This is a genomic window from Streptosporangium sp. NPDC020145, assembly GCF_040631275.1.
Lineage (GTDB): Bacteria > Actinomycetota > Actinomycetes > Streptosporangiales > Streptosporangiaceae > Streptosporangium.
In genome coordinates, this window is the sequence record NZ_JBEXZT010000015.1 from 113,182 (window position 1) to 168,164 (window position 54,983).

Here is a 54,983-nt window from a genome sequence, read left to right on the forward strand (position 1 = left end):
CGAACGCTTCCAGTCCATGCCCACCGCCCGCTCGGCCGTCCTGTGGGCGCACGTGCTGACCTCCCTGGCCGCCAACATCATCTCCCTGGCCATCGTCATACTCGTCGCCCTGGCCATGGGGTTCCGCTCCAGCGCACCCGTGACGGCCTGGCTCGCCGTCGCCGGGATCCTCATCCTGTTCACCCTGGCCCTGACCTGGATCGCCGTCATCCCCGGACTGTCCGCGAAGACCGTGGAGGGCGCCAGCGCCTTCTCCTACCCGCTGATCTTCCTGCCCTTCCTCAGCTCGGCCTTCGTCCCCACCGCCACCATGCCCGGCCCGCTGCGCTTCTTCGCCGAGCACCAGCCGGTGACCTCCATCGTCAACGCCATCCGCGCCCTGTTCACCGAGCAGCCGGTCGGCACGGACATCTGGACCGCCCTGGGCTGGTGCGTCGGCATCCTCGCCGTGGCCTACCTCTTCGCGATGAACACCTACCGCCGCAAGATCGCCTAGGCCGTGTCAACGACAGGAAGGAGGGTCGCGACGCGGTTCCCCTGAGCGGGAAACAGCACCTCCCCGGCGCGTCTCGCGTCGCCGGCCGGAGAACTTCAGAAGATTCACGCGAGACGAACACCAGGCTGTGAACAGGTCCCCCGGAGCAGGATCCCTGCCCGTGTGAGTGACGAACGGCCTCCCCGCAGAAGGCGTCGATGACTCCGCCGGATGCCGATGTCTCCCTCGATGTTGTTCGCGCACCAGGCCGCCACCGGCCGGGCAGAGCACGCCCTTTCCCGCACCGCACCCCTGGAACCGCACCGCACCGCACCCCTGGAACCGCACGCCACCCCTGAGCAGCACCGGACCCTGGAAGGAAAGACCATGTCCGAGTCCCCCCACACCGCCATGACGATGCCGACCGCGCGTCAGTCCGGCTGTCCCTTCGACCCGCCCAAGGAGCTGACCGAGGCCCGCGAGCAGAGCCCCATCAGCCGTCTGACCTTCGCCGACGGGCACCAGGGCTGGCTGGTCACCGGCTACGACCTGACCCGTTCCATCCTGGCCGACCCGCGCTTCAGCTCCCGCAAGGAGCTCATGGTCCACCACCCGATGATCGACTACGGCGACGTCGAGGTTCCCCCGGCGCCTCCCGGCGAGTTCCTCCTCATGGACGAACCGCGGCACGGCCGCTACCGCAAGCCGCTGGTGGGCAAGTTCACCGTACGGCGGATGCGCCAGCTCACCGAGCGCGTCGAGCAGATCACCGCCGACCACCTGGACGCCATGGAACGGGCCGGGACGACGGCCGACCTGGTGACCGCGTTCGCCAAGCCCGTCCCCGCCATGGTGATCTGCGAACTCCTCGGCGTGCCGTACGAGGACCGGGACTTCTTCCAGGAGCACATCGACAACTTCCTCGGCGGAGAGGTCAGTGACGAGGTACTGATCGCCTCCTACCTCGCGGTCCAGCGGTACCTCGCGGAGCTGGTGGCCGCCAAGCGCGCCAACCCCACCGACGACGTGCTCAGCGACCTCCTCGACGGCGACCTGACCGACGAGGAGCTGAAGGGGATGGCCCTGATCCTGCTGTCGGCAGGCTTCGACACCACCGCGAACATGCTGGCGCTCGGCACCTTCGCGCTGCTGCAGAATCCGGAGCAGCTGGCCGCGCTGCGCGCCGACCCCACGCTCGTCGACCAGGCCGTCGAGGAGCTGCTGCGCTACCTCAGCGTCGTCAAGCAGTTCTACCGGGTCGCCCTTGAGGACGTCGAGGTGGGCGGCCGCATCATCACGGCGGGCACCATGGTCATCCTGGGCCTCAACACCGCCAACCGCGACCCCGAGCGTTTCCCCGACCCCCACAGGCTGGACCTCCGGCGACAGGACGGCGGGCACCTGGCCTTCAGCCACGGCATCCACCAGTGCCTGGGACAGCAGCTCGCCCGCGTCGAGATGCGTGTCGCCTTCCCCGCCCTGCTCAACCGCTTCCCCACACTGCGCCTGGCCGTACCGGCCGAGGAGGTCGCCCTGCGCCCGGAGATCGCGGACGTCTACGGGGTGAAGAGCCTCCCGGTCACCTGGTCGTGAAACCGCCGTCTCACGTTCGGGGCGTCCCGTACGTCTGCAGGGTGAGAGCGAAAGGAGCCGGTATGAACACGCGACACACCGTGGTGGACACCACCCTGGGACCGGTCACGATCGTCGCCGAGGGTGACGCGGTCACCGGCCTGTACTTCCAGCACCACACCCGCCGTCCGGCGCAGGAGACGTTCGGCGCAGTGGCCGTCGGCGACGCCCTGCTCACCGAGGCCGCCACGCAGGTGAGGGACTACCTCGCCGGCCGCAGGCAGGCGTTCGCCCTGCCGCTGCGGGCGGCCGGGGACGCCTTCCAGCAGGCGGTGTGGAGCATCCTGAACGAGATCCCGTACGGCGAGACGACGACCTACGGCCGTGTCGCGGAGCGACTCGGCGACCGTGGCCTGGCGTACCGCGTCGGCCAGGCGGTCGGCGCGAACCCGCTGTGCGTTCTCGTGCCCTGCCACCGCGTGCTCGGCGCGAACGGGAACCTCACCGGGTACGCCGGGGGACTGGGACGCAAGCGGGCCCTGCTGGAACTGGAGGAGCCCGCCCAGGTCACAGCGGGACGCCTGTTCTGATGGGATCGAGATGAAGCAGCCGTTCGAGAAGGTGGTCGCGCGGCACGGGGTGACCGTGCTGCGCGTCTGCCGCGCCCTCCTGGGCGTGCACGACGCCGACGACGCGTGGTCGGAGACGTTCCTGTCGGCCCTGCGCGCCTATCCCGACCTGCCGGAGACGGCGAACGTGGAGGCCTGGCTCGTCACCATCGCGCGCCGCAAGGCGATCGACGTCCACCGGGCCACGAGGCGGAACGCGGTCGCCGTCGAAGACCTTCCCGAGACGCCGAGCGGTCTCGGTGTCCCCGGCGGTGACGACATGGACCTGTGGGACGCGGTGGTGAAGCTGCCGGACAAGCAGCGTCAGGCCATCACCTACCGGTACCTCGCCGGGATGTCGCACGCGGAGATCGCGGCGATCCTCGGCGGCACCGCCGAGGCGGCGCGCAGAGCCGCGGCCGACGGGCTGAACACCCTCAGGAAGAGCTACCCGGGCGCTCACGCGAAAGGAGCATCCTCATGAACGACATCCTCGGCGTGCTGTCGGCGCCCGTCGACCCCGAGACGATGGCACGGCTGCACGCCCGGCTCGCGCGTGAGGCGGAGGCCGAAGGACTCGTGGACGTCGCCTACACCGTCGTCGACTCCCCGGTCGGGAGGCTGCTGCTCGCGGCGACCCCGAAGGGTCTCGTCCGGGTGGCCTACCAGAACGAGGACCACGACCGGGTGCTGGAGACGCTGGCGAGCAGGCTCAGCCCCCGCGTCCTGCACGCCCCCCGGCGGCTTGAGGCCGCCGCGCGGGAGATCGAGGAGTACTTCGGCCGCCGCAGGAGGACGTTCGACCTGCCCCTGGACCTGTCGTTGTCACGGGGGTTCCGGCAGCTCGTGCAGGAACACCTGCCGGAGATCGGCTACGGGCGGACCCTCAGCTACCGGCAGGTCGCCGAACTCGTCGGCAGTCCCAAGGCCGTCCGCGCCGTCGGCACCGCCTGCGCGACCAACCCCCTCCCCGTCGTCGTTCCCTGCCACCGGGTGCTCCGCGCCGACGGCTCCCTCGGCGGCTACATCGGCGGTCTCGACGCCAAGACCACCCTGCTGAACCTGGAGGCCGCGGCATGACGACGAGGGTCGATCCGTGGCGCGAGCGCGTCGACGCCGCCGACTGGGCCGCCGTCACGGCCGAGATCGACGAGTACGGCGGAGCCCTGCTCCCGCGACTTCTCACCTCGGAGGAGACCGCCGGGTTCTGCGAGATGTTCGACCGGGACGAACTGTTCCGCAGCACGATCGACATGGGCCGGTACCGCTTCGGCGAGGGGCGGTACCGGTACTTCGCGGCGCCGTACCCGGAACCGATCGAGCGGTTGAAGCAGGCGCTCTACCCGCGGCTGCTGCCCATCGCGCGTGACTGGTGGGCCAAACTCGGCCGCCCCGCGCCGTGGCCCGACACGCTCGACGAATGGCTCGCGATGTGTCACGAGGCCGGGCAGACCAAGTCGACGGCGATCCTGCTGCGATACCAGGAGAAGGACTGGAACGCCCTGCACCACGACCTCTACGGCGACCTCGTCTTCCCCCTCCAGGTCGTGATCAACCTCAACCGGCCCGGCGTGGACCACACGGGAGGCGAGTTCCTGCTGATGGAACAGCGTCCCCGCGCGCAGTCACGGGGGACGGCGGCACTCCTGCCGCACGGACACGGCTACCTCTTCACCACCCGGGACCGTCCCGTCCGGTCGAGCCGGGGATGGTCGGCGGCGCCGGTCCGTCACGGTGTGTCCGCCATCCGCTCCGGCCTGCGCCACACCCTGGCCCTCGTCTTCCACGACGCCGCGTGAGCGCCGTGAGCCCGCGCCCGGACCTCCACGGGGCGAAGAGCCTCCCGGCCACCGGGGACGCGACGCCGATGTACGGCGCGCCCGACGAAATTCCCGAAGGCGTTTTTCAGGGAACCGTCCCGGTGGACGCCCCTACGGTCTTATTCGGGGTGACCATCGGGAGAACACGGCCTGAACGCGTGTCGAATCGCCGGCCTACCCTTGGATTCGTGTCCGGATCATTGGGTCTGACACCCACTGACATTAAGGGCACTCGATTTGACTGATTGCTGAAAACCGCTTCTGACCGGTGGGAAAAACACGGTCAATTGAAGGTCCCGACGGCCGGGATTCTGGTTATTCCTCGCGGGTCCGGCATGGCGTTGGCCCGTGAACGGGGAGACCGGCCGGTGGGCTCCGGGGCTCGGCGGGTCGCCGGGCCCCGGACCTCGACCCCGAGGCGTTACAGGGCCAAAACTCCACAGAGGGTGCGGGCAACGGGATCAGAACCAGTTCGAAGCCGCCGTCACCTGCTACGGCCGAGGTTCACAGGACCCGTCGCGGTCCTGGACGTCTGGCTTCGTCGCCGCACTCCTCGCTGCACGTCCGGACGGATTTGTCAGGCGAACCTGACCTGGATCGGGTCGAACGCCCCCCCGGAGAATCCTGACAGCGTCGACCAGGCGCCACCGCTCACCCAGACGCCGTTGTGCCACGAGCATGAGCCGGGGCGGCAGTACTGGGCCTCGACCCGATAGGACAGGCTCGTCCCGGTGCACGACACCTGGGCGTACGTGCTCACGTCGGTTTGCCGGGTGCACTCGGCGTTGAGCGGGGCGTTCACCATTTTGATGGCGGTTGTGTGAACGGGGGACGCGGAGGCGGGGGTGGCCAGCGACGAGGCGGCGATGAACGCGGCGATCCCCAGACCGATGAGGCGACTTGACATGATTCTTCTCCATTCGTAAAAGACTCTGTCAAACCCTGGGATCATAACCATGTAAAAGATGAGATGTACACTCTCGTCGACCTTTCGGGCTTGGGGATGCGGCCGTTTATGTCCCACTCCAGGACTTCGGATACGGCTTGAGCCGCAGGCCTCAGGGCATTTCGACGGCGGCCCGGCCTACCGGCCGTCGTCGACGTGGGACGCGTCCTCGCGAGTGCCGGGCCCCGCGGCCGGGGTTCTCCAGGACGTGCGGAGGCGGTGCCGAACGGACCGGGCCCGGCGCGCGCAAGGGCTCCGCCCGTGACGGCCCCCGCGACCGGATCGCCACGAGTGGGTACGGGTAGCCTCCCGGGAGCCGGGAGCCGGGAGCCGGGAGCCGGGAGCCGGGAGCCGGGAGCCGGGAGCCGGGAGCCGGGAGCCGGGAGGGGTCGTGTCCGAAAACAAATAAACTCCCCTGTCCTTTTTGAATTCCGGCGACGGACACGCGGCGAGCATTTTCTTGTTTCCAAGTAGGGATTTATCCGGCCGTTGATCGGGGAGGACGTTCGCGCGTGCGGCCCCCATATGGAATGTGTGAACTTCACTCATTGGGTGTGAAAACTTCACGAGCGAGATAGGGGAACTTCGCCGAATGCCTGGTCGTGCCGGGGAACCCCACCCGGCGGTGCGTGACCTGCGCCGATACGGAGTTATGCGGAACCTGAAAGAGGGGCCTTGACTCCCCCTTCTTGCTCGATTAGTAATAGTTACGGTCAAGTTACGCGAGCCGCCAAATAGTCACGGCCGGGTCGCGCCGCCCCCGCTGCGGGCGGAAAGCAACGGCACTCCCCTTCGTCATCCCGGTATCCGTGTTCTAAGAGGGAGAATTCTCATGCGTGACCGCCTGACCTCCGTCGTCTCCGAATTCGGCACACCGTGCTATGTGTACGACGAGAACCTGATCGACAGGAACGTCAGCCGATTCACCGGCCTGGCATACCCGGAGAAGGCGGTTCACTTCGCCTCCATGGCCAACAACAACCCCCGCCTCCTCGAACTGGTCAGGCAGCGGGGCCTGGGCATCTTCGTCAACTCCCTGAAGCACATGAAGCTGGCTCTGAACTGCGGATTCAGCCCCAGCGAGATCATCTACACCTCGACGGGGGTGCGGCGCGAGGACCTGGCGTTCATCGTCGAGCACGGGGTGGCCGTCAACCTGGACTCGATCGGCCAGCTGCGGCTTTTCGGCGAGGTGAACCCGGGCGGACGCTGCGGTATCCGGCTGAACATCGACGAGAACTCCCTCGACAACGTCTTTATCGGCGCCGAGAGCCGTATCGGCGTCCTCGAAAGTGAATTCGAGAAGGTCATGGCCACGGCCAAGGAGTACGACATCACCATTGTCGGAACGCACGTCTACCTTGGTACGAACATTGTCTCCCTGGCGACCATGATGCAGGGGGTCAAACGCACCCTCGAACTCTCGAACCACTTCGCCGACCTCGAATACGTGGACCTGGGCGGCGGCTTCCCGGTCAGGGGCGACGACGCCATCGGTTTCGACTACGCCGAGTACGACAAGAGCATCAGCGAGGTTTTCAACGCCTACTCGAAGGAGCGCGGCCGTCCGATAAAGCTCATTCTTGAGCCCGGACGCTCCCTCTTCGGGGACACCGCTGTTTTCTGCACCTCCGTGCTCGACGTGAAGGAAAGGCCGGACCGCTTCCTGGTCTGCTGCGACGCCAGCGCGACCCTGCTTCCGCGGTCGATGTTCTACAACGAGTTCCACAACGTGGACGTCCTGGGCAAGAGCGGAGCCGTGCTTGAGAAGCCGGTCGACGTCGTGGGATCGACGACGTACTCCCGCGACTTCCTGGCCAAGGGCATCCACCTGCCCGCGCTGGAGCCCGGGGACGTCCTGGTCTTCGACCAGGCGGGAAGCTACTGCTACTCGATGATCACGCAGTTCCTCGGCCAGACCGAGCCGTGTGAGGTGCTGCTCGACAAGAGCGGCGAGCCCACGCTCATCCGGTCCCGTGAGCAACTGACCGGGAGCGACCGTTGACCGACGGACGCTGGTCGTTCGAGGAGATCGCCCCGGGCGAGGCTCACCGCCACCGGATCGTCGCGGAGGTCTGCTCCACCAGGAGCGCCTTCCAGCACATCCAGGTGCTTGAGACCGAGAGCTACGGCCGGGGCCTCTTCCTCGACGGACGGATCCAGCACGTCGCCGCGGACGAGTACATCTACAGCGAGAGCATGGTCCACCCGGCCATGTTCCTGCTGGGGGGTTCCTGCGAGCGGGCACTGTGCATCGGGGCGGGGCCCGGCGGTGTCGTGCGCGAGCTGTTGAGATACCCCGGGGTCGGCGAGGTGGTCCAGGTGGAGATCGACACCTCGGTCATCGACGTGGCCCGCGACCACCTGCCCCACGTCGGCACCGAGCACTGGTCCGACCCCCGGGTCCGGCTCCAGATCGCGGACGTGCTGGAGTACCTCGACGACGAGCCCGGCCGGTTCGACCTCATCGTCAACGACCTGAGCGAACCGCTGCCCGGCAGCCCCGCCTCCGAGGTGTTCTCGGCGCGGAGCGTCGGCCTGATGCGGTCCAGACTCAGCGAACGCGGCCTCTACGTCTCGTGGTGCGGCTCGGTCGGCCCCCGCTCGTCGGAGATGGCCGCACGGATCGGCGCCGTGGTCGAGCGGGTCTTCCCGCACGCCTACCGCTACGTCACACACCCGCAGTCGTACGGAACGGTCTGGATGACGGTCATCGGCTCCAACCTGCCGCTCGACCCGCTGGGCACCGGAGCCGCCGAGATCGACCGCCACCTCGCGGAGCGGATGACCGGCACCCTCCGCCTCTACGACGGGATCACCCACCACCACATGTTCCACGTGCCGAAGGACGTGCGCGAGGCCGTGGCCGGCGTCGACCTCGAACAGCCGATCCAGCTTCTCGTCGACGGGAGTGCCCGGACATGAAGACCGAGAACGAGAACTTCACCGCCGTCGCCCGGCTCTACGACGAGGAGATGCCGGGCAACAACCTCGTCCACGACCTCATCTACCCCGAGGTCTACGGACAGGGCGAGTACATCGGTCAGTTCAGCGACAACAGCGCCTCCGAACTCCGGCTGATGGGCTCGGCCATGAAGCTCCCGCCGGGCGCGGCGGTGCTCGACATCGGCTGCGGCACCGCCGCCGTCGCGAGCTTCCTCGCGGGGGAGTTCCGCTGGAGGATCACCGGCATCGACGTGGCGGGAAGCCCGCTGGAGAAGGCGAGAGACCGGATCACCGCGACGGGTCAGCGGGAGGAGATCCGGCTCGTGCACGGAAACGTCTACGAGCAGGAGTTCGACGGACCCTTCGACGGAGCCTACGGAACCGGCGCGTTCTGCCACTTCGACGCCGCCAGGCTCTTCGCCCGCTGCCGTGAGCTCCTGCGGCCCGGCGGCTCGCTCGCCTTCCTCGAACGGGTCCGCACGGGGGAGCTGGACGAACGGGAGTGGCACTCGCTGACCACGGAGTGGGCCTGCCCGAGCGTCTACTCGACCGGCGAGTACGCCGACCTCCTCACCGACGCGGGCTTCGCGGTGACGGAGTGCCTCGACCTGACCGAGACCTTCCGCGACTGGCAGGACAGGTCGGTCACCGTACGGCACCGCCTCCGCGACCGGATCGTCGCCCTGACCTCGCAGGAGTACTTCGAGACGAGCACCCGGCTGGCCGACTACGAGAACGCCGTCACCAAGGCGGGAAAGCTCGGCTACGCCCTCGTCGTCGCCACCGCCCGCTGACCGTCCACACCTTCGCGAACACCACAGGGGAATCCCATGCCGGCCGGACAGGTTGTCGAACCCATCACCGCCTACGAGCGGCACGTCCACGACGTCGTGACCGTGCACCGCGCCGGCCGTACCCCGGTCCAGGAGTTCGCGATCGTCGAGCTCGGCACGTACGGCCCCGCCCTCCTGCTCGACGGGCGGGTCCAGTCGACCGCGGGGGACGAGGCCCACTACCACGAGGCGCTGCTGTACCCCGCCTACGCGATGAGTGACCGGGTCGAGCGCGTGCTGGTCCTCGGCGGAGCGAACGGCGGTGTCCTGCACCGGCTGTGCGCCCTGCCCGGCCTCCGGCGGGTGGTCCAGCTCGACGTCGACGGCGAGCTGTACGAGATCACCAGGTCGATGCTTCCCCACATGCACCGGGGGGCCGACCGCGACCCCCGGTGCCGCGTCGTGTTCGGGGACCCCCGGGCTCTCGTCCGCGAGGTCCGTGAGGCAGGTGACGACTTCGACCTGGTGGTCGCCGACCTTCCCGACGCCACGGAGGGGTCGGCGACCGAACGGCTCTTCACGGCGGAGTTCTACGCCGAGGTCAGAGGTGTCCTGCGGCCCGGAGGGCTCTTCGCGACGCAGGCGGGACCCGCGCACTTCCTCGCCGCGGACTTCTTCGCCGGCACCCTGCGGACCCTGGGATCGGTCTTCCGGTACGCGACGCCGTACGCCATCTCGGTGCCCTCCTACGGAGTGCCGTGGGGGTTCGTCGTCGCCGGGGACACCGTCGATCCCACGGGTGTGACGGAGGAGCGGGTGGCGGCGGCCATGGCGAAGGTGGACCCGAAGGCGTCCACCGTCTACGACGCCGTCACCCACCGCCACATGTTCGCGCTGGAGCGGCGGCTGCGCGAGGCGCTGGCCGACTCCGGAACAGTGGCCACGGACCGGAAGCCGATCAATGTAGTTTCGTGATCACTTCCGGCTTTCCGCACAGACGACGCGATGGAGAGATGAGACCCGATGGTAGTTCCCGGTAGGTCCTCGCTCGCCGGCACCACGGCCGCTGTCGCGACGGGGATCACCGCCAACCTCATCTGGGGCCTCGCGTTCCTGGTCCCCGTCCTGCTCAGCGCCTTCGACCCGGTGGTCATCACGCTCGGCAGGTACGTCAGCTACGGCATCCTGTCGCTGCTGATCCTCGCGGTCACCAGGACCCGGCTCCGTGGCCTCGGAAGAGACGTCTGGCTCATGGCCGTCCTGTTCGCCTTCACCGGCAACGTCGGCTACTACTTCTTCGTCGTCCAGGGCGTCGCCCTGGTCGGAGCCCCCGTCGTCACTGTGATCATCGGTACCCTCCCGGTCACCGTCGCCCTCTACGGCAACTGGCGGCACAAGGAGTTCCCCTTCGGCCGCCTCGCCCTGCCCATCGCCCTCATCGCCGCCGGGCTCGTCCTCGTCAACCTCACCGAGGCCGGTTGGTCGGGCACCGGAGACCGGCCGCTCGCCGCCCAGCTCGCCGGCGCGGGCTGCGCCCTCCTCGCCCTGCTGATGTGGACCTGGTACGGCGTCGCCAACGCGGCCTTCCTCAAGACCCACCCGGAGATGTCCTCGGGGCGGTGGTCGACCCTCATAGGCGTGGTGACCCTCGTCATGGCACTGCTGGCCAGCCCACTGCTGCTGCTCGGCGCCTCCGCCTCCCCCGCCCCCGGCACCGGTGGGGCGAGGGACTCGGTGGCCTGGCTGATAGCGGGCAGCCTCATCCTGGGCGTCATGGTCTCCTGGGTCGGCACCCTGCTGTGGAACAGGGCCTCCCACCAGCTCCCGGTCTCGGTCTCCGGACAGCTCATCGTCTTCGAGACGATCTCCGGGCTCGCCTACGTCTTCCTCGCCGAACGTCGTCTGCCGCCGCCCGTCGAGATCGTGGGCATCGCCGTCGTCATCATCGGTGTCCTGATCGGCATCCGGCGGTCGATGCGTCAGGCCGTCCGCGAGCCCGTCGGCCACCTCAACGATGGGAAGGACCGATGAACTCCGAAGAACTGCTCGTCAGGCTGACCGCGATCCGGGACAGGGTGACCGTCGCGGCCGAGAAGTCCGGCCGGAACGGCGAGGAGGTGACCGTCATCGCGGTCACCAAGACCCATCCGGCCACGACCGTCGCCCACCTGTACGGCACCGGCGTGACCGATCTCGGGGAGAACCGGATCCAGGAGGCCTCCACCAAGATCGACGAACTGGGCCACGACCCCTGGCGCTGGCACCTCATCGGGTCCCTGCAGTCCAACAAGGCGGCCCAGGCGGTGCGGATGTTCGACGTCGTCCACTCCGTCGACACCCTGAAGCTCGCCCGGCGTCTCGACCGGGTCCTCGCCGACGATCCCGAGCGGGGCCCGATGCGGATCCTGCTCCAGGTCAACGTCGCCGACGAGGCGAGCAAGTCCGGTTTCGACCTCCGCGGCCCCGGTGACGGGGAGAGATGGGAACGGTTCCTCGGCGTCGTCCGTGAGATCGCGGCGCTGCCCAACCTGGTGCCGTGCGGCCTCATGACGGTCGCCCCCCTGGTGGACGACCCGGAACAGGTCCGTCCCTGCTTCCGGGCTCTCGCCCGCATCAGGGACGCGCTGCGCGAGCACGTGCCGGACCGCGACTGGCGTGAGCTGTCGATGGGCATGTCCAACGACTTCGAGATCGCCGTCGAGGAGGGTGCCACCCTGGTGCGGATCGGCAGGGCCATCCTGGGGGCCCGGAGCTGACGGGGGCACACCCGTGCGGCGGAATCGCTTCCCGTTGGCGTGAAAAAGCAGATGAACATTCCTATCCTATCGGACTTACCGTCAAATAACGCAGGGTATAGCGAAATTAACGCTTTGCATGTGATCCATGGTGGTTTGGTGTTAAATTCAGCCATGGCGAGGTGGTGACTCGCTCTCAGTGATTTCGTTACGCCTGAAGGGCTGAAACGATCATGAGTGATAATTCGGCTGATTTTTCGAGACAGGTTCCGACGGCGATCGGGAGTGAAGAGAAGGGCTTCGGCGTCACGGCGGGGCGGGGGGCGCGCTGCCGCGGTGTGTCTCCGGAACGGCTCTGATCAGGCGCAATACATCTGAGGTGCCGTGATTGCGGTCGTCGGCCAGAACGGCACCGGTTCTCAGGCGGTGTTACGGGAGCGGACAGGCGAACTTCCGGGATCGATGCGGATCCGGCTGTACGGGGCGGCGCCCTGTCGGGGCAGGCGGGCACCATTGGCAGGCGGACACCGAACGCCGGAGCCGTCACGCCTTTCCCCTGATATTTCGGGATGCGCCATGAATGTTCCTCACGATCCATCCGATATTCCGGTTTTCCCTGGCGCCGGGTATCTCCTGCGGTTGATCGCCAGGCTCGCTCGCCGACCGAGACGTGGTGAATGTCCGGTGCCCGACAGCCACAGAGGGGTGAGGCAGGGCAGAGAAGGACTTCCGATCGTCTACGTCGTCGGTGCCGAGAAGCACACGAAACTCTCCCACGGTCTCGCCCACTTCCTGCGTGAGGCCGATCCACGCCGGGTGCCGTACGGCCTGTGCGTCTTCTCCGACCGGGCGTTGGGCTCGGAACGTGAGTCCGTCGAGGTCACGCGCGCCGCGTTGGCGGAACTGGCGCAGGCGTTCGGCCGCGATGTCAACGGCCGTGACGGCAAGGTGCGGTTCCGCAGGTTCGGCCTGGTCAACTGGCTCCTGCAACAGAGCGACGCGGACGCCGTGGACGGCCACACACCGACGCTCCTGCGCAGGCTTCGGGAACGTGAGATCCGCCGCAGGGGGGTGTTCGGGTTCCTGCGCTCACCCCAGGCGGAATTCGCCGTGGGCGAGGTGCCCTGGTGGTTACGGCTGCTCTGCCTGTACGTCTTCCCCCTCGCCTGGTTCAGGATACGTCTCGGGCTCGGCGGAGAGTATCGATGGCTGCTTCGCCAGCCGTACCTCTCACCGGCCGATCCGGGCACGTTCATCGGTTTCGCGGAGAAGCTGACGGGCCCGAACAAGGACGTCGAGAACATCGAGCAGCTCCGCAAACTCATGGCGAACGCGTTCATGGAGGACCTGCGTGTCGCCTACCGCCGTCGGTTCTGGCGTCCCAGAGCCGCGCGGCGCATGGCGTACTGCGTGGCGATATTCGACGGGACGACTTCTGAGAACGGGGGCGACACGCTCCTGGAGACCATCATCGACGTCCGCATCGACACAGGGGCCTTCGACCCCCTCCTCGTCATAGCGTGCGACACGGCGGTGCCGGAACCGGGGTCGCGCCTTTACGGCTACTGGGGCGACAACCGGCTCTGGACCCTCGACGACCGGCGTTATGACGGCTGGCGTGACGGCTTCCTGCGCCACGCCCGCGCCAGGACACACGATTCCTGGTACCTCCCGCTGCTCGTTCCCGACCCGATGTCGCCGACCGAAACGGGATACGACTTCATCCGCCAGAAAGAGGTCGCACAGGACGCGCGGCTACGTGTTCCGGCGCCGCCTCTGTGGGCGCGCCGTTCGACCGGCAGGATGCTCGCCGCCGCCGTGGCCCTGGTGCTGGCCGGTGCCGGTGTCAGACAGTGGTACGCCATCCAGGACTACCAGAGCGCCCACTGCGGGCTGGACGTGTTCGCCGCCGACTCCGGCACGGTCCAGACCATGTCCACAGGTGAGTGCGTCGGCGTCTCGCGGTACGGATTCTCCTTCCAGACCTCGGACGGAAAGCTGAAGGCGACCCTCCAGACCGTCAACGAGCTGAACCGCAAGGCCGACGAGCTGCACAAGCAGGACCCGAAACGCCCCCTGATCACGCTCGTTCACCTGTCGGCGTTGTTCAGCACCACCGACAGATCCCCACGGGCACGGGCCTACGTGCGCGAGGCCCTGCAGGGGGCGGCCAGCGCGCAGTCACGTCAACTCCGCAGGTCCGGTCCCGTAGAGCCCATAGTCCGCATCTATCCGGCGAACGCGGGGTCGGGAATGAGGTACGGCCCCCAGGTCGCCGAGATCCTGGCGCGCCTCAAGGAGAAGGACCCCACGATTCTCGGCGTGACCGGCCTCGACCAGAGCAGGGACGCCACCAGCCGGACGATCCGCGCCCTGACCAAGGTCGGGCTCCCCGCGGTGGGCACGATCCTCTCCGCGGACACCCTCATCCGCCAGTCGCCCATGTACTTCCAGATCTCGCCGCAGAACAGGCGTGAGGCCGAGGTCGCCGCGGCGTACGCGGGCCGCCTTCGCTACAGAACAGGGGAGAAAATAGACCGCAAGGTTCGCATACTTTATTCCGACGATCCGATGGACATCTACAGCGACAATCTGAAGGACGACGTCGAGAAGAGCTTCAAGGAGATCGGTTTCGCCACCGAGGTCATTCCGTACTCCACTCCGAGCGTGGACTCCAGCAGGATCTCCGCCGGGCTGATCGACCTGGGAAGACAGGCGTGTCACTACTCAGGGCTGATCTTCTTCGCCGGACGCGCGGAGGACTTCGAGTCGATGCTGGGCGGCGTCAACGAGGCCTGCAACTCAGAACCGCCCACCATTCTCGGTGGCGACGACGTGGCTCGCCTGGCCGCCGACGCCGAACGCCGGAAGAACTTTCCCGGAATCTCCTACGACTTTCTCGACTTCGCGCTCGACGCCGCACGCTGCGACAGCACCAGCGAGCTCTACGCCGAGCTGGCGGAGCTGTTCCCCGACGAGTGCAGTCAGCTGGAGAGCTCCTCGCTGGACGGGCACGCCGCGATCGCTTTCGACGCCGTCAGGCTCTACGTCAACGCCGTCAGGCAGCTGAAGGAGGAGTTCCTGGACATGCCGCTGACGTCGGCGACGATCTGGCACGCCATCAGCGGCGTCTACGGAGACAAGGCGCTCGACGGGGAAAGCGGCATGATCGACTTCGGCGGTGACGTCGACCGTCAGGTCCCGCTGGACAAGCTCATCTCCGTTCAGCGCGTCGACGGCTTCGGCCGACCGGCGCAGGTGGGGTTCTGCGGCCGGGTCGGCGGCCTGAAACAGGCGTCGTGGTGCCCCGCCCTGGAGGTCGGCCCCGTCCGGTGACCCAACGTCAGGCGGCGGGCCGGCTCAGGTTCGCCCGGCGACTCCACCGGCGACGCGGTGCCGTACGGCCCGCCGGTCCGCACAGGGTGCGGACCCGGGCGCGACCGCCTCCGCGCCACCGAACGGTTCCAGGGCGGAGAGTGTCTTTTCACATACACAAAGTGATGTATGTGGGCAAGTTTTCGATAGATCGAAGCCCTGTCACCAGCTGACGGGCAGGGCGGTCAGGCTGCCGGTCACCACGTTCGCGTCGAAGGTCAGCTCCTCCGGCGCGCAGCCGAGCCTCATGGCGGGAAAGCGACCGGTCAACCGGGAGAAGACCGCCTGGAGTTCGATGCGGGCCAGCGGCGCGCCGATGCAGTAGCGGGCGCCGTGGCCGAAGGTCAGGTGCGGTACGGCCGCGCGACCGATGTCGAAGCGGTCGGGGTCGTCGAACACGGCGGCGTCGTAGTTGGCCGCGCCGGTGTCCAGCAGCACCAGGTCACCGGCGCGTATCCGCACGCCGGCGATCTCCAGGTCGGTGCGGGCGTAGCGCGCGATGCCGTCCCCGCCAAGGCTGAGCGCGCGCAGGATCTCCTCGACCGCCGTGCCGATCCGGGACGGGTCGGCCACCAGCGCCTGCCACTGGCCCGCCGTGGCCAGCAGCCACAGCACCCCCGCGTCGATCGCCGTGACCGTGGTCTCGTGCCCGGCGAACAGCAGGATCATGCTCATCGTGGCGGCCTCCTCGTCACTGACCCCGTCGGTGGCGGCCAGCCGGGAGATCACATCGGCGTCGGTGTCGCCCTCGGCCCGTTTACGGGCCACCAGGCGCCGGCCGTAACCGAACAGTTCCTCAAGGCCCTGCTCGGAACGGGCCCGGTCGGTGACGTCGCTCGCGGCCCGGCTCCAGGCGCCGAACTGCTCGCGGTCCTCGTAGGGCACGCCGAGCAGTTCGCAGATGACCGCGATGGGCAGCGGCAGCGCCAGCGCGGAGTGCAGGTCGGCGGGTGGCCCGGCGGCGGCCAGCTCATCCAGCAGGGTGGCGGTGAGCGTCTCGACACGGGCGCGCAGGACGCGCATCCGTTTGGGCGAGAAGTGCGGCTGCAACAGCGAGCGCATCCGCCGGTGGTCGGCCTGCTCGGTCTCGAAGTCGCCCATCGGCCCGCCGAACATCACCGACTCCCCGGTGCGGGAGGCGTGTTCGGGATCGTGGTGGGACCGGCCGAGCCGGTCGTCGTTCAGCAACCGGCGCACCTCCGCGTATCCGGTGACCTGCCATCCGGGGGTGCCGAGGGCGGTGCGGACGGCATGGATGGGGCCACGGGCCTGCAGTTCGCGCAGCAGCGGCGCGGGCAGCATCGGGCCGGGCCGCTCGAACGGCAGCTGAACACGAGTGGTCACGATTCCTCCAGAAGGCAGACGCGGGTGTGGACACACGGAGGGGACGGACCTGGACGCGGCCATCCGCGCCTTCGCCCGCGCCGGATACGCCGCCGGCGTCATTCCGGCGGGCGGCGCAGGGGGGAACGCGGCACCGACGTGGACCTGGTGCCGCACGAGCCGGGCGGGTGTTTTGGCCCCTTAAGTCCTATACCCACTTCCCGTACGGCACCGTCGGGGCGTTCGCACGGTCCGTGGACGATCGGGGCGTCGGGTCGCCGCCGCAGGTCAGATGAGGCCCTGTCCGGCCCCTGACGTCGCGGGCCAGGGATCTGGCACCGCCACAACCCGCATGCTATAGGTAGTCAAACGACTACCAAGAGTGATCGACGTAGGAGAAGCATGCGCCCACCTTCCATCGCCCTGAGCGTCGCCCTCGCCGGTGGCATCGTCGCGAACCTGCTGAGCGGTTCCGTCGCCCACGCCGCCCCGGTCACGACCCCGAACACGACGGCTCAGCAGCCGCTGAAGTGGACCGCGCTCGGCGACTCCTACAGCGCAAACGCCCTCGTGCCCCGCTGGGACCCCAGCGACGGCTGCGCCCGGTCCAGTCACAACTGGGAACAGCAGCTGGCCCAGCGGCTGAACGCCGAGACTCCCGGCTGGGTCCGGCTCACCGACGTCTCCTGCGGCGCCGCCGAGATCGACAAGGGAGTTCTGTCCGAGCAGCCCTGCGACCTGCTCCTTGGCCCGCCGTTCAACCGCGGTACCTGCGCGTGGCCGGCCAGGCCCGCGCAGATCGACGCGCTCAACGGCGACGAGGACGTCGTCACCGTCGGAATCGGCGGCAACACCCTCGGGTTCGCCGACATCCTGGCCAAGTGCCTGGAGATGGGGGTGAAGCAGGGAAACCCGCCGACCCTGGGCCCAGGGTGCAGGGACTACTACGAGAACGGGGAGGGCCGTCAGTGGCTGGCGGACAGGTTCGCCACCCTGACCCGTGAGTACACCCTCATGATGCGGCGGATCCACGAGCGCGCCCCGCACGCGAAGGTGTTCCTGCTGGGCTACCCCACGGTCGTGTCCAGGCCGTTCAACCAGACCACCTGCTACTGGGGGAACTTCAAGCGGCTGGGCACCGTCCGCCTCGGCGTGGACGGCGACTTCCTCATCGCCCTGGAGCGGCGCCTCAACGAGGCGATCAGGCAGCAGGCGCGGGACAACCAGGGGTGGGCCACCTACGTCGACACCTACGAGTCCAGTCAGGGCAAGGGCGTGTGCGCCACGGGCGCCGACCAGTGGATGTACGGAGTGTTCGACGACCTGGTGATCCCCGAAGGCGAGACCAAGCCGGCCGACCCGGCCGAATACCGGTGCGATCTCCTGGACGTGCTCCCGGCCGGCGTCCCCAGGGGTGAGGCCTGCACCCTCATCCACCCCAACGTCCGCGGCGCGGCGAACCAGGCCAACCAGATGTACGCGGCGTTCCGCAGCGCGGGCCTGACCCCGGGACCGAGGTCCAAGGGCTAGGCCGCGACCACACCGGCCCGGCGCGGACGCCGGTGTGGTGAGCGGTGCGACGGCGGGCACCGGCCGGATCGTCGGCCGGTGCCCGTCTCATCGACCGGTGCCCACCGGGTGGTCAGACACAGTGCCGGTCAGGCCGCCGGGACCCCGGTCGGGAGACGGCGGGACGCTGAGGATGACGCCGTAGCCGGTGATGTCGGAGGGCTCGCCGACGGGCCTGCCGTCGGCCTGGATCCAGGCGTGGGCGGCGAAGGGCGGGGTGCGTACGCCGGTGCACCAGGTGGGCCAGTGACCGCGCAGGCGGCACAGCAGGGTCGCGGCGAGAGAGCGCTGCAGGCAGTGGCGTCCGGCGCACATGGTGCTGGTGGCGGTGACGGCGGTGCGGGCGTCCAGCGCCTGGGCGTGTGTGGCGGGACGGGTGCCGTGGCGCAGCAGGGTCAGGACGGCGACGATGCGCCGTGGCGGCAGGTGGGCCAGCAGACGGGCGGCGGCGACGGCGGTGCGGGCGGCGACGCGGGTGCGCAGCGGGGGCCGGGTCTTCGGGGAGCGGAGAGTCTGGCTCACGACCGGACCAGCCCGGTACGACGCAGGTCGTCGAGCAGGGCGGCGATGTCGTCGGCGGCCTGCCGGTGAGTGACCGGTTGACGGCGAACGAGCTGGTCGGCGAGCTGGTCGGCGGTGGTGCCGCCGAGCAGGGCGCGCAGCACCTCGGCTCCGGTGGCGTTGGTCTGCCAGTATCGGCCGCGGCGGGTGTCGAGCAGGATGAGCGCCTGCCCGGTGTCGTAGAGGGTGACATCAGGGCACAGGGTCAGGCTCATGACGGTGGACCTTCAGGTAGGCGGGTTCGGGGTGGGCGGCGATGTCGCGCAGCCAGGCCTCGGCGGCCAGGGTGTGTTCGAGCTCGGCGGCACCGCCGGTGAGCAGGGCGGGGCTGATCAGCGCGCGGCGCAGCGCGCCGGGGTCGGCCAGGCCGATGGCGGCCAGGTGAGAGTCGGTGGCGAAGGCGGCCAGGGTGTGGCGGTTGGCGACCAGGCCGGAGTGCCATTCGTCGCCGCAGTGGTCCTTGGTGGTGCGCTCCAGGATCGCGTCAGGGACCAGGCCGCGCATCGCCTCGGCCAGCAACGGCTTGTAGACCCAGGGGGAGGCGGCGTCCTCGGGCCGGACCGCGAGGCACGCCTCAAGCACCGCGTCGTCACAGAACGGCATGTGGATCGGCAGCCCGCCGCGGTCGGGTCCGTGGGCGGCGGTGATGCCGCAGGCGCCCCGACCGGCCTGTGTCGCCTGCTCGACCCGTGCGTGGTGACCGCGTTCGGCGGCCAGCGGGCCGTCTCCGTTCTCGGCCGCGTCCCGCAGCAGACCGGCGACCAGGTCACGGGCGTGGTCACCGGCCCAGGTGGGCAGGGTGACCGGTGGCCCCCAGCCGACCGGTGGCCTGCCGAGCGCCGTCCTGGGGGAGCCGAGCAGCCGGGCCTGCGCGTTCAGCCAGGAGGGGTAGGAACCCATGTCGGTGAGCAGGCGGGCGGCCGACGCGAGCGGCCAGCGGGAGCGGGCCCGGTAGCCGGTGGTGTGGCGCAACGCCAGCAGCGGGCGGCGGCGGGCCAGGCCGTGCACGTATCCGGGCGGCGGGATCACCGCGTGGTCGCCGCCGTGCCCGGAGAACCGGGCGACGGCGCCGTGCTCGCGCAGCAGTTCGGTCATGTGCTCCTGCTGGAGCCGGTCGCGGATCCCGAGTGAGGGGCCGTCCCCGGGTTCCAGACGGAGGTGCAGGCCGTCGAAGTGCCCCGGCACCCGATCGGAGGGGAACGTCAGGTGCGGCACGCCGAGCGCGTCGACCGCCTGGCGTGCGTAGCGATGGTCCTGGTTGTTCGGATTGGCCCAGTGCAGGGTGGCGGCCACCAGCCGCGCTCCGGCCTCGGCGGCGAGGAACGCCACCGAGGTGGAGTCCGTCCCGCCCGACACGTCCGCTCCCCACACCTGCCCGGTCCGCACCCGCACCGCCACGGCCTCGCACAGGGCGTGCCGCAGGGCGGTCGCGCCCTGCTTCAGCGGTAGCACCGGCTCGGGCGCACGCCACCAGACGCGGGACCGGCCGACGCCGTCCGCGTCCACCAGCAGCGCCCGTCCCGGCCCGATCGACTCCACCCCCTGCCAGGCCACCGCCTCACCCAGCGGGTACGGCACGCCAGGCCCGGCCAGTAAGGCGGCCAGAACGGCCGGGTCCGCCGTCGCCCCCGTCAGATGAGCGAGCGTCCGCGCCCGGTCGGCCACCACGGTGACCCCGCCCATCCGGGCGTGGTAGAGCCGTCGTGCCCCGAACGCGCTTCCCCGCGCGTAGGTCTCTCCGTCGACGGAGGCCAGCACCGCGAACGAACCGGCGGCTCCGTCCAGCACCGCCTCCACCTCCTGTGGGCGGCTCACGGCGACCGATCGCCGTGCCAGTTCGTCCCCGCCGAGGGAACACAGGCCGAGGACCGCCAGCCGTACCCGGCCCGAACCCGTCAGGACCAGCTCGTCGCCGTCCCAGCACCCCACCAGCCAGGGACGGCCGGACGCGTGCGGCACCACGTGGCACCCACGCCCCAGAACCCGCCCGACGGCGTCACCCGCCGCCGCGCAATCCGGCAGCGCCACCAGCCACGATCGGCCGCACCCGCGCATCCGGCCGCCCCCTTCCTGCTACGAACAGTCGGTCAGTGTCAGTCTTCGCCGTACGGACGGAAGAAGAAGGTGCCTTCCGGGCGCTCCGGGTCGAGGTTGCCGAGGGTCGTGGCGGCGAACGCGCCGACCTCCGCCACCAGCGGCGGCTCGTACACCTTCACCGGCTCCGGCATGTCCTGCTTCATCTGATCCACCTCCTTTCCTGAGCAGTCGATGACGCCATTACAGCTAAAAGTAAGTGCCTGATGACTATCTGTTACTACCTGGGACGGAGAGCTTCGCATCACGCGGCCACCAGCTGAGCGTCACCGGTTCCGCATGTCACACTGCGTTATCGGCCAAGTTGGCCTGATTCCTGTAGGCGGGGAGCCATGGGCCGCCGCGACGCCGTCCGGAGGTGTGGATCCCGGCGCCGGTCCGCTGTACGGACGGTCCGGGCGGTCGTCCTGTGGGTGCGGCGCGGGCCTGCCGACGTCGGCCGAGGCTCTACGGCGCCGGGTGAGGTGGGGCCGAGCCCTTCCAGGCGGACCTCGCGCGGCTCGCCCCTGGGGCCGGGGTGTCGTCACGCCGCAGGCGGGCGAGCCGTGGATCACGGTTCCGGCGGCGGCCGTGGACGGTACTACGCCGGGTTCTCTCCGTGCCCGGGGAGGGCGACGTCGCCGCCGGAGGGTGGTTGAGGCAGGGGCCCGGCCTGTCCGGCCGCGCCCCTGCCCGGTCGGTTGTCAGGCGACGAAGACGCTGCTGCCGAACTCCTGGGTGGTGCGTCCGCCGGGCTGGACGACGGCGACGATCTGGCCCGTGCAGTTGGGGCCGCTGTAGACGAGCGCGTACTCGTTGGTCTCGTTGCGCAGGATCAGCGGCCTCAGGCGCGCGTCGACGCAGCCGGACGGGTTCTCGACCACCTGGCCTCCGCCGAACACGAGCCGCCCGTGCGCGGCCATGGCGGTGGTGGGCAGCAGGGTCAGTGCCGCCGCACCGAGGGCGGCGAGAAGGTGGACGCTACGTCGCATGATGGGGCTCCCCTGTTCGGGCCGAGGCGGTGTTTCCGCCATAGGACATTCCGATCATGCACTCTGTGTAGTCGTTCGGCCACAAAGGTGAAGGCGTGTCTTCGGTGGCGGGTGGATCCGACGGGGTTGTCCGTCGGCGCTGCCAGGGGTCCGGGTGCGCCGGGCCGGAGGGCGCTTCGAGAGAAGCCCGGGTGGTCTCTCCGGCGACCTTGTGGCGGCCGTGTCGAGACGGTCTTTCGGTGGCCGTCCGCGAGCCGCCGGAACAGGGGGACGTAGGAGTTCGGCGGGATTTCCGTTGAGTGTTGGTTTCTGTTCGTCTCCGGTTTGTCCGAGGGCTTCTACGCCGTTTACCGACAGGGGCGGTCCTGGGAGAAATAGGAACGATTGATTTATCCCGTGCCTCTTGGGAAAAGCCTGCGAGGTCGAAACGTGCCACGTGCGTGCCGAAGGCGATCCGCCGTACCGCTCTTCGCCTCGAAGACGCACGAAGATGTGGTGGCCGGTTCGCTCCCGGCACGCGAACGGCTGAACGCCGTGAACCGTCGGCACAGACCGCTCGGGTGACGCGCCGCCGTACTCAGGGGGTACGGATCTTCCCGAGGCTCGCCCGTGCCACCCGGGTGATCCGATGCCTGGCCCCCAGAACCCGCTCGCAGTCCGCCAGGGTCCGTTCGTACAGCTCGACGGCCTGCCTGGTCCGCCCGGTCGTCTGGTAGGAGTTCGCGAGGTTCAGCCGGGAGATCAGGGTGTCGAGGTGGTCGGGGCCGAAGCCCTGTTCGCAGCCTGCCACCGCTCGTTCGTACAGTTCGACGGCCTCCGGCCGTTCGTTCGCCTGGTAGGCGTGCGCGAGGTTCTGGCGGGCGTTGTTGGTGGCGAGATGGTCGGTGCCGAGGGCGCGTTCGCAGGCGATCAACGCCTGTTCGCACAGGCCGACGTCCCCTTCGATCTTTCCGGCCACCCGGTAGACGTTTATGAGGCTGTTGCGCACGGTCAGGGTGATGAGATGGTCGGAACCCAGCACGCGTTCACAGTCGGGCAGCAGGTTCTCGCCCACGCGCATGGCCGGTTTCACCTTCCTCATCAGAATGAAGGACCGCATGACGTCCGCACGGCCGGCCAGGGTGTCGGGATGGGTGGAGCCCAGAGCCGCCGCCTGCCGACGCTCCACATGCACGTAGTGGCTCAGGGCCGGTCTCATCCATCGCAACGCTTCGTAGGCGCTCGCGAGGCCGCGGCAGGTGGCCAGGGTGTCGGGGTGGTCGAAGCCCAGTGTCTTCCTGCGCCGGGCCAGCGTCCGCTTGTAGAGGGCGACGGCCTCTCTCATTCTCCCCGTCAGCTGGTAGGCCTGGGCGAGACCGTGGCGACTGGCCAGGGTGATGGGGTGGTCGGGGCCGAAGGCCCGCTCGCAGCCGGCCATCATCTGTTCGCACAGGGCGACGGTCTTGTCCACCTGGCCTTTCGCCCAGTAGGCGTCCACGAGGCCACGACGGATGGCCAGGGTGGCGGGGTGGTCGTTGCCGAAGGCCTGCTCGCAGCCGGCCAGCGCCTTTTCGCTCGTGGCAAGGGCCTTGTCCGGCTCACCTGTCGCCTGGTACGCCTCGGCGAGGTTCTTGAGGCTGGTCACGGTGGTGAAGTGGTCGGTGCCGAGGGCCCGTTCGCAGTCGGCCACCAGTCGTTCGTGCAGGGTGATGGCCTTGTGCGTCTCACCCGCCGTCCGGTACGACTCGGCGAGGTTGTGCCGACTGGCCAGGGTGTCGGGGTGATCGGCGCCGAGAACCCGCTCCCGGTCGGCCACCACCTGTTCGGACAGAGCGATGCTCTTGACCGCCTCGCCTGCCGCCCAGTGGGCGCTCGCGAGGTTGTGGCGGCTGTCCAGGGTGTCGGGGTGATCGGCGCCGAGGACCCGCTCCCGGTCGGCCACCACCTGTTCGTAGAGGGTGATGGCCTTGTCCGCCTGCCCCGCCGTCCGGTGGGCCTCGGCGAGGTCGTGGCGGCAGGTCAGGGTGTCCGGATGGTCGGGGCCCAGGGTGCGTTCGAGGTCGGCCAGCGCTCGCCGACACAGTGCGACGGACGACCGTGCCCCGTTCATAACCACTCGACGGTCACGCCACGGGTGGCCCACGCCACCGCCGCCGACAAAGGCCCTTCGCGCCATGAACCATGCTGAATCGTCATAGCTCCATTTTGGAGGTGGAAATCGTTTGCCGTGGGCGGTGGGATCGGAAATCTCGTGAACGTTCGCACGCCCCCGCGTTTCGCCACATGAGTGAGGGCGTCAAGAACGGAGGGCCGGAGGTTCCACCCGTTTGTCAATATCTCTATTTCATGCTTAATGTCGCCCGTATTACGCGCCGGGCCATTTCCCGATTTCCATGGAGAGACCGGGACGGTGGTCCCGGACGGCCCGGGAGACGGCCCCGCGGACAGGCCGGGCCCCGTTCACCGACGTCCGCTTCCACGCCACGCGGTGTGACCGGGAGTGCTGGCGCCGGACGGCCACCCGCTCTCGCCGACCTGAATCGTGTCGCGTCGAGGGCGGATCGCCCGGTCGCGGAGCGTTCGCACGTCCGGGCGGGGCGCTGGAGTGCCGTGGCCGTTCTACGCCAGGCGGGTGCAGGTGACCGAGCCGAGAACGAAGCTGGGGCCGCTGTTCATGGTGATGTGCAGGGCGTTGACGGTGAGGGTGCCGTCCGAGGCCCTGACCTGCTGTTCGTTGACGACGGCGGAGCCCCCGTCGAAGGTTATGCGTTCGGGCGCCGGTATGACGCCTTCGCCCGCCACGCTGTTCCCGAAATGGTTTCTCCCCATGCGGACCTCGGCCCTGATGCCGGTTCCGGTGGAGGCGCAGGAGGCGCTGAGGTTCTCGACCTCGATGGTTCTGCCGAACGCCAGGATGCCTTTGACCTGGGCGTCGGCCCACAGGGAAGTGCTCTGGCGCTGCGCGGCGACGTGGAACTCCTGGGCGCTGAGGATCTGCATGTAGGGCTTGCCGAGGACCCAGGGCCCGCCCCTGGCGGAGGTGGGCCCTGCGGCGGAGTCGGCGTGGGGCAGCGGGCCCGCGGAAAGCGCTCCCTGGGCCCAGACCCCGTAGGCCGTCGCCTTGATGACGGCGGCCGAGGACGGAGTGGCCGGGAGCACCGCCGTGAGCAGCCCCACGGCCAGCAAGCCGATCGCGCCGATGTGTCGTCGAGCAGGCACCTTGAGCTCCTTCGCGGCCGTACGTCGAGGGTTTTGCGGGCGACTCCCTACGAGGGCCACCCTCCCGGATCTTAACGTTACGTAGTCGCATATATCCATGGAGTTCGGAACTCTCGCCGTCGACGACGCCGGACTCCCGGGACCGCCGCCTGACCTGAACCCGGGGGCGGCCCCGGTGAGGGTCGTCGGTGGTCAGGGCCGTGGTGCGTGGTTCCGGGTCACTGCAGGCCGGTGTGGAGGGCGGTGACCAGTTCGCCGTCGGAGGTGTCGCCGCTGGCCTCCCAGAAGAAGGCGCCGCCGAGTGACTTCTGCTTGATGTAGCTGGTTTTGCCGTCGATGCTCTCGGGGGCGTCGTAGCTCCACCAGTTGGGGCTGCAGTAGGCGTAGATGGTGCCCGCGATGCTGCCGCCGCCGCTGTTCGGGTTGCTGCTGATGAAGGGGCACGTGGTTTTGAGGACCTTGTAGTCCTCGACGCCCGTGTTGGTGTCCGTGTCCCAGGTGCCCCTGGCCGGGCCGGTGGCCGTACCGCCAGGGGCCTTCTGGGTGACGCCGGTCCAGCCGCGGCCGTAGAAGGGGATGCCCAGCAGGAGTTTTCCTGCGGGAACGTGAAGGGACAGGAGCTTGTCGATGGCCGCGCTGGCGTTGAAGTCCTTCCTGGGGATACCGGTGTAGTTGACCAGCGGTGCGTGGGGGGCGGTGGGGCCGTGGCCGGACGTGCTGTCGAAGGGGCCGAAGTAGTCGTAGGTCATGACGTTGTACCAGTCGACGTACTGTGCGGCGTCCGCGTAGCCCGCGGTCTCGATCTTTCCGCCGGCGGTTCCGTCACCGCTGATGGCGGCGGTGACCAGGCGACTCTGACCGAACTTGGTGCGTAGCGCCGACATCAGTTTCTTGTAGTCGGCGGGATTGTTGGGGTACTCCCAGTCGATGTCGATGCCGTCGAAGAGACCGGCCCAGCGGGAGTCCTCCAGGAGGTTGTAGCAGGATTCGGCGAAGGCCTGCGCGTTCTTCGCGGCCTCGGCGAAGCCGCCGGACCAGGACCAGCCACCGAAGGAGTAGAGGATCTTGAGGCCGGGATGCCTGGCCTTGAGCTTGCGCAGCTGATTGAAGTTGCCGTACAGCGGGCCCGTGTCGGCCACGCCGTCGACGCTGTGCGCGGCGTCGTACTGCTTCTGGTAGGCGGCGTACGCGTCGCCGATGGCGCACTTGCCGCCGGTCACGTTGCCGAAGGCGTAGTTGATGTGGGTCAGCTTGGCCGCCGTGCCACTCGTTTCGAGGTTCTTGGCGTGGTAGTCGCGGGCGTAGACCCCCCACTCGATGAAGTAGCCGACGAGTTTCTTCGACTCGACATGCGCCGCCGGGGTTGTGGAGGCGTTGGCGGGCAGGGCGGGGGTGCTCAGGGTCAGGGCGAGGACCGCGGCGGCGGCCAGGCGTATCGGGAAGGCAAAACGCACGGGATCTCTCCTTCGCATGACGTCTCCCCGGAAAAGGGAGAGTTCGGGTCAGGCTCAATGGGCGGGAGGACGCCGACCAGAGACCTCTTCTCCGATGCCGTTCGGCGGATCACCTGAGGAGGACCGTTCCTGGTGGGCTGCTCGCTGGGCGCGCTCACATCGCGAGGGCACGTGCTCTAGGAGGCGGTCACGACTCCCTTGACGCATTTGTATGACTTGAAGGAGTCGGTGCTGTTTTCGAGTTTGCTGATGACTCTGGCCAGGCAGTCTCCCAGGACACGCTGGCCTGTGGCGTTGGGGTGCCCGGACTCCTGCTTCAGGTTCTCGTCCTCGCCGCTGTTCTTCGCTTCGTTGATGAAGCGGACCCATTCCCACTTGGCCCGGGCCGCCGGGCTGTTGAACGAGTTCGGGAGGCCGGTCGTGGTGCCGTCGTAGGTGGCCGTATTCTTGCTCACATAGGTTTGGTTGCTGCACGCTTCGTGGTCGTCGAACGCCTGTCGCAGGTTCATGAAGGCGCCTTTCCTTCCCTGAGGCCAGAAACCCGACTCCCCCGTCCAGCTGTCCAGCTTTTCGTTCAGCTCCTTGTTGATGCTTTCGAGGGTGGCGAAGTCCGCGTCATGGAACGGGCATCCGTATCTCTTGTCTCTCTCACCGTCGACTCCGGGCCGGACCTGTGCGGCCGCGGGGGGAAACGGCCTTGGGTAACCCTGGACTATGATCCTGGCGAAGTTTCCGTAATTGGCTTTCTGGTTGAGGGTTGTGTCTATCCTCTTGACGATGTCTTTCAGGTTCGTCTTGAGGGTGGCGAACTTCTCCTGGGTGATCTTTTGCGCCTTGTACTGCTGGCAGGTCGTGGGGTACAGCGTGGGGGCGAAATAGTGCCTGACACACTGTTCGACGATGCCCGTCACGTCCAGATCGTTTCCTCCGATCGACAGGACGACGTACTTGACGATGTTCGTGTTCTCGCTGACCTCGCTTTCGAGATCCTGTATCTGTGTCAGCTGCTCTCCCTTGAAGAGGTTCCTCATGTCCGAGGTGGTCGCCCCTGAGCAGGCGATGTTCTTGATGGTGGGGGTGGCGGAGTCGTTGAAGGGGTTCCTCATGGCCGTGTTCTTCAGCCACTGGATCTCCGCCGTGTCGGACCTGTGACACCCCGGTTTTTCGACCCCGTTGAGTTTGTACGTCCACGTGTTTCCGTAGACGGCGTTCGCGTTCGTCCTGTAGGCGCGGTCGACGATCTCCAGGTCCGCCGCGGCAGGCGCGGTTCCTCTGTAGTTGTTCGCCCCGTAGGGGTTCGCGATCCAGCGGCCTCCCTCTCCTGAGATGTAGGAGTCGCCCATGCTTATCACGTGGGAGCGGACATAGAACTTGACCGACTTCACGCTGCGCTCGGTGTAGTTCGCCCTGGAGTGGGGATAGACTTTTTCCACGCTCGTTCCGCCGCAGTTGCTCTCGACGTAGATGCCCAGAACGAAATTCGTTGCGTTCTGGGCGGATTTCGAGGTGAAAGGCGGTGAGACTTCGATGCAGTTCTTCTCTTCCGTCTGCAGGATCAGGTGGCTGTTCCCCTGAAGGTCGAAATTCGACCACAGCTTCGCGTCGAAGGTCTCGGTGCCTGGTGGGTCGTTTCTTTCTCGGTCCTGTCCGCTGGCGCCGGCCGGTGAGATCAGCGGCAGCGTCAGCAGAGCCAGGAGCCCGAGAAGCCCAATGGCCTTTTTCATCTTTCGCCTTTCAGGAGTGGTGCCCCCGCCGGATTCACGGCTCGGCGGCGCACGTCGGGGTAGGGGGAGAAGGCGGGGTGTGAGGCTCAGGTCCGTGGCACGGAGACGCCTGGCGTAAGCGATCCCTGGAGAGAGCGGGTCAGTGCCTGGAGAAGAGGACCGACGCCACCCGGTGGGTGTGGTTGAAGTTCGGAGAACTCGACGCAGGCACGGTCTGTACGGGGTTACCGGTGCAGTTGTCGTTGATGTACAGGTAGGCGTCCAACTCCGCTGACGGGTTGCGGGCGGAGAGGCTGTTCGAGATCTCGCTCACCTGCACGCACCGTCCGCTGTCGGGGATCGGGATGAGAACGGAGTCGCCGAGTTGGTTGTAGTCGCTGTAGAGGTACAGATTCGTCTCGTCAGCGGCGGCCGCGGGCAGGGTGGCGCCGGCGAACGTGGCGGCGGCCAGTGCCAGCACGGCCAGGGGGAGGGTGCTTCTCATGGCGGGGGTCCTTTGGTCGGTCCATCACTCAATCACTAAAAGTAGTTAGCGATTTACGCAGAGTAAGGCCAGGTTTGTGTTTCCGGCCGACCTGGGGACGTAGCCCGGCGGCTACTGCCGACGGGACTGGGACCGGGCCATGGCGGGCGGGGTGCTACTGGGCCGGGCTCGGTGGTGGGGCGGGGTGGTGCGGCCTTCCCGTGCCGGTCGGGGGCAATCGTCGCCCATGAGTGACGTTGGCGGGCCGGAGGGGAACCTCTTCATGCTCTTACTTTGGGTGATTGATTTGGCACTTACTGTAATCGTCACCGTGTGAACACCCGAGGATAAGGACCTTGGCCATGAGAAGGACCCACCCCCTGGCTGTGCTGGCGCTGGCCGCCGCCGCACTCACCGGCATCGCCACCACGCCCGCGACCGCCGACGCCACCGCCGCCGTGCACCTAGATCTGTTCAGCGAGCACAATCAGACCGGCGACTCCCAGTCCGTCGACATCCCCGCCACCGAAGGGTGCACACGGGTGGACCCGTCGTTCAAGGCCTACTCGGCCTACAACCACTCCGGTCGGTTCAACGCCGCCCTCTACACCACCGACGACTGCAACGGCGAGCCCGTAGAAGTCGTAGGAAAGTTCAAGAAGCCCAACTTTCCCAGGCGGCATGACGTGGCGTCGATCAGCTTCGTGGAGTGATCGGCTGGGCCTCAGCGCATGACCGCGGCCGGCAGCGAAGGCGGGAACCCGTACGTGGCGCAGCCTCCGGAAGACTCGACTCCGGAGGCTGCCTCCTGCTGGGTGGCCGACCCCATCCCGCCGCCGCCCCCTCGCAGGCACCGTCACCGGACTTCCGCGTGAGACGTTCGCTGAACGGCACCTTCAAAACAGGGAAGCTCTGTGAACAAGCTCTGTTTCCTGGCCTCGCTGGCACTGACGGTTCCCTTGCTGTCCGGCACCGGGTCCGCAGCCGCCGCCGGTGCCGAGCTGAGGCTGTACACCGACCGCAGCCAAGCCGGCGACTCCGTCCCCGTCCCCGTCCCGACCGAGGAACGGTGCGTGCTGGTGCCGAACGTTTTCGGCAGCCTGTCGGCCCGCAACACCTCCGCCAGGTTCATCGCCGGGCTGTACCTGAGTGAAGACTGCGAGGGCGACGCGATAGAGATCGTGTACCCCACTCACTCACTGGACTTCCTGAGGCGCCACAGGATCGCATCGATCAAGTTCGTGCCGGACTGATCCAGGCCCCGCGCGTACCGGTTGAACCGCTCCCGGTCGGTACCGCACTTCAAGAGCGGTGGCCACGCCGCTCTGTCTCTTAGGCCACACATTCACCGCACAGCCTCCTGAAGGGCTATTCCCATGCGCTCCTCCACATCGCTCAGGCTCGCCGCCCTGGCCGCCGCAGTGGCCGGCCTGCTCGCTCTCGCCACCCCTCCGGCCGCCATGGCGGCCTCCTCGTCTCCTGGTCGTGCCGCCGCCGTCGACATCTGCGGCCACCGGATTGAAAACTGGATTCCAGGGAACTTCGCCTCCTACCACGGCACGCTCTACTACCCGGACGGTTCCCGGCACTATGCCAAGGTCAGCTTCATCGGCGATCGGGCGACGCTGCAGATCGACGGCCGTGAGGAAGCTCTGGAGCACTACACCTTCGACTCCGCGGCCCCCGCGTTCACCTGGAGCGGCCCCGCCGGTTCTCGGCGCACTGTCGGCCTGCCCGAGTGCAGGAACACGCGCGTGGTGTTCGCCCGCCTGGCCGTACAGGTCGGTAGCGGCACCGCATATGGCGAACTGGTCCCCACCGTGTAACCGCCCCGCTTCGTGCCACAACCGGGCCAGGCGACCGCCTGGCCCGGTGAACGCGTATGTCTGAGAGTCTTGCTTGTCATATACCCCTGGGGGGTATAAATTCTGTAGCGGCAGAGGAAGTACGAAAGACCTGGAGTTCCCATGGCCGAGCAGCACCACGACCACAGTCGGCACGGCATGTCCGGGCAGGCGGGGCACGAGCACGCGGGCCACCACGACCACGACCAGCACGCGCACGCCGGCCACGGCAAGGTCACCTGGCGGATGGCGGCCTCGGCGACCCTGCACTGCCTGACCGGATGCGCCATCGGTGAGGTGCTCGGGCTGGTGATCGCCACCGCGTTGGGCTGGCACACGCTCCCGTCCATCGTGCTGGCCGTCGTGCTGGCCTTCTTCTTCGGCTACCTGCTCACCCTCATCCCGCTTCGCCGGGCCGGGGTGGGTTGGAAGGAGGCGATCACCCTGGCTCTGGCGGCCGACACGGTGTCGATCATCGTGATGGAGATCGTGGACAACGGCGTGATGCTCGTCATCCCCGGTGCCATGGACGCCGGGCTCACCACGGGGCTGTTCTGGGGCGCGCTGGCGGTCGCCCTGCTGGTGGCGTTCCTGGTGACCACACCGATCAACAAGTGGATCATCGGCAAGGGACGGGGGCACGCGGTCGTCCACGCCTACCACCACTGACGGGCCCGCCTGCGGTCACGACCGCCGCAGGCCCGCCACGCCCGTCGCGACAGGGTGGGACGGCCCGTGCGTCAGCCGTACCGGTGGACCGTGGTCGGCGCGTTCGTGGCGAAACCCCTCGTCATCAACCACACGGCGAGGACGAGGCTCTGCAGGCCCAGCGGCGCGTTCATGGTCAGGTAGAGCGGTGTGGCCACGTCGGTCAGGCGAAGCAGTACCAGGAAGCTCGCCGACATGGCCGCTCCGATTCCCAGGAATCCCCATCCGGACAGCCACCGGGGGACGGATCTCGACCGCCACAGAACGCGGAACAGCAGGAGATCTCCGAGGCTCAACGCGATGATCAACGCGACATGGTTGACCAGGTCGCGTGCCGTCCGCAGCAACTCGCCCAAGACCTCAAGGTGGGACGTGTCCGAAGCGCCGGCTTCGGCGAACTCATGGCCCAGGACGAGGAACAGGGGCAAGGTGATCACGCCGATGAAGTGGAACGTCGCCGCGATCAGCCTGAACCCGAGGAAACCCAGGCTGAGCGCCTCGTTCTCCGCCCGCAACGCCGGATAGACGCACAACGCGAACCCGACGTAGGCGGGGATCATGATGGACTGGGCGATCGCGCCGACGATGACCTGGCTCTCGTGTGCGGAAACGAGAGCGAGACGGCGTGGCTCATCAAGGGCGGGAACGATGCTCAGCACACCGGCGATCATGCTGACGACGACCAATGTGCCCGCGATCGCGGCTGCCCGCCTGTTCGTATGCATGATGGTTGTCCTGTGATCCCGATGGTGACGGAGTGGTCGGTGCCGGATCGGCGGGGTTCGGGCTCTCTGAGGGCGCAAGACTGACGCGCAGGTCGAGGACCGCCGGGATCAGCCTGTGAGCAGGTCCATGCGGAGGAACTCGGTGATGCGGAGCGGCTTCGGTGGGCGTGCCACCTCATCGGGGAGGGCCTGGAACGCCTCGTCCTTCCCGACGAGGCGTGGGGCGGTGAGTTCCACCTCTCTCCCGTCGACCCGGAGCCGCGCGTTTCCGGCGGCCAGGACGTTCCGCACCCAGTCGGAGCGCGATCCGTACACCAGAACGAACAGGTAACCGCCGTTGACGGGATGCGCGTCCATCGGCGTGCGGTACGTGGCACCGGAAACGCGGCCGACGTGAATCAGCACCGGCCATCTACCGCCGGTTATCGCGCGGGGGTTGAACACCTTCTTGTTCACGTGTCCCCACCACCTCGGCATCGGCATGGAGATCTCCTTCTCTCGCCCCGGCGGGCGCGTCACAGGTCCGAACCCTGGCCGACGCGAACCCGAAGAGCCTTACGGCGGTAAGGCTGCTTACGGGTGTAAGGTTGGCTTACGCTCGTAAGGCTGTCAACCCGTCCGGACTCCGGAGCCGTCGTGCCACCATCGCAACCGCTCAACAGAGGCCTCGTGCTGGAAGCCGCGATCCGGGTCGCGGATCGCGGCGGCGTGGAGGCGATCACGATGCGCCGGGTGGCGCAGGAGCTGGGCGTGGAGGCGATGTCGCTCTACCACCACGTGCCGAACAAAGACGCGATCCTCGACGGCGTGGTCGACATGGTGTTCGCGGCGATCGAGCTACCCGGCGCCGAAGGCGACGACTGGCGTGAGGCGATCCGTACGCGTTCCTTCTCCGCACGGGTGATCCTGTCCCGGCACAGCTGGGCTCTCGGCCTCATGGACTCCCGGCGCGATCCGGGACCGGCGACACTGCGTCACCACGACGCCGTCCTGGGCGTCCTGCGTGAGGCGGGGTTCACGTTGCCGATGGCCGCGCACGCCGTCTCGCTCATCGACAGCTACGTCTCCGGATTCGTCCTGCAGGAGGCGAACCTGCCGGTGAGGACGCCGGACGATGTCGAGGAGGTGGCGGGCGGCATCCTCCGGCATCTGCCTGCGGAGGAGTTGCCGTATCTCACCGAGATGATCCGTGACCACGCCCTGCAGCCGGGCTACGACTACACCAGTGAGTTCGGCTACGGCCTGGACCTGATCCTGGACGCGCTCGAAGCTCGCCGCGGGGGTCCGCGCTCTCGGTGAGCGTTTCGCTCGCTACCGGCGTGACGGTGCGGTCGGCGCCGCGCACGCGACGGAGACGACGGCAGGCCCGGCGCGTCGGTGGGCGGCGCCGGCGGACGGACCGTCGTCGCGACCGGTTCTCCGGCGGCGACGGGCGCGGTCTCGGCTGCTCGGGCGTCGGTGGGGGACCCGCAACGGAACCGGAAGGCGCGCTCGGCCGGTTCCCTCGCAGGTCTGCTGATCGATTGAGGCCAAGATGGCGCGGTCAGCAGGAGATGGTCACCGGATCGGAGACCGCCACGTTGTAGCCGCTGTTGCCGCTCCCCGAGACCGGTCCCAGGTTCATGACCCTCCCGCTGACGCACTTCGCGACGACGGTCTGCGTGATGATCCGGCTCGACCCTTCGATGTCGGCGCAGTCGCGCACGGACTCCGCGAGCAGCTCGCGGTAGGCGGTGACGAACTCCTCGTCGGAGAGCGACGCCTGCCCGTCGAAGTCGGGCAGCTTCCAGTAGTCATGCCGTGTGGTGGATCCCGACGTCAGGTCAATGGTGACGATCGCCCCCGCGGGCACCATCTCGACACCTCTGAACCAGGACGTCGCAGGCTCCTGGGACAGGTACGGCGCGACGGTCAGGGTCTGTTCGCCGAGCGCGACGTCCCAGTTGACGGCTCTCGGGCACTCGGGGTGTTGGAAGAACGCCTTGATCTCGGAGTCGAAGACCACCTGGTCGCCCACCCGCGCGTAGTAGAGGGGTTTGATGCCGAATCTGTCTCGCGCCAGCACGAGAGTCCGGCGCTTGCGGTCCCACAGCGCGATGGCGAACACACCCGCGACGTGATCCAGAAAGTGGCGTCCCTCCCGGGCGTAAAGGTGGGCCAGGACCTCGCAGTCGGATCTGGTCCGCAGCGCCACGTCGGGGATCCGGGATTTCTCCAGGTCGCGATGGTTGTACACCTCGCCGTTCGCGATCAGGACGACGGAACCGTCGTCGCTGAGGAACGGTTGCGCTCCGTTGTCCGGATCCACCAGGGCCAGGCGGCGGAAGGCCGGACCGACCGGCCCGTCCACCATGGTCTTCTCACCGTCGGGTCCCCGATGACCGACGGCGTGGGTCATGCCGAGAACGGCGCAGCGCTCGACCTTCGTGGTCGTCGCATGGTCCTGGAAAGGGTGACCCCGAACGGTTGCGCCCGGGGGGCCTGTGAATTCCGCACCGGCGGGCCAATTGGTTCCCCGGCCGGGTGAGTGAGGCGAGGTGAAGAATGACGCTCCTTCCGCGGCGACGCGTCGGAGTCAGTTCGGAGAGGCCGGCTTCCCTTCGTGGAGTTCGTCGAGATCTGTGTCCGGTGAACTGCTTTTTGTGGACGCCCTGCGGGCGAAGGGGTAGAAGCCGCTCCCGGCCAGGAAGAAGACAAGGGCGAAGACCAGCCATCCGCCCAGGTGGAAGGGCAGAATGACAGAGGTCACCGCGAGGGGACCGAGCAGCCCGCCCGCCGCGATTCCGCTGTTGAAGACGCCCTGGTAAGAACCCGGGGTCGAAGGGTCCGCGAGGTCATAACTCAGACTCCAGCCTCCCGCGGAGGACAGGATTTCGCCCAGCGTCAGTGTCGCCGTGCCGACCAGCACCAGCGCGGTGGCCATCAGCGGGCCGAAGAACGCCGCGGAACCGAGCGCGGCGCAGGAGACGGCGAAGGCCACCGCGGAACGAAAACAGGCGGTGGCGGCCCGGCGCGGATCGTCCAAACCTCGACTGAGGCGTACCTGGAGAAGAATGACCATAACGGTGTTGAGAATCAGACAACCCGAGATGATGACGGCAGGCGCGCTCGTGTTCGTCGTCACCCACAGGGGCAGACCGACTTCCAGGATGGCTATGTGCAGCGCGAGTATCGCGCTGAGTAACGTCATCCCGAGGAACGGCGTGTTTCTGAACGGGTTGGCGCCGGTGCGCCGGACACCCGTCGACGCCGGCTCGCGGTGGCCGGTGATCCGGCGGTGCCCGATCCTACGGATCAGCACGGCGGTGACGAGGAAGGTCACCGCGTTGACGATCACGATGAGGCGGTAGGCCGTCGGGGTGTCGGCCACCAGCGCGATGGCCGCCAGCGCGGCTCCCAAACCCGTCCCGGCATTGCCGACGGCGCGCACGTAGGCACGGCCACGCAGGCGTTCCTCCGGCGGAAAGGCCTCGAAGACGAGAGCGTTGCGCACCGAGATCGCGCCTCGGTCCAGGAAGGTCACGACGGCGACGGCCACGAGGAATGCGGGAAAGGTGTCCGCGAGCAGGTAGGCGAGCACACCGACGCTCTCCAGCACGAGCAGGGCGGTGAGGACCCGGACCAGGCCGAATCGATCGGCGAAGACTCCCATGGGGTAGCCGACGGCGATGCCGCAGAGGCCGCCGAGGGTGAGTCCGATACCGAGCTGCTGCGGAGAGATTCCCTGGACACGGGTGAAAAAAAGGACGCTGGTCGTGACAAAAAGGCCGTTGCCGACCGTATTTATGAAGGTGGCGGTTGAAAGCAGGACCAGGGGCCGGGATCTGAGATGCGCAAGGTTTCCTCGTGAGGTCTGACCTTTGCGTATACGCATGCCCAAACATGCTCCTTCCCCGTGCCCGCCCCCGATACACCGCAAAATTTGACAACATGATGCTTCTGTTGTCAATCATTGGCCGATGTCAATGTGCTGCCTTGTTGAAAGCGAATTGCGGATTTGGTTCCCGTCCTGCCCTGCAGGTGCAGGTGGCTGGCCGCAGCGGACGGTTGCCTCGACGACGCCTTGGGCCAACTCGCCACCGGCGATGTCACCGGCGCCGTGCTGTCGGCACGCCAGGCACTCGGCCATGCCGTCGACGCGCTACTGGAGAGCCGTGGTGTCTACGGTTCCCAGCTGCCGAAGTGGCGGGCCCGGCGGCTGGCCGAGGCCCGCCTGCCGGACCTGCCGTTCGAGCGGTACCGGGCGCTGGAGACCATGGCGAGCTTCGACCAGGCACGGCCGGAAGCCTGGGTGGAGGAGGTCGTGGTTCTGTGCCGGGCACTGTCGCTCAGGGCCGAGATCTGAGCGCCGTGTCCCATTCATGGATCCGGGCGTGGCCGTCCCTTGGGATCAGCGGTACCGGAGGCCCTGTCCACCTCCCACCGCGCGGTCGCCGACCTGACGCGATCGGCGTGCCGCCATAGGGGACGAACTCTATGATCAGGTTCGTCCTGATCGTTGAGATTCGGAGAAGATGTCAGCCTCATGCGCCGCGCCATGGTTCTGCTGGGCGGCGTCGCTCTCGCCGTCGGCGCGTTCGTCCTTCTCTACCGGGGCCCGGGGCAGCCGTTCGTCCGCGGCTACGTGAGCGACGTCAGCGCCACCATGCTGGTCTACGCGTTCCTGGGGCTGCTGTGGCGCACCACCGCCGCACGCCGCGCCCTGACCACGGCCGCGATCGCCGCCGCCGTCGAGTTCTACCAGGTAGTCGGCATGACCCTGCCGGGCGTCGGCGGTGTCCTGGTCGGCGCGTTCCCCGACCCATGGGACCTGGTCGCCTATGCCATCGGTGTGGTCGCGGCCCTGGCCTGGGAACGTGGATCGGTCCGACCCGGTGACCGGACCGGTTGACGCTCAGGCACCCCCCACCGGCATTTCGGCACGTCACCCGCGAGGTCGGCCGCCACAAGCCCAGGACTTCCGTAGCCACGGTCAGGGGCCGAGCAGGTTCCGTCCGATGAGCCCGGTCACGTTGCAGGGACCGCCATCAGGGGCGACGACACGACTTTTGACGACGCCCTGAGGCGGACAGCAGGCATTGTCGCCCGAGGACGGGGTATCGCACACGGCTCACCGGCCAGGGCGACGAGAGGAAAGAACGAGGTGAGCTCCTCCAGGCAGGACCTGCGGGTTCAGGTGGTCCATCACGGGCACTGCAGCGTGCTGCGGGTCGGCGGCCACCTGGACTTCATCACCGCCCCCACGCTCGCCGGCCACGTCAAGGCGGCCTGGGAGCAGAGCTCGGGACCACGCTGGTGCTGGAGCTGTCCCGGCTGACCTTCTACGACTCCACCGCGGTAGGCCTTCTGGCCTGGACACGTCAGCGTGTCGAGGACACCGCCACCGGCCGGTTGCTGCTGGTGGGCATTCCCCACGGCCTGCGGCACCTGCTGGACCAGACCGGCCTGCTGCCGCGCTTCGAGCTGCGCGACAGCGTCGGTCAGGCCGTCGCCGAGTTGCTCGTCTCGGAGTGAGAGTCTCGGAGTGAGAGACGACTCCGGGTGTTCGGCGCCGGGCGTGCGCCGGTCTCACAAGAGATCGGCGCTGCGGGGTCGCGGAGTTGAGGTCGAGGACGACGGCCGACGTGCGCCGGTCTCATGAGGAGATCGGCGCGGGGGCCCTGTGGGAGTCGGCCTGCTTCGGCAGATTCGGGGCGTCGAAGGCGGCGAACAGCTCGACCAGGGCGCGGACCGGGGCGTGGGCCTCGGTGGGGTGACGGAAGCCGCGTTCGAGGTTGAGGTGGTAGCGGTTGCGCCGGCCGACGCGCTCGATGGTGAGATATCCGGCCTGGTGCAGGTCGGCCACGATTCCCTGGACCGCGCGCTCGGTGATCCCGATGCTCTGGGCGATGTCACGCAGCCGGCTTTCCGGGTGGCGTGCGATCTCCAGCAGCACGCGTGCGTGGTGGGTGAGGAAGGTCCAGGAGGAACGATCGGCAGGCCTGTCCATGGCAACCATTGTGCTTTCTGATCTCGGGGTGTGTCCGTCTCCCCGTGAGGGGATCTTCCGCCAGCGGACACCGAATGGTCTTTCCGGAAATATACTTCGGCATTATGGTGGGAGTCAGGTAGTTCTCCCGCGTTGTCTGGACGCTGGATCGATGTTGGAGCACGCCATGCCCGCCTCTCATTCCGGATGCCGTCCTGGTCTGATGACCACGAGCACATACCTGCTCGACGCCACATTGCTGTGCGTCGTCGGCGAGGTGGACGCGACCACCTCCGCCCAGTTGGAGGCGGCCCTGGTCCAGGCCCGGCGGCGGGGCAAGCCGGTGATCGTGGATATGAGCGGGGTGGGCTTCCTGGACAGCGGCGGCCTGACGGTACTGCTGGCCGCCCACATGGCCGCCGAGCGGGAGGGCAGCAGCCTCCACCTGGCCGAACTCCAGCCGATTCCGCTGCGCCTGCTGACGATCACCGGCGTCCTGTCCCTCCTGCACGTGCACACCGGCCTCCAGCACGCCGTCGCCACCGTCTCCGCGACGGTTCCGAAGGCCACGGCCCAGGCGCGACCGTCGGCCAGGGCCGTACCCCCCGCCTGAACGGGCGGTGTTCCGCGACTTTTGCACCACTTTGCGTGTAAATATGCAAAGTGGTCACCTTCTGGAGGTGATCTGTAACGCGACGTGGCCTTGGCCGGCGCCGGTCCTCTCGGCATGCCCGGCATCGAAAACGCCTGGCACGCCACCCCGGCTCTACATCGGAATCAGCTGACCACATGCTGCTGTCGGTGGGATCGGCAGGACCGTCTGCCAGGACGGGGACGAGCATCCGGTCTGCGCTCCTCGATGCTCAGACCGGGATCCAGTTTCCGTGGAAGCCCGCGGGGACGCGCACCGGGACGTGTACCTCGGCGAGCGGGGCCGCGGCCAGGTCGGCGGCGTCCAGGATGGCCAGGTAGCTCGTACCGGCGCCACGGTCGTGAGCGAACGTCATCAGGAAGCCCTCGTTCTCACCGGTCCCGGCCCGGGGCACGAAGACGGCCTCGCCGCAGGTGTGGCCTGGAGGGAGGCGGTGCACCGCCCGTTCGCCGCCGCAGGTGAGGTCGTAGGCGTAGATCTCCGACCGCTCAGGCTCGGGGCCCAGGGAGAAGCTCGTCGTGTAGCCGTAACGGTGGGGCAGTCCGAGCATCGAGTCGGCCACACGGGGGTATTCGCTGGGCGCGTCGTCGAGCGCCTCCTCGGTGACCGTGCCCGACCTCAGGTCCAGCGTCCAGCGGTACACGATCGGGAGCCCGCCCTCCAGGTCGTCGGCGCCGCCGTGCCACAGCGTGGGGACGCGGGTGCCGGTGACGGTGATCGTGTCGCCCCGCGGGTCCTCGAAGGCGTTCATGGTGTGCCACACGTAGCACGGGACGACGTCGAACCAGCGTACGGGCGCGTCGTCGCCGGCCGTACGCGCCAGCACGCCGAACCGGGCGCGGTGCGCGTCGTCCCAGCGCCACGGCGGCCCGCCCGCAGCCGCCTGGGCGGGGTCGAAGACGACCGGCAGGTCCATGAAGATCACGTGGTTGCGGGTGATGGCGAAGTCGTGCGTCATTGTCGCCCGCGGCACGTCCACGACCCGCCTCTGCACCACTTCGCCGGCGGCCGTGGCGCGGTAGTAGGTCAGGTACGGCGGGCGCAGCTGGTAGCCGAAGAACAGCAGCTCACCGGTGATCGGGCAGGTCTTCGGGTGCGCGGTCATCGGGGTCCGCAGGGCCCCGTCGAAGGTGTACGCCCCGATCGTTGCGAGGTCCGGCGTCACCTCGTACGGGAAGCCGCCCTCCTCCAGGGCGAACAGCCGGCCCGCGTGCGTGATCAGGTGGGTGTTGGCGGTGGTGACGCGGTAGTCGATCCGGCCGGTCTCCTGGTCGAAGGCGAGGGCGAAGCGGGACCGGCCGGGGTTCCCGTAGAGCGGCGTGCGCACGTACCGGTTGCGGTACCAGCGCGCCCTGCCGCCCTCCAGCGCGATGGTGTGGATCATGCCGTCGCCCGCGAAGGAGTGCGGCGACCAGCCGGTGCGCGGGTTGGGCCCGTTGCGGAAGAACTGCCCGCCCAGCTCGGCCGGGATCTCGCCGACGACCTTGGACGGTTCCAGGGTCACCTCCTCGGCGACGGGGGCGTTGTTGCCCGCGAGATGCAGCGGCACCGTTTCGGACATGCGGGAACTCCTGTCGGCATGGGGTGGGGACGCCGACAACCGTGCACGAGAAAATGCGTGGACAACAGTCTTGTTCTTCCCGCCCGCCTCAGCCGCCCGACAGAGCCCCAGGTGAGAGCCGCCTCAGAAAACCCTGGTGGAGCCGCTGCGAGAACATGGGAGGCCCTCAGACGGGGCGAGGATCGACGGCGGCCGGTTTCACCCTCGGCCCCGCGGACGGTGTGGCCGCCGAGGATTTCGCAGATTCCCGGCCAAGCCGCGTTGCGGATCGCACCTGGAGGTGACCTGCCCCTGCCCGGCCTGGAGGGCGGCCGTCGTTCGCCCGCCCGCAAGCCCCGGCGCTTCGCCGTACGGGGCCGGAGTGCTGCGGGCGGGAGCTTCTCCCGAAGGCCCTGGGCGGAGGGGGAGGGCGACAGGCAGGGAGCTCGGCCAGGTGCGGGCTGCCCGCGTCGGGGAGCGCGAGGTGAGTCAGGGCTGTTCACGCGCCGCTCGCCCCGATTAGAATCGACGAGCATCGATATCGACAGAAGTCGAATTCGACAGCCGTCGATTCCATGAGGGCATTCAGGGAGCGTTGCCGTGACCGGTACCTACAAGCGCGACGATCTGACCATCGACCAGCACCTGGCCCTGACCACCGCGGCCTGCCGGCTGAGCGAGGAGTTCACCGGCCTCTTCGGCGCCGAGACGATCGAGCGGTTCCTGCACACCGGCTACGACCGGTTCGCCGGCAAGGCCGCGGCGGCCAACTTCCTGCCGCTGCTGGCCGAGCGCTTCGCCCGTCAGCGCCTGTACGCCCTGGCCCGCATCGAGGGCCGCTCCGACGGGCGGCCGATCGTGCTGTTCCTGTGCGTGCACAACGCCGGTCGCAGCCAGATGGCACTGGGCTTCTTCGAGCACCTGGCCGGTGGGCGCGCCGTGGCCTGGTCGGGCGGCTCGGAGTTCGCCTCCGAGATCAACCCCACCGCGATCGCCGTCATGGCCGAGGTCGGCATCGACATCTCCAAGGGGTTCCCCAAGCCGTGGACCGAGGAGATCGTCCAGGCCGCCGACGTCGTGGTCACCATGGGCTGCGGGGACGCCTGCCCGATCTTCCCCGGCAAGCGTTATGAGGACTGGAAGGTCGACGACCCGATGGGCAAGGGGCCGGAGTGGGTGCGCCCCATCCGGGACGAGATCGAGCGCCGGGTGCGCGTCCTGCTGGCCGATCTCGGCGTGCCGGCATCCGACTCGGCGCCGCCCTCCGCGCCTGGTCCGCACCGCTGACCCGGCCGCTCACACCGCTTATGTATAGACAGGTGTCAATATAGATAAACGGCCGGGGTGGTCGAAAGGGGAGACGATGGAGCCGCTGGAACTGTTGGAGTGCGGTTCGCCGCTGACGCGCGAGCCGTTGAACGCCGATCAGGCGGCCGCCGTGGCCCGGGTGTTCAAGGCACTGGGAGATCCGGTGCGGCTGCGGATCCTGTCGATCGTGGCCAGCCACGCCGGTGGCGAGGCGTGTGTGTGCGACATCACCGGCGCCTTCGACGTCTCCCAGCCCACCATCAGTCACCACCTGAAAGTCCTCAAAGAAGTCGGCCTGCTGGTCTCGGAGCGGCGCGCCTCGTGGGTGTACTACCGCCTGGTGCCCGAGACGTTGGCCGAGCTGTCCGGCCTGATCACCGTCCCCGCTCCCGCCTGACCGGCTTCGAAGGAACCCTCATGCCCACCTCGCCCTCGTCGTCATCGTCTGCCGGTGTATCGGATTCCGCCACGGCGAAGCGGGCGGGGGTGATCGGCGCCCTGTCGACGCTGGACCGGTTCCTGCCGGTGTGGATCGGGGTCGCGATGGCGGCAGGGCTGCTGCTCGGCCGGGCCGTACCCGGCCTGAACGCCGCTCTGGAGGCGGTCAAGGTCGCCGGGATCTCGTTGCCGATCGCCCTGGGACTGCTGCTGATGATGTACCCGGTGCTGGCCAAGGTCCGCTACGACCGGCTCGGCGCCGTCACCGGCGACCGCCGCCTGCTCCTGTCCTCCCTGCTGCTGAACTGGGTCGTCGGCCCGGCGCTGATGTTCGCCCTGGCCTGGACCCTGCTGCCCGACCTGCCCGCCTACCGCACCGGGCTGATCATCGTCGGGCTGGCCCGCTGCATCGCCATGGTGCTCATCTGGAACGACCTGGCCTGCGGCGACCGGGAGGCCGCCGCCGTCCTGGTCGCGATCAACTCCCTCTTCCAGGTGGTCGCGTTCGCCGCCCTGGGCTGGTTCTACCTGCAGATCCTGCCCGCCTGGCTGGGCCTCGGTGGAGGGACCGCGCTGCAGATCTCCGCCTGGGACATCGCGCAAAGCGTGTTGATCTTCCTGGGCGTCCCGCTGGCCGCCGGATACGTCTCCCGCAAGCTCGGCGAGCGCTCGAAGGGCCGCCAGTGGTACGAGGAGCGGTTCCTGCCCAAGATCGGACCCGTCGCCCTGTACGGCCTGCTGTTCACCATCGTCGTCCTGTTCGCCCTCCAAGGGCACACCATCGGTGAACGGCCCGGCGACGTGGCCCGGATCGCACTGCCGCTGCTGGTCTACTTCGCCGTGATGTGGGGCGGTTCGTTCCTCTTCGGGCGGGCGATCGGCCTGCCGTACGACCGCACCGCGACGTTGGCGTTCACCGCGGCGGGCAACAACTTCGAGCTGGCCATCGCGGTGGCCATCGGGGTGTTCGGCGTCACCTCCGGTCAGGCCCTGGCCGGGGTGGTCGGTCCGCTCATCGAGGTGCCCGTCCTGGTGGCGCTGGTCTATGTGAGCCTGGCCGGCCGCCGCCTGTTCGGCGCCCCGCCCCTGGAAGGTACGGCTCACCGCTGAGGAGCCCGCCGCCTGGATGGCGAACGCCACCCTGACCTGACCGAACTGACGCCTTCCTGGGGCCGAGCAGAGGAGGTCGACACGGTGACGAACGCCCTTGGCGACATGTCCCGGATCCGCCGGGTCTCCTGGAACACCGGACGGCAGCCCCCTGAGCCTCAGCAGGACGGGATCAGGAACCGGAAGGCGGGGCGGCGGCCATCGAAGTCACGGCGCCTTCGGCGAAGCCGGTTCGAGCGCGGCGGCTCCGCGCCCACCGGCAGGAGGAGCAGCCGGTGCGGACAGGGCCAAGGTCAGGCGTCGGAGGCGGTGGGGAGCGGGGGATTCCGCCGTCGGGTGCGTCGGGTTTCACCGTTGAGCATGGCCAGGAACGCGCAACCGATGCTGAGCACGCCGAGCGCCGACCAGGCCAGCGGGTAGCCCGCCGTGGGGGCGAGCTCGCCGAACAGGTACGGCAGGGCGAACCCGCCCACCGCCGAGATCGTCAGCATCAGCCCGAAGGCGGTGCCGATGTTCTCCTGCGACAGCCCCGGCCGGTCACCGGGGATGGTCTGCCACACGGCCAGCGCGAAGTTGAACATGAAGCCGAGACCCATGGCGGGCACCCAGAACCAGCCGGGTCCGCTCAGCGGCACGAGCAGGACGAACACCCCTTCGGCCACGGCCGCCGCGACGAAGACGTTACGTCGGCTGGACAGCCGGTCACTGATCCAGCCGCCCGCCACACTGCCGGGCACACCGGCGATCCCGATGAGGAAGGCGGCCAGGGCCACCTCGCCGGCGCCGACGTGCCTCTGGTCGAGCCCGTAGCCGGCGATCAGCTGGGAGCCGGCGATGAAAGCGCCGTAGGCACCGAGGAAGGCGGCGCCGTACAGCCAGATGCCACGGTTCATGAGGCCCTCGCGCAGGGCGGCACGGGTCAGCCGAATGCCACGCAGGTGGTCGCCGTCGGCGGGGACCCGGAAGGCGGCGGCGGTCACCACGCCGACGACGACGCACAGGGCACCCCCGGCGACCAGCGCCGTGCGCCAGCCGAACGCGTCGGTGAGGTCGCGCCAGGTGTACAGACCCGCGGCGGAACCGACGCTGAAGCAGGCGGAGGTGACGCCCAGGGCCAGCGCGTGGTGCCGATTCCGGAACCAGACGCTGACGGCCGCGACACCCACGGCCGCGAACACCGAGGCGCCGACACCGCACAGCACGCGGAAGACGAGCAGGGTGGCGAAGTCGTTCGCGGTGGCGGAGAGGATGACGGCGGCGCCCTCGACGGTGAGGCCGAGGGCGAGTACCCAGCGCATGCCCATGCGCGTCGCCGGCACCCCACCCGGGATGTGGAAGACGCCGTAGCCGATGACGAACACGGAGATCAGTAAGGCGACCTGGGGGATGTCCAACTGGAAGGTCTCGCTGATCTGGCCGAATCCGGCGGCGATGTTGAACCAGTTGGTCGTCATCGCGACGAATCCGGCGGAGACGATCGCCAGCATCCACCATTTGCGGGACGGGCGGTCCATGCAGCCTCCTAAAGGGGGGTGAAGAGGCCGAGCAGGGCACGACTGAGCGCGGAGTCCTGCCGGGTGAGTTCCAGCACGATGTCGTAGTGGTTGACCTCCGGCACGACCAGCAGCTCGGAGCCGGTGCCCCAGGCCTGGTGGAACCGGATGTTCTGGTCGACGAAGCCGGAGCCGTCGTGCTCGGCGACGGCGAAGACCGCGGGCGGGCGCCGGACCGGAAGGCGCAGCGCGGGGCTGAGCGCGGCGGCCCGAGCGTCGTCGAGCCCGAGCCACTCGTTGGCGAAGCTGTGGACCAGCGGCCTGATGTCGAACAGCCCGCTGATCGGCAGGGCCGCCTTGACCACGTCCCGGGGCAGGCCGAGCGGCTCCTGCCAGTCGTCGAGCATGAGCATCCCGGTCAGGTGCCCACCGGCCGAACTGCCGCCGACGACGATGCGGTCGGGGTCGAGCCCGTGGCGTGCGCCTTCGCGGTGGACGAAGGCCACGGCCGCGCGGACCTGGCGGACGATCTCCTCCAGCGTCGCCCGTGGCGCGAGCGTGTAGTCGACCACGACGGTGGCGATGCCCTGCTCGTCCAGCATGCGCGCCATGAAGGCGGAGTCGGCGCGGGACAGGGCCCGCCAGTAGCCGCCGTGCACGAAGACGAAGACGGGCCGGGGCCGGTCGCCGACGCCCCAGACGTCCAGCCGTTCGCCGCTGACGTGGTCGTAGACGAGGCCCGGGTGACCGCGCAGCCCGTCCACCGCCGACTCCGACCACGCCCGGTAGAGCCGCATGTTCTCGTCGAAGACCGGCACGGGCACGGTCGCCCGCACGTTGTAGGCGCGGTCGGTGTCCTGCCCGAGACTCACCGGCCGACCGAGGCGGCGAACTTCTCGACGAGTCCGGCGAGTACGGCGGGCGACTCCAGCGTCGGGAAGTGCGTCTGCCCAGGGATGCGGTGCGGCCGGAACCACGGGTTGGCCGAGGCGAACTCCCGCTGGACGGCCTCGTAGTCCGGCAGGCTCGGCTGCGAGAACAGGTGCGCGATCGGCCGCTGTACCTTCAACGCCGCCATCCTGCGCAGCGGGGAACCCCAGGTCGCGTAGGCGTTCTCGATGACCCGGCAGGAACGGGCCCACATGTCGAAGTCGAAGGAGGCCATCTCGTCGTCGAGGTGGCGGGCGACCGCCGGATGCGCGGTGCCGCCGAGCCAGAAGTCGAACAGCCGCTGCCGACCGGCGAGCCAGAGTTCGGGGTCCTGGATGTCGCGCAGGTCCTGGACGAACTCCGGCCAGGCCTCCACCATGATCCAGTCGATGACGACGGAACCGGGCACCCGCTCGGGGCTCAGCCGGTCCGTGATCTCCATGTTGGCCCAGCCACCGTGCGAGGTGGAGACCGGCACGAACCGGTCGACGCCGAGGGCGTCCATCAGCTTGATCACGTCGGCGGCCTGTTCGGCGGGCCCGAAGTCGGCCTCGACCGAGCGGACGGCGCCGTGCCCGCGCCAGTCGGCGCGGATCACCCGATGGTTTTCGGCCAGCAGGGGGAGCACGTGGTCGAACAACCGGTGGTCCTGGCACCACCCGCTGACGAGCACCAGCGTTGGACCGGTGGTCCCGGTGACGTCGTAGTCGATCGGGTTGCCGTCGAGGACCAGGGTTTCCATTGATCTTCCTTCCGCCGGCGTGCGGTCACGCCGGAAAACGGTTCATACCGGTGGGGATGGTGGTCGCGGCGCGCATGCGCATCCTGGCGAGCGAGCGTGAACGGTTCATCACGGCCAGGAGAGCCGCACGCGGGCGGTCGGGCAGGGGGTTGAGGTGGCCGAGCCGATAGGAGAAACGCTGGGTGTGCGCGGCGACCGCCGGGGAACCGGTGACGATCTCCACCCCGGCTCGGACCGCCGCGCCCGCGAGCGCGTCGATCCAGCCGCACTGTGCCAGCGCCGCCGCCGCGGTCAGCCCGCCGAGACCCGCGCCGATGATCTGGGCGTGTCGTGCTGCGCTGGACACCGCTTACCTTTCTCCCGTTCTGAGCCGTTCAGGTGATGCTGTCCCCGAAACCCCGTGTCCGGCCAATGCCTAATCACGCCCGAGCTATGTCGGGATTGACCTATGCCGAGACGGTCATAGGTCGGAGCGGAACCGACATTGGTCAGCGCTCGCCCGGCGAGAGACCATCGAAGGACCCCCATACCCCACGGTGGTGTCGCGGGAGTCCGCAGTCGGAACGGGCGTCATCGAACCGCTCTCTGACCTTGGCCCGTGCGGCCGTCGAGCGATGTCAAAGCCGTCGAAGAGAGGGAGGCGCGCCATCGTCCCCGTATATGCCGAGGAGACGCGGCGCACGACGCCGGAGCCATCCTGGAGGCGGTCGTGTGCGCGCACGCCCACAACGACCACATCAACGCCGCCGCCCCGCTCGGCGCGCCCATCCGGCTCCACCCCGCCGACGACGTGCTGTGGAGGCGGCACTCCACGGACGGCCCGCCGTACCTGCCGCTGGAGGACGGTGAGCCGATCACGGTCGGTGCCGAAGCCGTCGCCCTCGCCGGCACGACCCCAGCGGCAGACGCCACCGATGACCCCGCCCGTATCAGAACGGCCAGTGGCGGTGACCCGAGCCCGGGCGGCTCGTCGACGCCACCGGCCGTTCGGTGACCGCTCGACCCCCGTCTACGGCGTGGACAGGGCCTCCGTCGGGGACAGGCGGGAGGCGCGGACGGCCGGGTAGAGTCCGGCGACTGCGCCGATGAGGAGGGTCGCGGTGAGGCCGCCGATCGTGGCCCAGGCCGGCACGACCGAGGGCCAGCCGCTGTAGAGCGCGTACCCCGTCGTCACCCCTGTCCCCAGCAGGGTGCCGCCGGTGCCGCCCAGCGCCGACAGCAGCAGGGACTCGACCAGGAACTGCGTCCTGATCTGCCCCCTGGTGGCCCCCAGCGAGCGGCGCAGACCGATCTCGGCGCGGCGTTCCAGCACCGAGATGACCATCGTGTTGGCCACCCCGACCCCGCCCACGAGCAGCGCCACCGCGCCCACCCCCAGGAGAAGGCTGGTGAACGCCTGGCTGGTTGCCTGCTTGGCGGCCAGCGCGTCGGACGGGCGGGAGATGTCCACCTCGTTCGGCGCCTCCGGGTTGGCTGTGCCCGCCAGCACCTGGCGTACGGACTCCAGCTTGGCCTCCTCCGAGCGGGTGTAGAGCGTGGTCGGGTGCCCGTCGAAGCCCAGCCGTTCCTCGGCCACCGGCCAGCCGACGAGAACCCCGCTGTCCAGCTCCGCGGCCAGCGCCACGGGCTTCAGGACGCCGACGACCGTGAAGCGGATGCCGCCGACGACAACCTGGGTGTCCGGCCCCGCCGCGCCGATGCCCAGCCGTTGGGCGGTGGACGAGCCGATCACGGCGGCGGGATAACGTTCGGTGGCCGCGTTCAGCCAGGTGCCGCTGTGCAGGGTCGCGCCCACCGTGTCGAGCAGGTCGAGGCGGGCCGCGTACGTGTTGAGCCCGCCGGTCTGGGCCTGCGGGATGTGCTCCGAGCGGTAGACCTTGGCCTCGGTGATCTTCGCGATGGACGAGGCCGACTCGACGGGCCCGATCCGCTCGATCATCGCCTCCGCGCCCTTCGGCATCTGGGCCGCCTCGCCGGTGATCGTCGAGCCCGCGGAGACGGTGAGCAGGTTCGTGCCCAGCGCGGAGAGCTGACGGTCGAGCTCAGCGCCCGAGGAGGACGAGAGCCCGACCACGCCGACCATGGCCGCGATGCCGATGGCGATGCCCAACGCCGACAGGAACACCCGCAACGGCCGGGTACGCAGGCCGACCGCGCCGACCCGCATCACGTCGCCCGGCCGCATCCGGGCCGGGGCCGGTCTGGGCCGCCGCGTCTCGACGACCGCCATCACGCCACCCCTGGTTCCACGGGCTCGGGCTGCCTGGCGGAGTCGGAGACGATCTGGCCGTCACGCATGCTCACCCGCCGGGGCAGGCCGGCGGCGATCTCACGGTCGTGCGTGATGATCACGATGGTGGTGCCGCCCCCGTTCAGCTCGTGCAGCAGCTCCATCACCCCGGTGCCCGAGACGGAGTCGAGGGCACCGGTGGGCTCGTCGGCCAGGAGCAGCGGCGGATCGCCCGCCACGGCCCTGGCGATGGCCACGCGCTGCCGCTCCCCGCCCGACAGCTCGTGCGGCTCGTGGTCCATGCGGTGCTCCAGCCCCACCCGCCTGAGCGCCGCCGCCGCGCGGTGGCGCCGCTCGGCCCTGCTCAGGCCGGTGTAGACGAGGCCGTCGGCCACGTTGTCCAGCGCGGGGACCCTCGCAGCCAGGTGGAAGGACTGGAAGACAAACCCGATCGTGGTCGCGCGCAGCGCCGACAGATGGTTGTCGGACAGCTTGGAGACGTCGCAGCCGTCGATCTGGACGGTCCCCGAGGAGGGCTGGTCGAGCGTCCCGACGACATTCAGCATGGTCGACTTGCCCGATCCAGAAGGCCCGGAGATGGCGACCAACTCGCCATGCTCGATCCGCAGCGACACCGACTTCAGGGCCGCCACCCCGCCCGAATACGTCTTGGACACGTCCGTCAGCGCGATCATGGGGTACGTCATCTCGGTATCCCCACGATCATGCCCTCGCTCAGCCCGTCCCCGGACACCTCGACCCGACCGCCGGCAAACAACCCCGTCTCAACAGCGATATAGCTGGACTTTCCGCCCTTGATGACCTCCAGGCCGAAACCGCCCTCCCGCAGCGCCACCAGCGCCGCCACCGGCACGGTCAGCACGTCCTTGCGCTGCGACGCCGTGAACGTCACGTCCACCGACGCCCTGTCCAGCCTCCTGGCCGACCTGGCGGCCCCGATCGAGACCAGCGCCTCCACGCGCGTCTCCGGCTCAGCGTTCTGGCCGTCGCCCGGCTCGATGATCGTGGCCACCTCGGTGACCTCGCCCTTCACACTCCTGCCGTCCGGCAGCGTGACCTCGACCATGGCGCCCTCCTTGACCATCGGCTGGTCCTCGGCCGCCAACCGCACCGTGATCACCTTGGATGTGCCCGTGTACGTCAGCACCTGTTGCCCTGGCCGGGCCGGCTGACCCTCCTCCGACTCCAGGCTCTCCACCCGCACCTTGCCGGGGGTGAAGACGACCCGGCCCAGCTCGACCACGCCGGTCTCGTCCAGGCCGCGGTCCTCCTGCCACTCCCTGACGGCCACATAGGTGGCGTAGGTGTACTTCTCGTCCACCGTGAAGCCGTCGTAGCCAAGCTTGCTGAGGTTGCGCTCCAGGTTCTCGACGTCCTTGCCCTTCATGCCGATCTTGAGATCCCGGTAGGCGGGCACATCCCCGTACAGAAGCATGACCGGCTTGTCGTCCAGGCGGTACAGCGACTTGCCACGTGTGATCGTCGCGCCGCTGTCGGGCAGCCAGGTGACCGTGCCGGCCTGACGGGCCATGGCCGAGGTCACGGGACCGTAGCCGAGCTCGCCGTCGGCCTCCCTGGTGTCGTTCAGGGTCTGCCTGGTCACCGTCGTGGTGGCCGGAGGCAGGGCCGCGGCCGACTGCGTGCGACCGGCGCCGCCCTCGAACAGGCCGACGCTGTTGACCGCGACGAACCCGCCGCCCGCCGCCGCTGCGAGCAGCAGTCCGGCCACCAGCCTGCCCCTGCCACGGCGGCGCCGCCTGGGAGGCGTGGCCCCCGGCTCCGTCTTGTCGTCGACGGTGGCCGTCGCCATCAAGAACCTCCCGGGCCGGCGTCAGCCGACTCCTGCTTGCACTTCTCCTCCGCGGCCTTGAAGTCGGGGTCCTCGCCGACCTCCCGGGTGATGCGCATCATGCCGCCCTCGGGGTCGGGATAGGCCTCGACGCCGTTGTCGCGCATGCACTGGGCGAGCCTGCGCAGGTTCTCGGTCGCCTTGGGGTCATTGCGGACCTGCCGGCCGCTGGGGGCGTACCGCCTGCACGCTTCCTGAGCCGCCTCGACTTTCCCCTGTGGCGTGTCCTTGTCGAACTTCATCATCATCTTGCCGCTGGAATCGGGGTCCGGCATGTCGACGCCGTTCTCCCGCATGCACTGAGCGAACTTCAACGCCATCTCCCGCGGATCCGCGCTGGGCGGGGCGCTGTCCGCGGCCCTGTCACCGGCGCCGTCGCTCACCGAGGCCACGTCCGCGCCGCCTCCGTCGCCCGAGCCGCAGCCGGCCAGAAGCAGGGTGAGCGCGAACGGTGCCGTGACCAGCGCGCTGAGGACTCGTCGTCTCATGGGAGCTCTCCTTGTCGAATGAACCGTCGGATGAACTGTTCGAGGGTTGGGGCCGGACACGTTCGGCGTCTCCGCTGCACGGCTCATCTCGTCGTGATCCTCTCTGCGGGAACGTTGAGAGGGATCACATCTACCGGCCGGCGCCTATCGACGGGCGATCGGCGGACCATATGTGGTCCATATGCGAGCGTTGCGATACTGCCCGGATGCGTGTGCTCCTGGTCGAAGACGAGCAGCCCCTCGCCGGATACATCCAGGCGGGGCTGCGCAAGCACGGCTTCACCGTCGACGTGGCCCTGGACGGCCGCAGCGCGCTGGACAAGTGCGAGCTCACTCCGTACGAGGTGGTGGTCCTGGACCGGGACCTGCCCATCGTGCACGGCGACTCCGTCTGCCGTCGGCTCGCCCAGCGAGGCGAGTCGCGGGTGCTGATGCTGACCGCCTCCGACGCCGTGGAGGACCGGGTCGGCGGACTGATGCTGGGAGCGGACGACTATCTCGGCAAGCCGTTCGCCTTCTCCGAGCTGGTCGCCCGGGTTCACGCCCTGGTACGGCGCAGCGCACCGGCCCGTCCGCCGGTGCTGCGCATCGGCGGGGTGAGCCTGGATCCGGCCCGGCGCAGCGCCGAGCGGGACGGCAGGCTGCTGCGCCTGACCCCCAAGGAGTTCGGCGTGCTGGAGCAGCTGCTGGCCGCCGACGGTGACGTGATCAGCGCGGAGACGCTGCTGGAGAGGGTGTGGGACGAGCACGCCGACCCGTTCACCAACGCGGTCCGGATCACCGTCGGCACGCTGCGCCGCAAGCTCGGCGACCCGCCGCTGATCGAGACCGTCATCGGCGCCGGTTACCGGATCGGCCCGTGAGGCTGACCGCCCGGGCCCGGCTCGCCATCTTGCAGACCGCCCTCGTGCTGGCCGCGGGGGCCGCGCTGACCGGACTGACCTACCTGTTGACGAGGCGGCGCCCGGCGTTCTTCACCCGACTGGTCTCGCCCGGGCCCAACCCGCGGGGCGTGTTCCAGCCGGTGCCGCTGTGGCCACAGCCGCAGGACCTGCTCTATCTCGCCGACCAGGTACAGGCCGACACTCTGGCCGCGCTCCTGCCCCAGGCCGGCCTGGCGCTCGTCACGGTGACCGCCCTGGCCGCCGTACTGAGCTGGCTGGTGGCCGGCCGGGTACTGCGACCGATCCGCGTCATCTCCGTCGCCGCCCGGCGGCTGTCGGCCGAGAACCTCACCGAGCGGGTCCCGGTCACCGCCCCGGCCGACGAATTGTCGGCGCTGGCCTGCACGGTCAACGACATGCTGGACCGCATCCAGCGCGGCGTCGCCGAGCGAGACCAGATCCTGGACAGCCAGCGGCTGTTCACCGCCAACGCCGCCCACGAGCTGCGCACCCCGCTGACCACAGCCCGTACCGCCATCGACGTCACCCTGGACGGCCACCCCAGCCGTGACGAGCTGCTCACCATGGCCGGCGACGTCCGCGACGCCGTCACACACATGCAGCGCGTCCTGGACGGGCTGCTTCTCCTGGCACGCAGCCAGGCCGGTCTTACAGCGCGGCAACCAGCCGACCTCGCCGCCATCGCGGACACAGCCCTCGACGCCGCCCAAGCGCGAGCGGCGGTCGCCGACGTCACAATACGGCCCCGGCTCCGGCCGGCACCGGTCACCGGCGAACCAGTCCTGCTGGAACGAATGATCGGCAACCTGATCGATAACGCGATCCGCTACAACCAGGCGGGCGGGCACCTGGCCATCGACACGGACACCGCGGGTGGATGTGCCGTCCTGCGGATCTCCAACACCGGCAGGGAGATCCCGCCCGAGGCGGCGGAGACGCTACTGGAACCGTTCGTGCACGGGCAAGACCCCCGAGTCCGCACCGACGGCCTGGGACTGGGACTGACAATCGTCCGCGCGATCACCCTCGCCCACCGGGGACGCATCGCGATCAGCGCCCGCTCCGGCGGTGGCCTCGACATCACCGTCGACCTCCCGCACGACCCGACGGCCACGGAGATCGGCCGGCACGACGACGCGACGCGGTCGCCGCTCACGCCTGGCGTCCACCACGCGCGCGGCAGAGCCAAGAGCCGTCCTGTCGAACGAGCGCACCGGCACCTGCCGGATGCGGGACGCCCCCGGCGGTGGCCTGGCTCAAGGAGACGACGCTGAGCGCCTCCTGCCGGGTGGTGGGGCATGACGAGCATTTGAGCTGTGGAGCGGCTGCCGTGACTTTCCGTTCGAACGCGCCGCGCCGAAGGGTTCTCTCGGGTCACGGCTGACACTTCATCCCATGTGGAGGAGGAGAAACACCGGCTGACAAGTGAGTGGATGTCGCTCGCCTGTTTTCCCGTGGCCGATGAGTTCTATTCCGGGAGTTTTGTGATCCGCTACGACGACCTGGCCGCCGGTCGGCTGGACAAGGCGTATTCCGTGACCGAGTTCAGCGAGTAGAACCCCGGCGCCCATCGCGATGACCGGCCGGCCACCCCTGCTGAGCTTCGGAGTTTCGTGGAACTCGGTGACACGAGTTTTAACGACACCTCCTGTAGGGAGGAGACCGACGCCTGGGGCGCCGTGCCGGCTGATAACCCTTGAGGTCAACTGGCTTATATGGTCTCTCTAGTCAAGAACCTGACCCTATGAGATTTTTTCAACCTGACGGTGCCGGTCAGCGCGGGTGCAGGGAATTGGGGGAGACGAGTCCCCCCGGCAAGACAGCAGTCGCCCCAGATCCGACACCCCAACCGGGAGCCTCGTCGCTGTCTACCCCGCCGCGATCGCGCTGTCCAACCGCGCTCTTGTCCGCCTGGCCGACCTGATCCGCGCTCACCACGCCGAACGGTGCTCCCGATGGCGCCGGGGGAAGGCCGCAGTCGCCGCTCCCTGCCGTGTGGCGCGGGATCCGCTGGGGAGGTGCGCCGTCTGCGGCGGCGTCGGAGGCCGCCGAGGGGCGTTGTTGTCCCCCATGCGAGCTACTGGTGATTGTCCACCTGATGGGGACGATCCCGGCGCGCCGGATGCCTAGCGTTTCCCGGTGTAGCGGCGGAGTCCCGCCGTGTGACCCGCACGTGAGGGAGTCGTCATGCGGTTGTTGAAACAGTTCGTGCCGGTCGCGGTGGTCGCCTTCGGTGGTAATGCGATCATGGGCGTGGTGCAGGGCAGTCCACTTCTCACCCTGCTCTTCGGCGTTGCGATGGCCGCACTCGCCGTGTTCGTCTACGCGCGGACGGTGCGGTGGTCCGAGGGCCGCACACCGGCTGAGGTGGCGACGCAGGGAGCCGCCGGCACCGTCGCGAAGGGGGCGTTGATCGGTGTCGCGCTGTTCGCGGCAGTCATCGTGAGCATCGCCGTCGTGGGCGGCTACCGGATCGACGGTCTGGGTTCACCGGCGGCTGCGGTCGGGCTGCTGGGCGTCATGGCCGCCGTCGCGGTGAACGAGGAGCTGTTGTTTCGCGGCATCCTGTTCAGGATCGTCGAAGAACGCGTCGGTACGTGGCTGGCGCTGGTGCCGACCAGTCTGCTGTTCGGCCTGTCGCACCTGTTGAACCCGCATGCCAGCCTGTGGGGTGCGATCGCCATCGCGATCGAGGCGGGCAGCATGCTCGCCGCGGCCTACGCCGCCACGCGCACTCTGTGGGTGCCGATCGGTGTGCACTTCGGTTGGAACTTCGCGGCGGCCGGCATCTTCGGCGCCGAGGTGTCGGGCGGAGGCGTGGCGCAGGGATTGCTGCGTGGTGTGACGTCGGGCCCCGCTGCGCTGACGGGCGGTGCGTTCGGTCCGGAGGCGAGCCTGTTCGCGGTGGTGGCCGGCCTGCTGCTGACGGTCGTGTTCATGCGGCTGGCCCGTCGGCGCGGAAACGTGGTCCCGTTCCGGCGCGGCGCGGACGCTACGCTCGCACGGTGATCGATCTGCGGCGGATCATGGAGCTGTGGCGGCGGTGTGACGTCGTGATCCGCGATTCGGTGTTCGGGCTGCTGGTCGCCGTCGCGTCGCTACTACCGGCCCTGCACGGCAAGGGGACGCAGGTCGGTGATCTGCCGATGGGCCCTTTCGACGGGCTGGCCTTGGTGGCGATCGCCCTGCAGTGCCTTGCGCTCGCCGTGCGTCGACGGTGGCCGGCGATGTGCCTGGTTCTGGTGTCGCTCGGTTTCGTCCTCGACCAGGTACGCGCCTACCACGTGTTCGCGAGCAACGCGATGCCCATCGCGCTCATCAGTGCGGGCGCGCACCTGGAGCGGTACCGGCGCGTCACGGTAGTCGTGCTGTCCATGGCGTATGTCGCGCTGGCGCTGGTGCTGGACCGGTTGGGCGGGACCGAG

At 68.8% G+C, this 54,983-nt stretch carries 58 protein-coding genes and 1 pseudogene (2 of these 59 only partly in view); 33 read left to right on the plus strand and 26 right to left on the minus strand.

Annotated features, from left to right (window positions below; genetic code table 11):
• The 6 genes from ABZ463_RS25585 to ABZ463_RS25610 form a co-directional block, all read left to right on the plus strand.
• Window positions 1–496, plus strand: partial view of an ABC transporter permease gene (locus ABZ463_RS25585; RefSeq protein WP_352014978.1) — the 3' portion only. Its footprint begins 266 nt before the window's first position; the window shows 496 of its 762 coding nt (coding positions 267–762); the start codon falls outside the window, past its left edge; its stop codon occupies window positions 494–496.
• Between the two features lie 366 nt (window positions 497–862).
• Complete coding sequence (locus ABZ463_RS25590; protein ID WP_362779698.1) at window positions 863–2,068, plus strand: cytochrome P450; 1,206 nt, start codon at window positions 863–865, stop codon at window positions 2,066–2,068.
• Between the two features lie 62 nt (window positions 2,069–2,130).
• Window positions 2,131–2,637, plus strand: a complete 507-nt coding sequence (locus ABZ463_RS25595) for a methylated-DNA--[protein]-cysteine S-methyltransferase (RefSeq protein ID WP_352014976.1) — start codon at window positions 2,131–2,133, stop codon at window positions 2,635–2,637.
• Between the two features lie 10 nt (window positions 2,638–2,647).
• Window positions 2,648–3,139, plus strand: a complete 492-nt coding sequence (locus tag ABZ463_RS25600; RefSeq protein WP_352014975.1) for a sigma-70 family RNA polymerase sigma factor — start codon at window positions 2,648–2,650, stop codon at window positions 3,137–3,139.
• Complete coding sequence (locus tag ABZ463_RS25605; RefSeq protein WP_352014974.1) at window positions 3,136–3,735, plus strand: methylated-DNA--[protein]-cysteine S-methyltransferase; 600 nt, start codon at window positions 3,136–3,138, stop codon at window positions 3,733–3,735. The genes ABZ463_RS25600 and ABZ463_RS25605 overlap by 4 nt, the downstream gene beginning before the upstream one ends.
• Entirely contained in the window at window positions 3,732–4,454 is a 723-nt protein-coding gene (locus ABZ463_RS25610) for a 2OG-Fe(II) oxygenase (protein ID WP_362779702.1), read from the plus strand. Before ABZ463_RS25605 ends, ABZ463_RS25610 begins: the two co-directional genes overlap by 4 nt.
• A 598-nt stretch (window positions 4,455–5,052) precedes the next feature.
• Here ABZ463_RS25610 and ABZ463_RS25615 read toward each other — a convergent pair.
• Window positions 5,053–5,382, minus strand: a complete 330-nt coding sequence (locus ABZ463_RS25615) for a hypothetical protein (protein ID WP_352014972.1) — start codon at window positions 5,380–5,382, stop codon at window positions 5,053–5,055.
• An 871-nt stretch (window positions 5,383–6,253) separates the two neighbouring features.
• On the opposite strand from ABZ463_RS25615, the gene ABZ463_RS25620 reads away from it, so the two are divergent.
• From ABZ463_RS25620 to ABZ463_RS25650, 7 genes are all read left to right on the plus strand, one after another.
• Window positions 6,254–7,426, plus strand: a complete 1,173-nt coding sequence (locus tag ABZ463_RS25620; RefSeq protein WP_362779704.1) for a hypothetical protein — start codon at window positions 6,254–6,256, stop codon at window positions 7,424–7,426.
• On the plus strand, window positions 7,423–8,346 hold the full coding sequence (locus ABZ463_RS25625; protein ID WP_362779706.1) for a hypothetical protein: 924 nt from the start codon (window positions 7,423–7,425) through the stop codon (window positions 8,344–8,346). Before ABZ463_RS25620 ends, ABZ463_RS25625 begins: the two co-directional genes overlap by 4 nt.
• On the plus strand, window positions 8,343–9,161 hold the full coding sequence (locus ABZ463_RS25630) for a class I SAM-dependent methyltransferase (RefSeq protein WP_362779708.1): 819 nt from the start codon (window positions 8,343–8,345) through the stop codon (window positions 9,159–9,161). The genes ABZ463_RS25625 and ABZ463_RS25630 overlap by 4 nt, the downstream gene beginning before the upstream one ends.
• A gap of 36 nt (window positions 9,162–9,197) precedes the next feature.
• A complete protein-coding gene (locus ABZ463_RS25635; protein ID WP_362779710.1) occupies window positions 9,198–10,115 on the plus strand; it encodes a hypothetical protein in 918 nt (305 codons plus the stop codon).
• 48 nt (window positions 10,116–10,163) lie between these two features.
• Window positions 10,164–11,171 (plus strand): DMT family transporter, encoded by a 1,008-nt coding sequence (locus ABZ463_RS25640; RefSeq protein ID WP_362779712.1) that lies wholly within the window; start codon window positions 10,164–10,166, stop codon window positions 11,169–11,171.
• A complete protein-coding gene (locus ABZ463_RS25645; protein WP_352014966.1) occupies window positions 11,168–11,896 on the plus strand; it encodes a YggS family pyridoxal phosphate-dependent enzyme in 729 nt (242 codons plus the stop codon). The genes ABZ463_RS25640 and ABZ463_RS25645 overlap by 4 nt, the downstream gene beginning before the upstream one ends.
• Window positions 11,897–12,559: 663 nt before the next feature.
• A complete protein-coding gene (locus ABZ463_RS25650; RefSeq protein ID WP_362779714.1) occupies window positions 12,560–15,211 on the plus strand; it encodes a hypothetical protein in 2,652 nt (883 codons plus the stop codon).
• Between the two features lie 201 nt (window positions 15,212–15,412).
• Here the strand turns inward: ABZ463_RS25650 and ABZ463_RS25655 are convergent, their stop codons facing one another.
• Window positions 15,413–16,594 carry a cytochrome P450 gene (locus ABZ463_RS25655; RefSeq protein WP_362779716.1) on the minus strand — a complete coding sequence of 394 codons (1,182 nt, stop codon included), beginning with the start codon at window positions 16,592–16,594 and terminating at the stop codon, window positions 15,413–15,415.
• Between the two features lie 381 nt (window positions 16,595–16,975).
• Between ABZ463_RS25655 and ABZ463_RS25660 the strand changes: the two genes are divergently transcribed.
• A complete protein-coding gene (locus ABZ463_RS25660; RefSeq protein ID WP_362779718.1) occupies window positions 16,976–18,103 on the plus strand; it encodes an SGNH/GDSL hydrolase family protein in 1,128 nt (375 codons plus the stop codon).
• Window positions 18,104–18,190: 87 nt separating this feature from the next.
• Here the strand turns inward: ABZ463_RS25660 and ABZ463_RS25665 are convergent, their stop codons facing one another.
• The 10 genes from ABZ463_RS25665 to ABZ463_RS25710 form a co-directional block, all read right to left on the minus strand.
• Window positions 18,191–18,664, minus strand: coding sequence for a lasso peptide biosynthesis B2 protein (locus ABZ463_RS25665; protein WP_362779720.1), 474 nt, complete (start codon window positions 18,662–18,664; stop codon window positions 18,191–18,193).
• Window positions 18,661–18,918 carry a lasso peptide biosynthesis PqqD family chaperone gene (locus ABZ463_RS25670; RefSeq protein ID WP_352014961.1) on the minus strand — a complete coding sequence of 86 codons (258 nt, stop codon included), beginning with the start codon at window positions 18,916–18,918 and terminating at the stop codon, window positions 18,661–18,663. Before ABZ463_RS25670 ends, ABZ463_RS25665 begins: the two co-directional genes overlap by 4 nt.
• Entirely contained in the window at window positions 18,896–20,758 is a 1,863-nt protein-coding gene (locus ABZ463_RS25675) for an asparagine synthase-related protein (protein WP_362779723.1), read from the minus strand. Before ABZ463_RS25675 ends, ABZ463_RS25670 begins: the two co-directional genes overlap by 23 nt.
• Window positions 20,759–20,796: 38 nt before the next feature.
• Complete coding sequence (locus ABZ463_RS25680; RefSeq protein WP_352015074.1) at window positions 20,797–20,943, minus strand: lasso RiPP family leader peptide-containing protein; 147 nt, start codon at window positions 20,941–20,943, stop codon at window positions 20,797–20,799.
• Window positions 20,944–21,480: 537 nt separating this feature from the next.
• Window positions 21,481–21,768, minus strand: coding sequence for a hypothetical protein (locus tag ABZ463_RS25685; protein WP_352014959.1), 288 nt, complete (start codon window positions 21,766–21,768; stop codon window positions 21,481–21,483).
• A gap of 577 nt (window positions 21,769–22,345) precedes the next feature.
• Window positions 22,346–23,857, minus strand: coding sequence for a tetratricopeptide repeat protein (locus ABZ463_RS25690; RefSeq protein WP_362779727.1), 1,512 nt, complete (start codon window positions 23,855–23,857; stop codon window positions 22,346–22,348).
• A 509-nt stretch (window positions 23,858–24,366) separates the two neighbouring features.
• Window positions 24,367–24,966, minus strand: a complete 600-nt coding sequence (locus tag ABZ463_RS25695) for a choice-of-anchor P family protein (protein WP_362779730.1) — start codon at window positions 24,964–24,966, stop codon at window positions 24,367–24,369.
• Between the two features lie 218 nt (window positions 24,967–25,184).
• On the minus strand, window positions 25,185–26,420 hold the full coding sequence (locus tag ABZ463_RS25700) for a glycoside hydrolase family 18 protein (RefSeq protein ID WP_362779733.1): 1,236 nt from the start codon (window positions 26,418–26,420) through the stop codon (window positions 25,185–25,187).
• A gap of 176 nt (window positions 26,421–26,596) precedes the next feature.
• Window positions 26,597–28,144: a hypothetical protein gene (locus ABZ463_RS25705; RefSeq protein WP_362779735.1), complete on the minus strand. Its 1,548-nt coding sequence runs from the start codon at window positions 28,142–28,144 to the stop codon at window positions 26,597–26,599.
• A gap of 139 nt (window positions 28,145–28,283) precedes the next feature.
• Window positions 28,284–28,628, minus strand: a complete 345-nt coding sequence (locus ABZ463_RS25710) for a hypothetical protein (protein WP_362779737.1) — start codon at window positions 28,626–28,628, stop codon at window positions 28,284–28,286.
• A 341-nt stretch (window positions 28,629–28,969) separates the two neighbouring features.
• Between ABZ463_RS25710 and ABZ463_RS25715 the strand changes: the two genes are divergently transcribed.
• From ABZ463_RS25715 to ABZ463_RS25730, 4 genes are all read left to right on the plus strand, one after another.
• Window positions 28,970–29,320, plus strand: a complete 351-nt coding sequence (locus ABZ463_RS25715; protein ID WP_362779740.1) for a hypothetical protein — start codon at window positions 28,970–28,972, stop codon at window positions 29,318–29,320.
• A 201-nt stretch (window positions 29,321–29,521) separates the two neighbouring features.
• A complete protein-coding gene (locus tag ABZ463_RS25720; RefSeq protein WP_362779742.1) occupies window positions 29,522–29,860 on the plus strand; it encodes a hypothetical protein in 339 nt (112 codons plus the stop codon).
• A gap of 123 nt (window positions 29,861–29,983) precedes the next feature.
• On the plus strand, window positions 29,984–30,433 hold the full coding sequence (locus tag ABZ463_RS25725) for a hypothetical protein (RefSeq protein ID WP_362779745.1): 450 nt from the start codon (window positions 29,984–29,986) through the stop codon (window positions 30,431–30,433).
• Between the two features lie 141 nt (window positions 30,434–30,574).
• The gene (locus tag ABZ463_RS25730) at window positions 30,575–31,120 is read left to right on the plus strand and encodes a DUF4396 domain-containing protein (RefSeq protein ID WP_352014950.1); all 546 of its coding nucleotides are present in this window, start codon (window positions 30,575–30,577) and stop codon (window positions 31,118–31,120) included.
• A gap of 71 nt (window positions 31,121–31,191) precedes the next feature.
• Here ABZ463_RS25730 and ABZ463_RS25735 read toward each other — a convergent pair whose 3' ends face one another.
• Both ABZ463_RS25735 and ABZ463_RS25740 read right to left on the minus strand, forming a co-directional pair.
• Entirely contained in the window at window positions 31,192–31,884 is a 693-nt protein-coding gene (locus tag ABZ463_RS25735) for a DUF4386 domain-containing protein (RefSeq protein WP_362779748.1), read from the minus strand.
• 108 nt (window positions 31,885–31,992) lie between these two features.
• The gene (locus tag ABZ463_RS25740) at window positions 31,993–32,367 is read right to left on the minus strand and encodes a nitroreductase family deazaflavin-dependent oxidoreductase (protein WP_362779751.1); all 375 of its coding nucleotides are present in this window, start codon (window positions 32,365–32,367) and stop codon (window positions 31,993–31,995) included.
• Window positions 32,368–32,520: 153 nt separating this feature from the next.
• Between ABZ463_RS25740 and ABZ463_RS25745 the strand changes: the two genes are divergently transcribed.
• The gene (locus ABZ463_RS25745; protein ID WP_362779754.1) at window positions 32,521–33,183 is read left to right on the plus strand and encodes a TetR/AcrR family transcriptional regulator; all 663 of its coding nucleotides are present in this window, start codon (window positions 32,521–32,523) and stop codon (window positions 33,181–33,183) included.
• 244 nt (window positions 33,184–33,427) lie between these two features.
• On the opposite strand, the gene ABZ463_RS25750 is transcribed toward ABZ463_RS25745, so the two are convergent.
• Both ABZ463_RS25750 and ABZ463_RS25755 read right to left on the minus strand, forming a co-directional pair.
• On the minus strand, window positions 33,428–34,282 hold the full coding sequence (locus ABZ463_RS25750; protein ID WP_362779756.1) for a hypothetical protein: 855 nt from the start codon (window positions 34,280–34,282) through the stop codon (window positions 33,428–33,430).
• A 177-nt stretch (window positions 34,283–34,459) separates the two neighbouring features.
• Window positions 34,460–35,758 (minus strand): MFS transporter, encoded by a 1,299-nt coding sequence (locus ABZ463_RS25755; protein WP_362779758.1) that lies wholly within the window; start codon window positions 35,756–35,758, stop codon window positions 34,460–34,462.
• A gap of 189 nt (window positions 35,759–35,947) precedes the next feature.
• On the opposite strand from ABZ463_RS25755, the gene ABZ463_RS25760 reads away from it, so the two are divergent.
• From ABZ463_RS25760 to ABZ463_RS25775, 4 genes are all read left to right on the plus strand, one after another.
• Entirely contained in the window at window positions 35,948–36,229 is a 282-nt protein-coding gene (locus ABZ463_RS25760) for a hypothetical protein (RefSeq protein ID WP_362779760.1), read from the plus strand.
• A 180-nt stretch (window positions 36,230–36,409) separates the two neighbouring features.
• Entirely contained in the window at window positions 36,410–36,775 is a 366-nt protein-coding gene (locus ABZ463_RS25765; protein ID WP_362779762.1) for a DUF2809 domain-containing protein, read from the plus strand.
• 252 nt (window positions 36,776–37,027) lie between these two features.
• Window positions 37,028–37,201 (plus strand): hypothetical protein, encoded by a 174-nt coding sequence (locus ABZ463_RS25770; RefSeq protein WP_362779764.1) that lies wholly within the window; start codon window positions 37,028–37,030, stop codon window positions 37,199–37,201.
• Window positions 37,180–37,398, plus strand: a complete 219-nt coding sequence (locus tag ABZ463_RS25775) for an STAS domain-containing protein (protein WP_362779766.1) — start codon at window positions 37,180–37,182, stop codon at window positions 37,396–37,398. The genes ABZ463_RS25770 and ABZ463_RS25775 overlap by 22 nt, the downstream gene beginning before the upstream one ends.
• Before the next feature lie 121 nt (window positions 37,399–37,519).
• Here ABZ463_RS25775 and ABZ463_RS25780 read toward each other — a convergent pair whose 3' ends face one another.
• Entirely contained in the window at window positions 37,520–37,873 is a 354-nt protein-coding gene (locus ABZ463_RS25780; RefSeq protein ID WP_352014938.1) for a helix-turn-helix domain-containing protein, read from the minus strand.
• A 202-nt stretch (window positions 37,874–38,075) separates the two neighbouring features.
• Here ABZ463_RS25780 and ABZ463_RS25785 point away from each other — a divergent pair, with 202 nt between their 5' ends.
• Window positions 38,076–38,465, plus strand: a complete 390-nt coding sequence (locus tag ABZ463_RS25785) for an STAS domain-containing protein (RefSeq protein WP_352014937.1) — start codon at window positions 38,076–38,078, stop codon at window positions 38,463–38,465.
• Between the two features lie 250 nt (window positions 38,466–38,715).
• Here the strand turns inward: ABZ463_RS25785 and ABZ463_RS25790 are convergent, their stop codons facing one another.
• The gene (locus ABZ463_RS25790; protein WP_362779770.1) at window positions 38,716–40,065 is read right to left on the minus strand and encodes a carotenoid oxygenase family protein; all 1,350 of its coding nucleotides are present in this window, start codon (window positions 40,063–40,065) and stop codon (window positions 38,716–38,718) included.
• Window positions 40,066–40,644: 579 nt separating this feature from the next.
• Between ABZ463_RS25790 and ABZ463_RS25795 the strand changes: the two genes are divergently transcribed.
• From ABZ463_RS25795 to arsB, 3 genes are all read left to right on the plus strand, one after another.
• Window positions 40,645–41,331: an arsenate reductase ArsC gene (locus ABZ463_RS25795; RefSeq protein WP_362779772.1), complete on the plus strand. Its 687-nt coding sequence runs from the start codon at window positions 40,645–40,647 to the stop codon at window positions 41,329–41,331.
• A gap of 76 nt (window positions 41,332–41,407) precedes the next feature.
• Window positions 41,408–41,749: a metalloregulator ArsR/SmtB family transcription factor gene (locus tag ABZ463_RS25800; RefSeq protein WP_352014934.1), complete on the plus strand. Its 342-nt coding sequence runs from the start codon at window positions 41,408–41,410 to the stop codon at window positions 41,747–41,749.
• 89 nt (window positions 41,750–41,838) lie between these two features.
• A complete protein-coding gene (gene arsB, locus ABZ463_RS25805) occupies window positions 41,839–42,900 on the plus strand; it encodes an ACR3 family arsenite efflux transporter (protein WP_362779774.1) in 1,062 nt (353 codons plus the stop codon).
• A gap of 293 nt (window positions 42,901–43,193) precedes the next feature.
• Here the strand turns inward: arsB and ABZ463_RS25810 are convergent, their stop codons facing one another.
• Genes ABZ463_RS25810 through ABZ463_RS25825 form a run of 4 tightly spaced genes read right to left on the minus strand, consistent with a single transcriptional unit; the run spans window position 43,194 to window position 46,411 of the window.
• Window positions 43,194–44,414: an MFS transporter gene (locus ABZ463_RS25810; RefSeq protein WP_362779777.1), complete on the minus strand. Its 1,221-nt coding sequence runs from the start codon at window positions 44,412–44,414 to the stop codon at window positions 43,194–43,196.
• Between the two features lie 8 nt (window positions 44,415–44,422).
• Complete coding sequence (locus ABZ463_RS25815; RefSeq protein WP_362779779.1) at window positions 44,423–45,265, minus strand: alpha/beta hydrolase; 843 nt, start codon at window positions 45,263–45,265, stop codon at window positions 44,423–44,425.
• Window positions 45,262–46,065 carry an alpha/beta hydrolase gene (locus tag ABZ463_RS25820; protein WP_352014930.1) on the minus strand — a complete coding sequence of 268 codons (804 nt, stop codon included), beginning with the start codon at window positions 46,063–46,065 and terminating at the stop codon, window positions 45,262–45,264. Before ABZ463_RS25820 ends, ABZ463_RS25815 begins: the two co-directional genes overlap by 4 nt.
• 25 nt (window positions 46,066–46,090) lie before the next feature.
• Window positions 46,091–46,411 carry a hypothetical protein gene (locus tag ABZ463_RS25825; protein ID WP_362779781.1) on the minus strand — a complete coding sequence of 107 codons (321 nt, stop codon included), beginning with the start codon at window positions 46,409–46,411 and terminating at the stop codon, window positions 46,091–46,093.
• A gap of 351 nt (window positions 46,412–46,762) precedes the next feature.
• Between ABZ463_RS25825 and ABZ463_RS25830 the strand changes: the two are divergent.
• Window positions 46,763–46,864: pseudogene (locus ABZ463_RS25830) on the plus strand (MBL fold metallo-hydrolase); the annotation flags it as partial.
• Between the two features lie 210 nt (window positions 46,865–47,074).
• Here ABZ463_RS25830 and ABZ463_RS25835 read toward each other — a convergent pair.
• The 4 genes from ABZ463_RS25835 to ABZ463_RS25850 are packed head-to-tail and all read right to left on the minus strand — an operon-like array spanning window position 47,075 to window position 50,653.
• Entirely contained in the window at window positions 47,075–48,295 is a 1,221-nt protein-coding gene (locus tag ABZ463_RS25835; protein WP_362779783.1) for an ABC transporter permease, read from the minus strand.
• Window positions 48,295–49,002, minus strand: a complete 708-nt coding sequence (locus tag ABZ463_RS25840; protein ID WP_362779785.1) for an ABC transporter ATP-binding protein — start codon at window positions 49,000–49,002, stop codon at window positions 48,295–48,297. The genes ABZ463_RS25835 and ABZ463_RS25840 overlap by 1 nt, the downstream gene beginning before the upstream one ends.
• Window positions 48,999–50,126 carry a peptidoglycan-binding protein gene (locus ABZ463_RS25845; protein ID WP_362779787.1) on the minus strand — a complete coding sequence of 376 codons (1,128 nt, stop codon included), beginning with the start codon at window positions 50,124–50,126 and terminating at the stop codon, window positions 48,999–49,001. Before ABZ463_RS25845 ends, ABZ463_RS25840 begins: the two co-directional genes overlap by 4 nt.
• On the minus strand, window positions 50,126–50,653 hold the full coding sequence (locus ABZ463_RS25850) for a hypothetical protein (protein ID WP_362779789.1): 528 nt from the start codon (window positions 50,651–50,653) through the stop codon (window positions 50,126–50,128). Before ABZ463_RS25850 ends, ABZ463_RS25845 begins: the two co-directional genes overlap by 1 nt.
• A 206-nt stretch (window positions 50,654–50,859) precedes the next feature.
• Between ABZ463_RS25850 and ABZ463_RS25855 the strand changes: the two genes are divergently transcribed.
• The 5 genes from ABZ463_RS25855 to ABZ463_RS25875 form a co-directional block, all read left to right on the plus strand.
• Window positions 50,860–51,516 carry a response regulator transcription factor gene (locus ABZ463_RS25855; RefSeq protein WP_352016593.1) on the plus strand — a complete coding sequence of 219 codons (657 nt, stop codon included), beginning with the start codon at window positions 50,860–50,862 and terminating at the stop codon, window positions 51,514–51,516.
• On the plus strand, window positions 51,513–52,832 hold the full coding sequence (locus ABZ463_RS25860) for a HAMP domain-containing sensor histidine kinase (protein ID WP_362779791.1): 1,320 nt from the start codon (window positions 51,513–51,515) through the stop codon (window positions 52,830–52,832). The genes ABZ463_RS25855 and ABZ463_RS25860 overlap by 4 nt, the downstream gene beginning before the upstream one ends.
• Before the next feature lie 123 nt (window positions 52,833–52,955).
• Window positions 52,956–53,114: a hypothetical protein gene (locus ABZ463_RS25865; RefSeq protein WP_362779794.1), complete on the plus strand. Its 159-nt coding sequence runs from the start codon at window positions 52,956–52,958 to the stop codon at window positions 53,112–53,114.
• 631 nt (window positions 53,115–53,745) lie between these two features.
• A complete protein-coding gene (locus ABZ463_RS25870; RefSeq protein ID WP_362779796.1) occupies window positions 53,746–54,567 on the plus strand; it encodes a CPBP family intramembrane glutamic endopeptidase in 822 nt (273 codons plus the stop codon).
• A protein-coding gene (locus tag ABZ463_RS25875) for a histidine kinase (protein WP_362779799.1) crosses the window boundary here: on the plus strand, window positions 54,564–54,983 show its 5' end (the start). 735 nt of this gene lie beyond the right edge of the window; only the first 420 of its 1,155 coding nucleotides appear in the window; it begins with the start codon at window positions 54,564–54,566; the stop codon falls past the right edge of the window. Before ABZ463_RS25870 ends, ABZ463_RS25875 begins: the two co-directional genes overlap by 4 nt.

Bases quoted from the DNA above. Each gene is read 5' to 3' on its own strand.
- ABZ463_RS25590 (WP_362779698.1), top strand. From the start codon at position 863: ATGTCCGAGTCCCCCCACACCGCCATGACGATGCCGACCGCGCGTCAG.
- ABZ463_RS25595 (WP_352014976.1), top strand. From the start codon at position 2,131: ATGAACACGCGACACACCGTGGTGGACACCACCCTGGGACCGGTCACG.
- ABZ463_RS25600 (WP_352014975.1), top strand. From the start codon at position 2,648: ATGAAGCAGCCGTTCGAGAAGGTGGTCGCGCGGCACGGGGTGACCGTG.
- ABZ463_RS25605 (WP_352014974.1), top strand. From the start codon at position 3,136: ATGAACGACATCCTCGGCGTGCTGTCGGCGCCCGTCGACCCCGAGACG.
- ABZ463_RS25610 (WP_362779702.1), top strand. From the start codon at position 3,732: ATGACGACGAGGGTCGATCCGTGGCGCGAGCGCGTCGACGCCGCCGAC.
- ABZ463_RS25615 (WP_352014972.1), bottom strand. From the start codon at position 5,382: ATGTCAAGTCGCCTCATCGGTCTGGGGATCGCCGCGTTCATCGCCGCC.
- ABZ463_RS25620 (WP_362779704.1), top strand. From the start codon at position 6,254: ATGCGTGACCGCCTGACCTCCGTCGTCTCCGAATTCGGCACACCGTGC.
- ABZ463_RS25630 (WP_362779708.1), top strand. From the start codon at position 8,343: ATGAAGACCGAGAACGAGAACTTCACCGCCGTCGCCCGGCTCTACGAC.
- ABZ463_RS25635 (WP_362779710.1), top strand. From the start codon at position 9,198: ATGCCGGCCGGACAGGTTGTCGAACCCATCACCGCCTACGAGCGGCAC.
- ABZ463_RS25640 (WP_362779712.1), top strand. From the start codon at position 10,164: ATGGTAGTTCCCGGTAGGTCCTCGCTCGCCGGCACCACGGCCGCTGTC.
- ABZ463_RS25645 (WP_352014966.1), top strand. From the start codon at position 11,168: ATGAACTCCGAAGAACTGCTCGTCAGGCTGACCGCGATCCGGGACAGG.
- ABZ463_RS25660 (WP_362779718.1), top strand. From the start codon at position 16,976: ATGCGCCCACCTTCCATCGCCCTGAGCGTCGCCCTCGCCGGTGGCATC.
- ABZ463_RS25670 (WP_352014961.1), bottom strand. From the start codon at position 18,918: ATGAGCCTGACCCTGTGCCCTGATGTCACCCTCTACGACACCGGGCAG.
- ABZ463_RS25675 (WP_362779723.1), bottom strand. From the start codon at position 20,758: ATGCGCGGGTGCGGCCGATCGTGGCTGGTGGCGCTGCCGGATTGCGCG.
- ABZ463_RS25680 (WP_352015074.1), bottom strand. From the start codon at position 20,943: ATGAAGCAGGACATGCCGGAGCCGGTGAAGGTGTACGAGCCGCCGCTG.
- ABZ463_RS25685 (WP_352014959.1), bottom strand. From the start codon at position 21,768: ATGCGACGTAGCGTCCACCTTCTCGCCGCCCTCGGTGCGGCGGCACTG.
- ABZ463_RS25690 (WP_362779727.1), bottom strand. From the start codon at position 23,857: ATGAACGGGGCACGGTCGTCCGTCGCACTGTGTCGGCGAGCGCTGGCC.
- ABZ463_RS25705 (WP_362779735.1), bottom strand. From the start codon at position 28,144: ATGAAAAAGGCCATTGGGCTTCTCGGGCTCCTGGCTCTGCTGACGCTG.
- ABZ463_RS25710 (WP_362779737.1), bottom strand. From the start codon at position 28,628: ATGAGAAGCACCCTCCCCCTGGCCGTGCTGGCACTGGCCGCCGCCACG.
- ABZ463_RS25715 (WP_362779740.1), top strand. From the start codon at position 28,970: ATGAGAAGGACCCACCCCCTGGCTGTGCTGGCGCTGGCCGCCGCCGCA.
- ABZ463_RS25725 (WP_362779745.1), top strand. From the start codon at position 29,984: ATGCGCTCCTCCACATCGCTCAGGCTCGCCGCCCTGGCCGCCGCAGTG.
- ABZ463_RS25730 (WP_352014950.1), top strand. From the start codon at position 30,575: ATGGCCGAGCAGCACCACGACCACAGTCGGCACGGCATGTCCGGGCAG.
- ABZ463_RS25735 (WP_362779748.1), bottom strand. From the start codon at position 31,884: ATGCATACGAACAGGCGGGCAGCCGCGATCGCGGGCACATTGGTCGTC.
- ABZ463_RS25740 (WP_362779751.1), bottom strand. From the start codon at position 32,367: ATGCCGATGCCGAGGTGGTGGGGACACGTGAACAAGAAGGTGTTCAAC.
- ABZ463_RS25750 (WP_362779756.1), bottom strand. From the start codon at position 34,282: ATGACCCACGCCGTCGGTCATCGGGGACCCGACGGTGAGAAGACCATG.
- ABZ463_RS25755 (WP_362779758.1), bottom strand. From the start codon at position 35,758: ATGCGTATACGCAAAGGTCAGACCTCACGAGGAAACCTTGCGCATCTC.
- ABZ463_RS25765 (WP_362779762.1), top strand. From the start codon at position 36,410: ATGCGCCGCGCCATGGTTCTGCTGGGCGGCGTCGCTCTCGCCGTCGGC.
- ABZ463_RS25780 (WP_352014938.1), bottom strand. From the start codon at position 37,873: ATGGACAGGCCTGCCGATCGTTCCTCCTGGACCTTCCTCACCCACCAC.
- ABZ463_RS25785 (WP_352014937.1), top strand. From the start codon at position 38,076: ATGACCACGAGCACATACCTGCTCGACGCCACATTGCTGTGCGTCGTC.
- ABZ463_RS25790 (WP_362779770.1), bottom strand. From the start codon at position 40,065: ATGTCCGAAACGGTGCCGCTGCATCTCGCGGGCAACAACGCCCCCGTC.
- ABZ463_RS25800 (WP_352014934.1), top strand. From the start codon at position 41,408: ATGGAGCCGCTGGAACTGTTGGAGTGCGGTTCGCCGCTGACGCGCGAG.
- ABZ463_RS25810 (WP_362779777.1), bottom strand. From the start codon at position 44,414: ATGGACCGCCCGTCCCGCAAATGGTGGATGCTGGCGATCGTCTCCGCC.
- ABZ463_RS25820 (WP_352014930.1), bottom strand. From the start codon at position 46,065: ATGGAAACCCTGGTCCTCGACGGCAACCCGATCGACTACGACGTCACC.
- ABZ463_RS25835 (WP_362779783.1), bottom strand. From the start codon at position 48,295: ATGGCGGTCGTCGAGACGCGGCGGCCCAGACCGGCCCCGGCCCGGATG.
- ABZ463_RS25840 (WP_362779785.1), bottom strand. From the start codon at position 49,002: ATGACGTACCCCATGATCGCGCTGACGGACGTGTCCAAGACGTATTCG.
- ABZ463_RS25845 (WP_362779787.1), bottom strand. From the start codon at position 50,126: ATGGCGACGGCCACCGTCGACGACAAGACGGAGCCGGGGGCCACGCCT.
- ABZ463_RS25850 (WP_362779789.1), bottom strand. From the start codon at position 50,653: ATGAGACGACGAGTCCTCAGCGCGCTGGTCACGGCACCGTTCGCGCTC.
- ABZ463_RS25855 (WP_352016593.1), top strand. From the start codon at position 50,860: ATGCGTGTGCTCCTGGTCGAAGACGAGCAGCCCCTCGCCGGATACATC.
- ABZ463_RS25870 (WP_362779796.1), top strand. From the start codon at position 53,746: ATGCGGTTGTTGAAACAGTTCGTGCCGGTCGCGGTGGTCGCCTTCGGT.